The following is a 53,053-nucleotide window of genomic DNA, read 5'->3' on the forward strand; positions in this document are numbered from 1 at the left end:
GGTCCATCATTCCCACGCCTGCCTCGTTCGCGCTGACCGCATTCGCCTTGCCGTTGTCCGTCATGCCGCCGGTCATCACGCGGCCTCCTGCGGGGCAGCTTGCTTCAACCCGGGAAAGCCCAGCTTCTCGCGCTGCGCGAAGTACGCCTCGGCTACTCCCTGCGCGATGCGGCGCACGCGCAGGATGTAGCGCTGGCGCTCGGTGACGCTGATCGCGCGCCGCGCGTCCAGCAGGTTGAAGCTGTGGCTGGCCTTGCACACCTGGTCGTACGCCGGCAGCGGCAGCCCCAGCTCGATCAGCTTCAGCGCCTCGGCCTCGCACGCATCGAAACGGTGGAACAGCTCCGCCACGTCCGCATGCTCGAAGTTGTACGCCGACTGCTCCACCTCGTTCTGGTGGTACACGTCGCGGTAGGTCACCGGCGTGCCATCGGGGCCGTACGTCCACACGATGTCGAACACGTTGTCGACGTTCTGCAGGTACATGCACAGCCGCTCGAGGCCGTAGGTGATCTCGCCCAGAACCGGCTTGCACTCCAGGCCGCCGGCCTGCTGGAAGTAGGTGAACTGGGTCACCTCCATGCCGTTGAGCCACACCTCCCAGCCCAGGCCCCAGGCGCCCAGCGTGGGCGATTCCCAGTTGTCCTCCACCAGGCGCAGGTCGTGCACCAGCGGGTCCACGCCCAGCGCCTTGAGCGAGTCGAAGTACAGCTCGACGATGTTCAGGGGCGAGGGCTTCATCGCCACCTGGAACTGGTAATAGCGTTGCAGGCGGTTGGGGTTCTCGCCGTAGCGGCCGTCGGTGGGGCGGCGGCACGGCTGCACGTAGGCCGCGTTCCACGGCTCCGGGCCCAGCGCGCGCAGGAAGGTGGCCGGGTGGAAGGTGCCGGCGCCGACCTCCAGGTCGAGCGGCTGGATCAGCACGCAGCCCTGCCCGGCCCAGAAGGCGTTCAGGCGCTGGATGAGTTCCTGGAAGGTGGGTGCGGCCATGGTCTCGGAATGCACGCGACAAGGCCGGTTAGTATAGCGGCGAGGGCGACGCGGCCCGCGCATGGCGCTCCGGCCAGCACCGGGTCGCTAGTGGGCCGTAGTCGGGCGCATTTCCCGCCGCGTCGCCTCGATGCCGCACACTTTCCTGGTCGTAGCCTGCCGCCGTGTCCAAGTCCGTCCGCGCCCCGTTCCTGATCCTCGAAACCGGCCAGCCGGTGCCTTCGATGCGCCGCCACCGCGGCTTCCCGCACTGGATCCGCGTCGCAGCCGGACTGGCGGCCGACGACACGGTGGTGGTCAACGTGCAGGCCGGCGAAGCGCTACCCGGGCGCGAAGGCTTCGCCGGCACGCTGATCACCGGCTCCGGCGCGATGGTCACCGACCGCGCCGAGTGGAGCGAGCGCAGTGCCGACTGGCTGCGCGAGGCCGCCCACGCCGGCATGCCGCTGCTGGGCATCTGCTACGGCCACCAGTTGCTGGCCCACGCCCTGGGCGGCGAAGTGGCCGACCACCCGGCGGGGCGCGAGATGGGCACCATTGGCCTGGCGCTGCACGACAGCGCCGCGCACGACCCGTTGTTCGCCGGGCTGCCGGTCGCGTTCCCGGCGCAAGCCACCCACCTGCAGACCGTGCTGCGCCCGCCGGACGGCGCCACCGTACTGGCACGCTCCGAGCACGACGCCTGCCACGCCTTCCGCTGGGGCGAGCGGGCCTGGGGCCTGCAGTTCCATCCCGAGTTCAGCGCGACCCACATGCGCGGCTACGTGCAGGCGCGTCGCGACGCCCTGCTGCGCGAAGGCCGTTGCCCCAACACGGTGGCGCGCGAGGTCAGCGCCACCCCGCACGCGCGCCGGGTGCTGCGCCGCTTCGTCCGCCACGCCCGCACCCTGTCGGGGCACTGAAGCCTCGGGTAGCATGGCGGTTGTCGGCGCGCGGTCGCGCCTGTCCAGCTTCCCCGGGGAAACAGTTCCATGACGACACGTGCGATGGGTCCGATGACGGGCCTTGGGTGGCTCAAGCGCGGCATCAACCTTGGGCGCCACAATCCGAAAGCCATCTTTGGCGGTGCGGTGCTGGTGGCCATCGGCGCGCTGCTGCCCGGGTTGCTGCAACTGATGCTCCTGGGCATGGTGGGTGACAGCGCGACCGGGCAGCTGGTGGTGATGGGCGTGTCCACCGTGGCCTCGATCGTGCTGATGTCGTTGCTGGTCGGCGGCTACATCCGCGTGATCCATGCCACCGAACAGGGCCACCCCGCGGCGCCAACCGATGTACTCGGGCCGTTCCGTGCTGGCCAAGGGGGCGCACGACTGGTGCAGTTCGGCGTGCTGCTGGTGCTGGTGTACCTGGTGCTCGCCTCGGCGGTGATCCTGCTGGTCGGCAAGGGCTTCATCGAGTGGTACATGCAGGTGATGGCGCTGTCGCAGCGTGGCGGCGCGCCTGATCCCAACGCCATGCCCGCGTTGCCCGAAGGGTTTGGCTCGGTGATGGGCCTGGGCTTCCTGATGGCGATGTTCCTGGGGGGCGTGTACTCGATCGGTTTCGGCCAGGTGGCGCTCACCGGCCGCAGCCTGGGCGGCGCACTGAAGGATGGCCTGGCAGGCACGTTGAAGAACCTGCTGCCGCTGCTGCTGCTGGCGGTGCTGTCGATGCTGGCGCTGATCGCGGTGGCGCTGGTGATCGGGCTGGTAGTGACCCTGCTGGCGCTGCTCGGCAACCTCGTCCACCCCGCGCTGGGCATGCTGCTGGCGCTGCCGGTGTACCTGGCGCTGCTGCTGGGCATCTACGTGGTGATGTTCGGCGTGATGTACCAGATCTGGCGCGACGTGGCCGGCGACGTACCGCCGCCGGTGGCGCCGCCGGCCGTGGGCACTCACGTAGAGTTGTAAGCCGGCCACGCCGGCTCCCGCGGAACCGGCTATGATCGGCAGGTGACGTTGTTGCGGGCCGGGCCCGCCTCGTCACGATGCCCCGCACAAGGAGTGCGGGAAGGGCACACACCGCGATGGCGCCGCACGGCGCATCGCGGCGGACACAAGGAGGTGGAACGCCATGGATCTACTCGTATCGGGGCTGGCCGCGCTGGCCGCCGGCCCGCGCCAGCATGACCGCCTGCTGCGGCTGCACGCGCCGCTGGGCCCCGAAGTTCTGGTTGCCGAAACGCTGGATGGCGTGGAGTCCGTCGACGGCGGCGGCTTCCGCTTCGACCTGACCGCGCTGTCCATCGACGCGCACCTGTGCCTGGACGACCTGCTGGGCCAGCCGGTACTGCTGCAGTGGCAGACCGATGGCGATCCGGCGGCGATGGACTTGGGTGCCGGCCCGCTGCGACCGCTGCACGGCCACGTCACCCGCGTCGAACGCGTGGGCAGCAACGGCGGCCTGGCCCGCTATGCACTGCGCATCGAGCCATGGCTGGCATTCCTGCGCCAGCGCGTGGACAGCTTCGTGTTCCAGGACATGACGGTGGTGGAGATCGTCGAGTCGGTGTTCGCCGACTACGTCGATGGCGTCGCCGGTCCCGGCGGCGGGGGGCACTGGCCCCGGCGTGGCGCTGGGCGCTGAACGACGCAGCCGTGTACCGCAAGCGCAGCCTGACCACCCAGTACGGGGAGAGCGACCTCGCCTTCGTCGAGCGACTGTTGGCGGAGGAGGGCATCGCCTACTGGTTCGAGCATGAGGGCGCCGCGTCAGCGATCGCGGGCGGGAGCGGCAGTGGTGCGCATGGCGACGCCACGCTGGGCACGCACACCCTGGTGCTGGGCGACCACCCCGAAGCCTTCGGCGAACTGGGCGCGGTGCGCCACCACCGCAGCGACGCCACCGAGCGCCACGACGGCGTGCACAACTGGTCGATCGCGCGTCGCTGGCGACCGGTGCAGATACGCCGGGGCAGTTGGGACTACAAGGCCCTGGCAGTACGCGCCACCGAAGCCGGTGGCGGTGTTGGCGGCATGACCGTGGTCGACGATGACACCGCTGGACCGTACGCCTGGTCCGATCGCGAGACCGGCCACCGCTACGCCCGACAGCAGGCCGAAGCCCTGCAGGTCGGCGCGCAGACCGGGCAGGGCGCGGGCACGTGGCGGCACTTGCGCGCCGGTGCGCGGTTCCAACTGGTCGATGCGGGTTGGGGCGGATGGCTGGGCAGCGGTACCGGGCACGGCGATGGCGCGCGCGCCGGCACGCGCGGCGGCACGACCGGCGATGGCGCGTATACCTGCCTGCGCGTGCACCACTGTGCCCGTAACAACCTTGGTGCGGAGATCTTTGCCGCCGTGGGGCGCGCGCTTGGTCCGATTGCGATGCAGGCGCCGGCGTTGCCGGAGGCATGGGCCGACGATGTCCAACGGGGTGGCGACTTCAGTTCCTCCCGCGCGTTCGCCGGCCGACTCGGCGACTGCGGCGCGAACGCGGCAAACGCCCTCCGGGGCAGCATCCCCTCTGTCGATGCTGCGCTGTCTGCGGACGCAAGCACCGCCGTGGCGACGTTTGCGGGGCGGGTGCGCGATGCCGTTGGGCTTGGCGATGTCCTTGGTGCTGATGAGCCCGGCGCGTACTTCTACCAGAACGCTTTCGAGGCGATCCCCGCTGCGTTGCCATACCGGGCCATCACCGTGGACGGCCACGGCGTCCGCCGCCACCCGCGCCCCACCGCGCATGGCACCCAGACCGCCATCGTGGTCAGCGACGGCGCCCCGCAGCTGACCGACCGCGACCACCGCATCAAGGTGCAGTTCCCGTGGCAGCGCGGCGGCAACGCCGGCAATCGCCTGTCGCATCCTTCGAGCGACGACAACGCCCCCGCCATCGGCGCCGCCTGGACCTGGGTCCGCGTGGCCGGACCGTGGGCGGGCGACAACTGGGGCAGCGTGTTCGTGCCGCGCCAGGGCCAGGAGGTGCTGGTGGCGTTCCTCGAAGGCGATATCGACCGCCCGGTGGTGATCGGCGCGGTCTACAACGGCCAGGGCCAGGCGGACGCCGCGCACAACCGGATCGGTGCGAGCGCCGCCGGTGCGACCGGCAATGCACCGGCATGGTTCGACGGCAACGAACACCTGGCGGTGTTCACCGGCATCAAGAGCCAGCAGCTGGCCGAAAGCCAGGGCGGTGGCGGCGGCTACCAGCAGCTGCGGCTGGACGACACGCCGGGTCAGGGGCGGGTGCAGGCGGAGACGACGCAGTACGCCAGCGGGTTGACGCTGGGCCACCTCAAGGCCGGCACCGACAACGTGCGCGGCGCCGAGCGCGGTTTTGGCGTCGAACTGACGACACAGGCCAGTGGCGCGCTGCGCGCGGGTGCCGGCCTGCTGCTGAGCACCGAACGCGGCCGGCAGCAGTTGAGCGCCGATGGCGCCCTGCAACAGCTGCGGCAGGGCGAGCAGTTGCTGCAAGGGCTGCAGGACGCCGCCAAGGCGCAACACGCGACGCTGCCGGGCGAGGGTGCCGCGCTGCCGGCGCAACAGGCGCTCAGGACGTTGCAGGAAAGCCTGCAGGCCGTGCAGCGCGGCAGCGCGCCCGGCGACGGCATCGGTGGCGGCGAGGGCGAGGCGCCGGGCTGGTCCGCACCGGCAATCGTGGCCAGCAGCCCGGACGGTATCGTCAGCGTGACCCCGGCGGACCAGGTGTGGGCGGCCGGCCAGCAGGCCACGCTGAGCGCGGAACAGGACCTGCAGTGGCTGACCCAGGGCGAGGCCGTGCTGGCCACGGCCGGAGGCATTGTGCTGTATGCCCATGGCAACCCCGCGCCGGCCGGCAAGCCGAACCAGGAGCGCGGCATCGCGCTGCACGCGGCGCAGGGCGCGGTGAGCGTGCGGGCGCACAAGCACCTGGCGCGGGTGGCAGCGCTGACCCAGGTGACGATCGCGAGCACGCAGGCGGACGTGAGCGTCGCGGCGGGCACGCACGTGCTGGCGACCGCCGCCGGCGCCTACCTCCGGTTGAAGGGCGCCGATATCGAACTGGGCGCGCCGGGGAAGATTGAATTCAAAGCGACCCGGAAAAATCTGACAGGCCCCCGAAGTGCGTCGCCGGATTTGCCCGAGCTGCCGAAGACGAGCGGTGACTTCGCCCAGAGTTTTGCCCTGTTCTCGCTGGAAGGCGTGGCCCCGGAGGGCGCCAAGGCCATCCTGTTCGATCCGGACCAGCGCGGCGGGGCATGGGAAGGCCAGGCGGACGCGAGCGGTGTGACGACCTTGGACGTGAAGAAGGCAGGACGCAATGGAGCGAGATGAAATTCCCATGGCAACCCGAATGGTGGTGCCGGTTGTTGCGATGTTTCTGGGATTTTCGGCCTGCACCAAAGCCAAGGACGACATGCCGGTCGTTGTTGCTCAACCCTTGCCAGTTTCCAGGCTGGATGCACGAAGTGCTGGCGAGGCGCCGGAGCGCTCCATCCAATTTCGGGACGCTATTGGATGGCATGTCCTGGCGCTATCGAAATCCAAAGTCCACAAGCCTTTTGATGAATTCCAGGATGAGGACGTGATCAGGTTGTCCGCAACGCTCTATCGGCGCGATCCCGATAACGGGAGGCTGGGCAAGGTTTGGGAAATCCGGGATTCTGTTTCATGTGTCGGACTCGATATCGCGGCTGATTTTTTTCATCAGGCCACGTCTGTCACCGACCTGGACGGCAATGGTCGTGTGGAAGTCACTGTCGCCTACCGGATGTTCTGTGGCGGCGGGGTGGATCCAAAGGAAGTGAAGGTGATAATGCGGGAAGGCGGGCGCAAATATGCCTTGCGAGGCGAGTCCCGAATCGAGGTGAAGGGGCAGGCCCCGTACGGCGGGCAGCGTGAGAAGTCCCGGTTGCCTTCGTCGACGCCAAAGGTATTCGTCGATCACCTGGAGAAGACGTGGCGTGCTGTTTACATCGAACGTCCCTTGACCCGCTGGGACGGTTGTTTTCCCGGTTGGGACGCATGATCGGCTTTGCGATCCTGACGGGTGCCGCAGGTAGGGGATAATGCCCGCCTCGCCGCTACATCCCGCTCCGATGTCCCTGCCCCCGTTCCCCGACTACCCCTTCCATCCCTGCCGCTTCGAGGTCCGCCCCGGCATCGCCCTGAGCTACCTCGACGAGGGCCCGCGCGATGGCGAAGTCGTGGTCATGCTCCACGGCAACCCGTCGTGGAGTTTCTACTGGCGCCACCTGGTGCTGGGCCTGCGCGACCCCGTCGAGGGCCGAGGCTATCGCTGCATCGTGCCGGACCATGTCGGCATGGGCCTGTCGGACCGGCCCGACGATGCGGTCGATGCGATGCCGCGGTACGACTACACCCTGCAATCCCGCGTCGATGACCTGACCGCGCTGCTCGACCACCTTGGCATCACCGGCCCGGTGACACTGGCGGTGCACGACTGGGGTGGCATGGTCGGCTTCGGCTGGGCGCTGTCGCACATGCCGCAGGTCAAGCGGCTGGTGATCCTCAACACCGCGGCCTTCCCGTTGCCGGCGGCCAAGCCGATGCCGTGGCAGCTGTCGCTGGGCCGCGATCCGAAGGTCGGCGGTTTCCTGATCCGCGCCTTCAACCTGTTCGCCCGTGGCGCGGCGTGGTTGGGCACCGAGCGCCGCCTGCCGGCCGCCGTGCGCCGCGGTTACTCCACGCCCTACAACGGTTGGCGAAACGCGATCAGCACGCTGCGCTTCATGCAGGACATCCCGCTGCGCGAAGGCGATCGTGCCTGGCCGCTGCTCGAGGCCGTGGGCAGTGCCTTGCCGCAGTACGCAGATCGTCCGGCCTTCATCGGCTGGGGCCTGAAGGACTTCGTGTTCGACCGCCACTTCCTCGAAGGCTTCCGCCGCGCGCTTCCCGATGCCGAGGTACACGCGTTCGACGATGCCAACCATTACGTGCTGGAAGACAAGCACGAAGTGTTGGTGCCCGCGATCCGCGACTTCCTAGACCGGCATCCTCTGGATTGAGCTTCACCAGACGATCCCGCTCGTTCCAGTGAGCGGGGCCGTTTGCGCAGGCGTTTGCCGGCCGCGCCAGCTGCCGCGATCGTTACCAGCGGCGGCGGTCAGGCCGGCTGCCCGGGCAGTCTCGCCCGATCACGCCGCAATCGGCGGCGGCACCGCCGGTGGCGCGTTGCCACCATCGTTTGGGTTGTCGCTGCCGTCCGGGTTGCCGTCGCCGTCGTTGGCCGCCGCCTCGCGCCAGATCCAGTCCGCGGGGGTCAGTGCGGGCAGGCCGTGGGCCAGCCGGGCCTTGTCGCACTGCGGGCTGGGCGCGCCGAACTCATACGAGGCGGGCACGTCGCGGCACGGCTGCGGGCGCACCGGGTGGATGCTGCAGCGGCTGTAGCGGCCGATGTCGGCGTCCAGCGCCACGCAGCGCGGATGCTCCTGCGAGGTGCCGCGCATGACGCGTTCATGCTGGCGCAGCGGCTCGGTCAGCTCCGGTGGCACGACGCCGCCCAGCGTAGGGTCGGCTTCGGACCAGTGGAAGCTGATGCGGAAGTAGGCACAGCAGGCACCGCAGGTCAGGCAGGGATGGGGCATGGGCGTGGCGCGAGTGGGTGGGGTGCCCCGGGGCCTTGTGGCCCAGGGAGTCCGGCGCCGGGGACCGCCGACCCGTCCCGCTCCACGGGGAGCAGGCGGCTGAGGTCGCGTGTGATGGCCTCGGGTGGCGCGGTCCGAGGCAGGGAATGCCGCTGCCGGCGGTTGGCCAATTTTTCAGCATCCCCCAGGGCCGCGCAAGTGCGGTGCGACAGGCGACAATGAACGGATGAACGCCCCCTGCAACATCGCCGCCGCGTTGCCACGGCTGGCCGCCGAGCGTCCCGACCAGGTCGCCCTGCGCTGCCCCGGCACGCGCGGCCCCGACGGCCTGGCCCGCTATGACGTCGAGCTGACCTACGCCGCGCTGGACCGGCGCAGTGACGCCATTGCCGCCGGCCTCGCCCGCCACGGCATCACGCGCGGTACCCGCACGGTGGTGATGGTGCGACCCTCGCCCGAGTTCTTCCTGTTGATGTTCGCGCTGTTCAAGGCCGGGGCGGTGCCGGTGCTGGTCGACCCGGGCATCGACAAGCGCGCGCTGCGCCAGTGCCTGGACGAGGCCCAGCCGCAGGCGTTCATCGGCATCCCCCTGGCACACCTGGCACGGCGACTGCTGGGCTGGGCGAAGGCGGCGGCGGTGCTCATCACCACCGGCCGCCGGCCGTGGCTCGCCGACGTGACCTTGGCCGCAGTGGAGCAGGCCGGTGACGGCGCGGGCCCGCAGCTGGCCGACACCGCGCCCGACGACGTGGCCGCGATCCTGTTCACCAGCGGCTCCACCGGCGTGCCCAAGGGCGTGGTCTACCGCCACCGCCATTTCGTCGCACAGATCGAACTGCTCGGTCGCGCCTTCGGCCTGCAGGCCGGCGGAGTGGACCTGCCGACCTTTCCGCCGTTCGCGCTGTTCGACCCGGCGCTGGGGCTGACCTCGGTGATCCCGGACATGGACCCGACCCGCCCGGCGAACGCCGATCCGCGCCGCCTGCACGACGCCATCGCCCGCTTCGGCGTGGACCAGCTGTTCGGCTCGCCGGCACTGGTGGCAGTGCTGGCACGCCATGGCCAGCCGCTGCCGACGCTGCGCCGGGTGACCTCGGCCGGCGCGCCGGTACCGCCCGATACGGTGGCCGCGCTGCGCGCGCTGCTGCCCGCCGATGCGCAGTTCTGGACCCCCTATGGCGCCACCGAGTGCCTCCCGGTAGCGGTGGTGGAAGGCGGCGAGTTGCAGGCCACCCGGGCCGCCACGGAGGCGGGCGCCGGCACCTGCGTCGGCCGCCCGGTGCCGCCCAACGAGGTGCGCATCATCGCCATCACCGACGACGCCATCGCCGAGTGGGACCAGGCGCGCGTACTGGGCGTAGGTGAGGTGGGCGAGATCACGGTGGCGGGACCGACCACGACCGATACCTATTTCAATCGCGAGGCACAGACCCGGCAGGCCAAGATTCGTGAGCGGCTGATGGAGACCGCTGCATCGGGGGAGTCCGTAGCGCCTGTCGCCACCGGGTTCGCCGCCACAATCGCTTCGACGGAGGGCGAAGCTGAATCGCCGGGTGGAGCGCGCGAGCGCATCGTCCACCGCATGGGCGACGTGGGCTATTTCGACGCCGAAGGTCGCCTATGGTTCTGCGGGCGCAAATCGCATCGCGTGGAAACGCTCGATGGCCCGCTGTACACCGAGCAGGTCGAGCCGGCGTTCAACGTGCACCCGCAGGTGCGGCGCACGGCGCTGGTGGGGGTCGCAATGGGTAACACACGCCCCCGGTATCCCGTGCTCTGCGTCGAGCTGGCCGAAGGCATTCCCGTCCGCGAGTGGCCGCGCATCGAGCGCGAACTGCGCGACCTCGCCGCGCGCCATCCGCACACCGCACGCATCAGCCGTTTCCTGCGCCACAAGCGCTTCCCGGTGGACATCCGCCACAACGCCAAGATCGGCCGCGAGAAGCTCGCTGTCTGGGCCGCGCAGCAAGGAGTCAACGCATGAAGATCCTGGTGACTGGCGGCGGCGGTTTCCTCGGCCAGGCGCTGTGCCGCGGCCTGCGCGAGCGCGGGCATGAGGTAGTCAGTTTCAACCGCGGCCACTATCCCGCGCTCGAGGCCATCGGGGTGCAGCAGGTGCGCGGCGATCTGGCCCGGCGCGACGCGGTCGTCAACGCCGCGCAAGGCTGCGAGGCGATCTTCCACAACGCGGCCAAGGCCGGCGCGTGGGGCAGTTACCAGAGCTACCACGACGCCAACGTAGTCGGCACCGACAACATGCTCGCCGCCTGCCGCGAGCACCGCATCGCCAAACTCGTCTACACCTCCACGCCCAGCGTCACCCACCGCGCCACCCATCCGGTGGAGGGTGGCACCGCTGACACCGTGCCCTACGGCGAGCACTTGAAGGCGCCGTACGCGGCGACCAAGCTGATCGCCGAGAAGGCGGTGCTGGCCGCCAACGACGCCGCGCTGGCCACCGTGGCGCTGCGTCCGCGCCTGATCTGGGGCGTGGGCGACAACCAGTTGCTGCCGCGCCTGGTCGAACGCGCCAAGGCCGGCCGCCTGCGTTTCGTCGGCGACGGCCACAACCGCATCGACACCACCTACATCGACAACGCCGCGCAGGCGCACTTCGATGCCTTCGAACACCTCGCGCCGGGCAGTGCGTGCGCCGGGCGCGCCTACTTCATCAGCAACGGGGACCCTCGCACCATGCGCGAGACGCTCAACGGACTGCTGCGTGCCGCCGGAGCGCCCGAGGTCACCGGCACCGTGCCGTTCGGCCTGGCCTACGCGCTGGGCGTGGCGTGCGAAGGCCTCTGGCATGCGCTGCCGCTGCGCGGCGAGCCGCCGATGACCCGTTTCCTCGCCGAGCAGCTGGCCACCACCCACTGGTACGACATGGCACCCGCGCGCCGCGACTTCGGCTACGTGCCCCCGGTGTCGTTCGACGAGGGCCTGCGCCGGCTGGCCGCGGCGTGGCATGACGGCCAAGGCACGCCGGGCCGGTAGAATGCCCGCCATGACCGACCGCTCCTCGCCGCTGGATTCGCTCAAGCCGCTCGCCGGCCGTACCCTGGAGGTCGCGCTCAACCGCGCGCTGGCCCTGGACCCGGAGACCCGCGAGGGCCTGCGCGCGCTCGATGGCCGCAGCGTGGCCCTGCACGTCGCCGCGCCGCCGCTGGCGCTGCAGGTGCGGGTGAATGGCGATCGCCTCGACGTCGGCCCAGTGCTCGACCCCGCCACGCCCGACTTGTCGGTGCGCAGCACGCTCGGCGGTCTGCTCGCGCAGCTGCCGTTCCTGCGCAACGACAATGCACCGCCGGTGGGCAAGTTGCGCATCGAGGGCGATGCCGACCTCGCGCGCCGCCTGCAGCGCCTGGCCGCGCGTTTCGACCCCGACTGGCAGCAGCCGTTCACCCGCGTGTTCGGTGACATCCTCGGCGTGCAGATCGCCAATGCGATCGCCGGCGCGCTGCGCCACGCCAAGGATGCCGCTGGCGCGTTCGCCACCAACGCCGCCGAATTCGTCACCGAGGAATCGCGTGACGTGGTCCCGCGCGCGGAGCTCAACGCATTCCACGATGATGTCGACGCGCTGCGCGATGACGTCGAGCGCATCGCGGTGCGCGTGGGGCGCCTCGCCAACCGCGTTGCCGCGACCGCTCCGGCTGCCGTGGGCACAGCCGCGCCCGCACGCGGGGACGCGCCATGAAGTCGGCGTTGCGCGCCTGGCGCATCGGTCGGGTCCTGCTGCGCTACCGCCTCGACGCCCTGCTCGACGACACCCCGGTCGAGGGCTGGCTCAGGCTGGCGCGCCCGTTCGTGCCGCGCGCCTCGGCCGAAGTGGCCGCCATGTCGCGCGGTGCGCGCCTGCGCCTGGCGCTGCAGGAACTCGGCCCGATCTTCGTCAAGTTCGGGCAGATCCTGTCCACCCGCCGTGACCTGGTGCCGCCGGACGTGGCCGAGGAACTGGCGCTGCTGCAGGACCGCGTCGCACCGTTCGATGGCGACCACGCACAGCGCATCGTCGAAGCCGCGCTCGGCCGCCCGGTGGCCGAGGCATTCATCGACTTCGACACCACGCCGCTGGCCTCGGCATCGATCGCGCAGGTCCACGCCGCCACGCTGCCGGCCACCGCCGACAGCGCCGCGCGCGAAGTGGTGGTCAAGGTGCTGCGCCCGGGCATCGAGCAGGAGATCGCCAGCGACATCGCCCTGCTCGGCGCCATCGCCGGCATCGTCGAACGCACCCATCCCCGTGCCGACAAGATCCGCCCGCGGGAAATCGTTTCCGAGATCGAGAACACCCTCACCGCCGAGCTCGACCTGCAGCGTGAAGGCGGCAACGCCAGCGTGCTGCGCCGGTTCTGGCAGGGCAGCGACGACCTGTACGTGCCCGAAGTGATCTGGTCGCACAGCGCCGAGCGCGTGCTCACGCTCGAGCGTGTGTACGGCATTCCCTCCGACGACATCGCCGCGCTGGACGTCGCCGGCATCGACCGCCAAGCGCTGGCGGCCAAGGGCGTGCGCGTGTTCTACACCGAGGTGTTCCGCGACAACTTCTTCCACGCCGACGCGCACGCCGGCAACATCTGGGTCGACACCGACCCGGCGCGCAAGGCCAACCCGCGCTTCATCGCGCTGGACTTCGGCATCGTCGGCCAGCTCTCCAGCGAGGACCAGTACTACCTCGCCGAGAATTTCATGGCGATCTTCAACCGTGATTACCGCCGCATCGCCGAGCTGCACCTGCGCGCCGGCTGGATGCCCGGGCACGTCCGCATCGATGAGCTGGAAGCGGCGGTGCGCGGGGTATGCGAACCTTACTTCACCCGTCCGCTGAGCGAGATCTCGCTCGCCGAGGTGCTGCTCAAGCTGTTCCGCACCGCGCAGCGCTACGAGCTGACCCTGCAACCGCAGCTGATCCTGCTGCAGAAAACCCTGCTCAACATCGAAGGCGTGGGCCGCCTGCTGGACCCCAAGCTGGACATCTGGGCCGTGGCGCGACCGGTGCTGGAGAAGATCCTGCTCGAGCGCTACAGCCCGCAGCGCCTCGCCGGTGAGTTCCGCAAGCGCCTGCCCGAACTGGTGACCCAGGCCCCGGATATGCCGCGCCTGTTGCACGCCTGGCTGGACCAGCAGGTCACCGGCGGGCACCAGCTGTCGATGCGCTCGCACGACCTGGCCGAGCTCACCCGCACGGTCAAGGACGCGCAGCGGCGCACGGTGGCGGCGATCCTCGGCACCGGCCTGCTGATCGTGGCGGCGGTGCTATACGGGCTGGAGGCGGGCGGGCCGCGCGTGTGGTCGGTGCCGGCCTCGGCGTGGATCGCCGGGTTGGGCGGACTGTGGGCACTGCTGGCGGCATGGCCGCGGCGGCGTTGACCGCGTTGAGCGCGTTGGCGCGCGAGGGCTTCGTCAGGATTCCGCTGGTGGCCGCATGACCACGGACCTTGGCGTGGCGATGCCGATGGCAGAGCCCGACGCACTGCCGGTGTTGTACCGCGACGACAGTCTGGCCGTGGTCAACAAACCCGCCGGCCTGATGGTCCACGACAGCGCACTCGCCCGTGGCGAGACCGACTTCGCAGCCGACCGCCTGCGCGAGCAGTTCGACCGCCCGATCTTCCTCGTGCACCGGCTAGATCGCGCCACCAGTGGTGCACTGCTATTGGCCTTCGACCGCGACACTGCGTCGGCGCTGGGCCAGGTGATGATGTCGCGCGAGGTCGAGAAGGACTACTGGGCGGTGTGCCGTGGCTGGCCCGAACCGCAGTTCACCGTGGACCATCCGCTCGATGGCGGGCCGGGCAAGCCGCAAAAGAAACCCGCGGTGACCCGCTTCACCCGCTTGGCGACCGCCGAGATCCCGGTGCCCTCCCCGGGCTTCGAAACCTCGCGCTACGCGCTGCTGTGCGCGCAGCCGGAGACCGGACGGTTCCGCCAGATCCGCCGCCACCTCAAGCACGTCTCGCACCACCTGATTGGCGACACGAGCCACGGCGACGGCCGCCACAACCGCAGTTTCCGCATGCTTGGCATCCACCGCATGCTGTTGCACGCGCGTCGGCTTGCCTTCCTGCATCCGTCCAGCGGCGCGCGCGTGGTGGCGAACGCCCCGCTGGATGTGGAATTCAGCCGCGCCCTCGCGCTGTTCGAGGGTTTCGATCCGTAGCGTGGGGCGTGGTGTTCCTGTCGCTTGCCTGGGCGGCAACCCGCAGCGATCGCACTACAATGCGCAGGCAAGAGGACGTCACCCGATGCTGCGAGTAGGCCCCAACGTGGAGATCGCCGACGACGAGCTGGTCGAGCGATTCGTGCGCGCCGCCGGTCCCGGTGGCCAGAACGTCAACAAGGTGGCCACTGCGGTGGAACTGCGTTTCGACATCGCCGGTTCGCCGTCGCTGCCTGAGGCGGTACGCGCACGGCTGCTGGCCAAGCGCGACCGGCGCATGACCGGCGAAGGGGTGCTGGTGATAAACGCGCAGCGCTTCCGCACGCAGGAGCGCAACCGTGACGACGCGCGCGCGCGTCTGGTCGCCTTCGTCGAAGGCGGGCTGCACGCGCCCATTCCGCGCATCGCCACCCGGCCCACCCGGGCCTCCAAGGTGCGGCGGCTGGAGGCCAAGCGCGAACGCAGTACGATCAAGCAGGGGCGCACCCGGCGTGATTGGGACTAGTCGGCGTGCGGTCCCGTAGCCGCTACGCTGTCCCGACCCTGACGATGCCACAGGCACCGCATGCCCAACGACGCCGCTTCCCGCCCGATCGTGCTGCCGCTGCCTCCGCAGGTGCCGCGCGTGAGGCCTCATGCCTTCGTCCGCTGGCTGGGGCGCACGATCCTGCGCCTGGCGGGTTGGCGCATGGTGGGCGCGTTCCCTGACATCCCGCGTGCGGTGCTGATCGGCGCGCCGCATTCCAGCAACTGGGACGGTGTGCTGGGGCTGGCCGCCAAGATGGGCATGGGCCTGGACATCAGGATCCTGGGCAAGGCGTCGCTGTTCAAGGTGCCGGTGATGGGCGCGTTGCTGCACCGGCTGGGGGTGATTCCGGTGGACCGTAGCGCCGCGCATGGCGTGGTGGAGCAGGCGGCGGCGATGATCCGCAGCCGTCCGCAACTCTGGTATGGGCTGGCGCCGGAAGGCACGCGCAAGCCGGTCGAGCACTGGAAGCCCGGCTTCTGGCGCATCGCCAAGGCGGCCGGGGTGCCGGTGGTGCCGGCGTACTTCCACTACGGCCAACGGGTAATCGGCATCGGCCCGACATTCGAGCTGGGGGAGGACATGCAGGCCGATATCGCCCGCATCCGCGCGTGGTACCGCAGCGTCGCCAACGGCAAGTACCACGAGGCGTGAGCGAGGCTGCCCGCCGTCCAGCCCTGCGCCGCGATCTAGGGAGCGTTGACCGCGGACCCCGAGGCGGCACCACTGCTGCTCGCCGGGCCAAGGCGTTCGAGCAGTGTCCGGACCTCGGTGTGGCCCGGATTGGCCTCGATCACACGCTGCAACAGCGCGCGCGCCTCGTCGCCTCGACCCTGCCGGTGACGCACGTAGGCCAACCCTTCGGTGGCATCGAGATCACCTTGCCGAACCGCCAGCGTGCGGGTGAACCGGCGCTCTGCCTCGCCCAGGTCGTGTTGGGCGGATGACGTGTTGTGCCGGCGCAAGGCGACGAAGCCCAATCCAGTGGTGGCTCCCGCATGGTCTGGATCAACCACGAGAACCCGGGCGTAAGCCGCTGCCGCTGCCCCCAGGTCACCCAGCCGCATGTGGTTGGATCCTTCCAGCAGCAATGCATCCGCATCCTGGACCTCGATCCGGGCCAGCTCGCGCAGGCTGTCCTGGTGCCTTCCTTCGATGTGGGCGCGGTTTGCCTCGTCCAACGCCAGGCGGTCGGACGAGCGCTCGCGCTCGACCGAGCCGGCATAGCTCTCGCTCTTGGCGAATCCCGCCAGGTAGCGCTGGACGTTCTTGGCGCGGTGCAGGCCCAGATAGCAGTGGATATAGGCGGCGCCATCGGCGTTGAGCGCCGCCTCCGCGGCTGCGCGCGAGTTGGCCATGTAGTCCTTGCCGAAGGAGTGCCCGAGGATGCTGCCCATGGGGAAGTTCAACACTTTCATCCCGTGACGCGCGGCATGCCCGCGCTCCTGCGCCAGCAGCGCCCGTTCGTAAGGCTGGTCTGGATTGAGCAGGCTGACGATGGTGGTGACGCCCTTCTCCTTGAGAAACGCGAAGTCGGCTTCGACCGGGTATGGCCCGAAGATGATGCGCTCGGAGGTATCGGAGCGCGCGGCACGCCATGGCTGCACCCAGACGCTGGCCGGGTGCAATAACACCCAGGTTCCGAAGGCCCCGAGGAACAGACACGCGGCGAGGGCCAGATAGAGGAGTTTCGATCGGGTGGTTCGTGGCATGAAGGCCTCATTCCTGGAGGGCTGCGGTGGCAGGGCGCCGCTGCGGGACATCCAGCGGGGTATGGGGAGGTTGCTGCCCCGGGCGGACTGCGCGATATCCATTGGCGAGGCAAAAAGCAAGCGCGAGTTTTGCAAACTGTGACAAAAGCCGCAATACTATTGGATTGGGGGAAGTCTCCGAAGTTGCCCAGTGGTCCGGCGCCGATCGGCGCCGGCTGGGGGGTGTTGCCGGTAGGGGTTTTGACTGCAAATTCGTTGATGCGGCGCGCAAGGCGGGCCTGCACTTCAGGGGGCGACAGTGGATCTGGGTTTTCTGAGCGGGGCTGATTCAAAGCTCGTGTTCGCGTTTTGGCTTGGCGTCACGGTTCTGGTGATGACGCTGGTTACGCTGACGGTAATCCTCGTGATGCGGCAGATGGTCGCGCGCAAGGAGCGGGCACACCTGCGCGCCGCCCATCATTGGGGCCGCATCCTCGTGGATGTTGCCCACGGGGGCGAGGCCGGGCCATCCACCCTTCCGGCGCGTGACGTGTCGGGTTTCGTCGAGGCGTGGAATGGCATCCACGCCAACCTGGGCGGTGCCGAAAACCCTGCGTTGCAGGCCTTGGCAGGGTCGATCGGGCTGGAGAAGCGCTTGCACTCGCTGCTGCAGCGCGGTGGCTTCCATGAGCGGGTGGTCACGATCATCGCCTTGGGCTACCTGAGGAGCCGCGCGCATTTTGACCGGATCGCGCGCCTTCTGGACGATCGCAGCTCGATCGTGTCGCTCTGTGCGGCACGGGCGATCATGCAGATCGATCCCGGTCGCGCCGTTTCCTTGCTCGTGCCGCAGATCATGGCGCGTGGCGACTGGTCGCAGGGGGGCGTTGCCGACATCCTTCGTGAAGCAGGTGCGGGGCGCGTATCCCAAGAGCTTGGGACGGCCGCGCTGCAGGCCAACGCGGACGTGGCGCCGCGCATGGTTCGCTTTCTCGCCGGCGTCAGCCCGGAAGCGGCCGCGCCCGTGATCCGCCAGATCGTTGCCACGTCCAACGATGACCATCTTGTCTCGACCTGCCTGCAGGTATTGGCCGATCCCGCTGATCTCGACCTGGTGCGGCCCCTGCTCGATCACCCGCGTTGGCATGTGCGCATGCACGCTGCGACGGCTCTGGGCCGGCTGGGCGTGCCGGGTGATGAGCAGCGGCTGCTGCCCTTGCTTGCCGATGCGCAATGGTGGGTGCGTTACCGGGCCGCGCAGGCACTCGTAAAACTGCCATTCATGAAGGAGGCCGCCATGCACCGGTTCCGTGACACCCAGACCGATCGGTTCGCGTGCGACATCCTCGATCAGGTGATGGCGGAGCAGCGGATGGGGGTGGAGCGATGAACGGAGTGACGCTGCCTTCCGGACTGGTCTGGTTCCTAGAGGGAATGCAATGGGTATTCCTTCTGTACTTCATCGGCATCAACCTCGGGTACCTGTTGCTGAATTATGTGTCGGTCTTCGGCATCATCCGGCACATGCGCGAGCACGGCGCGCAGTACCTGCCCAAGAACTTCACGGCCTACCAGCCGCCGGTCAGCATCCTGGTGCCCGCGCACAACGAGGAACGCACCATCGTGTCCTCGGTGCGGTCGCTGCTTCGACTGAAGTACCCGGACTTCGAGATCGTCGTCGTCAATGACGGCTCCACCGACGGCACGCTCGACGCGCTCGTCCGGGCGTTCGCACTGGTCGAGTTCCCGGAGGCCTACCGCAAGCGGATCGAGACAGAGCCGGTCAATCGCATCTTTGCGTCCACCGATTTTCCGCGCGTGCGCCTGGTGGACAAGCAGCAGGGCGGCAAGGCCGATGCGCTCAATGCAGGTATCAACTGCGCCCGCTACCCTTTGTTCTGCGTGGTCGACGCCGACTGCATCCTGCAGCATGACAGCCTGTCACGCGTGGTGCAGCCGTTCCTGGAAGACGCAACCACGGTCGCGGCGGGCGGCGTGATCCGTATCGTCAATGGCTGTTCGGTCAAGGACGGCTTCCTGTCCGACGTGGCCCTGCCGCGCAAGGCCCTGCCGCAGTTCCAGTTGATCGAATACCTTCGCGCATTCCTGTTCGGGCGCCTGGGCTGGTCGCCGATCAACGCGCTGTTGATCATTTCCGGTGCGTTCGGCGTGTTCTACAAGGAGCGCGTGATCGCGGTGGGCGGTTACCACAAGGACACGGTGGGCGAGGACATGGAGCTGGTCGTGCGCCTGCACCACCAGCTGCGCAAGGAACGGCGGCATTACAACATCACGTTCGTGCCTGATCCCATTTGCTGGACGGAAGCGCCGGAGGATCTGCGATCCCTGCGCAACCAGCGCGTGCGCTGGCAGCAGGGCCTGATGGAAAGCCTCATCCCGAACTGGCGGATGATGTTCCAGCGCAACGGCGGCGCCGTTGGGCGACTGGCATTTCCCTTCATGCTGCTGTTCGAAGGCCTGGGTCCGGTGATCGAGGTCCTGGGCTACGTCTCGGTGCTGGTGCTGTGGCTGGTGGGTTTGCTGTCGCCCGAGGCCTTCCTGGTGTTCCTGTTCGCTTCCGTCGGCCTGGGCGTGCTGCTGTCGACCAACGCGCTATTGCTGGAGGAACTGTCGTTCCGCCTGTATCCGCGTCCGGCACAGCAGTTGAAGCTGTTCGCGGTCGCAATCATCGAGAACTTCGGCTACCGGCAACTGACGGCGTTCTGGCGCCTCATTGGACTGCTGCGCTGGGTCACGGGGCTGCGTGGCAAATCCCGCTGGGGCAAGGTTAAGCGCCACGCGACGTGGCAACACGACTCCGGCGAGGCGCCTCCGCCCGCCGGCCCACAGCACATCGACACACGCCCTGCTGGCTCAACCCGGGAACTGGAAACCACCCCATGACGGCATCCCCCATTGCCCTTGCACTGCTGCTGGCTGCGGCCGACCCGATCCTGCCGCCGCACGAAACGCCGGCGGCGACCACGGTCGCCGATTCCGGGGAAAGCCACGAGCAGCAGTTGCTTCGCGCGAGGGAGCTGGCCACCAATGGCCAGCGTGACGCGGCGCTTGCCCTTTATTCAACGATGCTTGAGCGCTCGCCTGGCAATACCGATGTGCTGCTCGCCCGTGGACGCACTTTGGCGTGGATGGGGCAGTGGCAGCAATCGGAGGCGGACCTGCAGGCGGTGGTGGATAGATCGCCGACGTATGCCGATGCGTGGTCAGCGCTGGGCGACATGTACCTATGGAGCGACCGCTCCACCCAGGCCGTGCAGGCCTATGGCCGCTGGCAGGCCTTGCAGCCGCAAGATCCTGACGCCCTCCTGGCGCGGGCCCGCGCCCATCGGTCGGCGGGTGAGCTCGATGCCGCGCGCGCCGACTTCGAGGCGGCCCGCGCATTGGGAGCGGACCAGGCCTTGGTCGACGCCGCGATTCGCGCCCTCGAACCACGTGCCTCCAGTCCCGATGCCGCTGCGGCGGACGGGTATCGGTGGGCCGCGCGCATCGGCGCGGCCAGGACAACGTTCCGTCCTGCGCGTGATGGCTGGACCGAGCAGTCAGCGTCGCTGCGTCGGTATTTCGAGCGCGGCTCGCTGGGCCTGGAATGGTTGGGCGCGCGACGGTTTGGTCAGCGCGACGCCGCTTGGGCGCTGGATGGCTACGTTGACCTCTGGACGCGGGCGTATGCCAACCTGCGTTACCAGCATGCGCCCACGCCGGACCTGTTTTCCGACCGGTCCTGGCGCGTGGAGCTGTACCAGGGCGTGGGACGTGGCTGGGAGTTGTCGGCCAGCTACGACCAGCTCGACTTTGGCGGATCACCCACGGAGTTGTATGGCCTGGGCGTGGGCCGCTACGTGGGCAACTTCTACCTGCGCGGCCGAGCGCTTTACGTGCCCGATGTGGATTCGCACAGCCTGAGCTTCAAGGGACTGCTTCGGTATTACTACGCCGGCAATGGCGACGAGTATGTGGAAGTGACAGGGGGCTCCGGACGCACGACAGAGTCACGTAGCGGCGCCGGGGGCGCGGTGCTGGACGACAGCAGTTCGTCGGCCAGCGTGGCGTTCGTCAAGTACCTGACGCCGCGACTTGGGTTCAAGGTGGGGGCGAACTACGCCGACAACGTGGACGGCTATTCCGAACGTGGCATCTCGGCATCGGTCTACACGCGCTGGTGAGCAGGCCGTTCCGATGAGCCACGGAGGAACTGCGCGTCCACGCGCGCAATGCATTCGCCAGGCCTTGGCCAGCTTTGCGTGGTTGCTGCCGGCGGTGTTGTTGGCGTTCATTGTGGCCCACGCGATCGAATTGGCCGCAGGCAGCCGGGCAGCGGAAGGAACTGGCGTCCTGTGGCTGCTCGGGTCGGCGCTGTGGTCGGATCTGTTGGTAACCGTCAAATGCGCGCCACTGCTGTTCGTGCTGTCGCTGCCGGTGCTGGTGCTGGGTCGGGGGGGCTGGCGGCTGGTGGGCGTTGGTCTGCCATGGTCGGTGCCGGTACTGGCGCAGGCCATGTTGGGCGAGTACTTCCTGACTACGCGCGTGCCGCTGGGCGCCGATCTGTTCGGTTACTCATGGGGCGAGTTGCGCACCACTGTGGTAGCCGGTGCGGAAATCGGCCCACGTGCGGTGGTCGCGCTGATTCTGCCTTTGGCCGCGCTGTGGTCTGGCTTGTTCTGGTTTGGTCGTCGGGTGCCCGCCACCCCGCGGGCGGTGCCAGGTGCCGCTCTCCTGGTGCTGGGCATTTTCGGTATCTGGACGCTGCCCTCGCGCGTTGATGCGCGCCATTTCCACAGTGAGGACAGTTACAACCTGAGCGCGAACAAGGCCGGGTTCCTGCTGGATGAGAGCCTGGCCTACCTGCGACGCCGCCATGCAGGTCCCGCCACGCCGCCCGCACCCGCGGTAACCGGGGGCCAGGAACGGCCCGGACTCGATCCGGATTTCCCGTTCCTGCATGGCGAACAGACACCGGACACGCTCGGGCCGCTGTTTGCCACGTCGCCCGCCGACCCGCCGCCGAACCTGGTCTTCATCGTGGTTGAAGGCCTGGGGCGGACCTTCTCCGGCCCGGGTGCCCGCCTGGGTAGCTTCACCCCTTTCCTTGACGAACTGGCCACGCGCAGCCTGTACTGGGAGAACTTTCTCGCCGTGCAGGGCCGCACCTTCGCGGCATTGCCGTCGATCTTTGGTTCGCTGCCGTTCGCCGAGCAGGGATTTGCTGCGCTGGAAGAGCGCATGCCCAGCCACGCGACGTTGCTGAGCGTGCTCAAGGACAATGGCTACGCGCTCGCGTTCTATGCCGGTTTCGATCCGGATTTCGACAACGAGCGACAATTCCTGCTGCGCCAAGGCGTCGATCGGATCGTAGGGCCCGACCAGTTCGGCGGCCGGTACCGCAAGGCGAACGACTGGGGGTTTGCCGATGGAGACCTGGTCGACCGCGTGCTCGAGGACGCCGCGGGTGCCGCGCCCGCGGTGACGGTGATCCAGACCATTACCCTGCACACGCCGTATACGTTCCCGGGGCAGGCCGGGTATGCCGAGCGGCTGGAGCGGCATCTGGATGTGCTGGGGGTCGTCGAGTCGCGGCGGGCGGCCTACCGCTCGCAGCGCGCCATCTACGAGTCGATCCTGTACACCGACGATGCGCTGCGACGCTATTTCGAACGCATGCGCGAGCGGCCGGAATTCGCCAACACCGTGTTCGTGGTCACCGGCGACCATCGTCTGCCCGAGATCCCGATGGACACGCGGATCGAGCGCTACCATGTGCCGCTGCTGGTGTATTCGCCGCGACTCAAGCAGCCGCGACACATCCGTTCGGTGTCCTCGCAGTTCGACATCGCCCCCTCGCTGCTGGCGTGGTTGGGCAGCCAGCACGGTATCCGCACGCCGACCCGGGTGGCTTGGCTGGGTAGTGGACTCGACGTCGAGGCCGGCTTCCGCAATGTGCACGCATTCCCGTTGAAGCAGACCAAGGGTAACCTGGTCGACTTCATTTCCGGCCATTACTTCGTCAACCAGGGCGCTTTGTACGCGTTGCGCGACGGCATGGAGATCGAGCCGGTGGACGATGCAGAAGCTTTGCAGCGAATCAATGTCGAGTTCGATCGCTTCCGCGCAGCCAATGACCAGCTCGCAAGAGGCTTCGCACTGGTGCCGGAGGATGCGCCGAGGACGCTGTCCGTCTTCCGGGAGCAGGATCGCGTGGCTCTCGCGCTGCCGCCGCCGGTGGGTTTGGCGGTGGAGCGCGTGGTAGTGCCGGAAGCGGCAAATGCCGATGCGCTGGAGGTAGAGGTGGTGTTTGCCAACGGCGCCGTCACGCCATCGCCCCCGTTTGTGCCGCTGCTGGTGCTGGCCGATGCCAGCGGCCGTGAGGTGAGTGAAACCTATGGCCCAGCGATGGTGCTGGCGGCGGGGGAGCGGGCGAGTGTTCGTGTGCCGCTCAAGTCGAGCGGCGTGGCTGCAGGCGCATACTCGCTGGCGGTCATCCCGTCGCATCCAGACACCGGCAAGCCGGTGGGCGCGGGGAAGTTCCGTGTTGCCCTGTCCCTGGAAAAGTGAGCGCACTGCCTGCGCGTCCTTGCCCGGATTCGCGGGCGGCGCCCGGGATGCCCTGGAGACCCGTCGATGAGAACGCTCTGGCTCTGCCTCCTGTTGTGTTGCCTTGTTTGGCCTGAGGCACGGGCCAAGGATTCACCGCGTGCGGTGTGGACGTGGGAAAAGCCCTCGTTCGCCATGCTGGAATCGCCACGGGTAGCGGAGGAGGCGTTGTCGTTCTTCCAGCGCAAGCGGGTCACGACGGTCTATCTGTACGCCGATTCGTTTGATGGGCGCAATCCGGTCCGGGATCGTCCCGAGCTGTATCGCGCTTTCATCCGGCGTGCCCACGCGCGTGGCATCCAGGTGTACGCGCTGCTCGGTTCCTGGTACCTGCATACCGAGCGCTATGTCCTGCCGCGACACCGTCGCGCAGCCCGCGCGATGCTGGCCGGGGTGCTGGAGTACAACGCCGGGGCCGCCCCGGACGAACGCTTTGATGGGGTCAACTACGACATCGAACCGCACCTGCTCGATGAGTGGAATGACGCCTCGCGCCATCGACTGCTGCTGGGATTCCTGGACATGACGGCGGACTTGATGGCCGATCGGCGCAAGTCCGGCCAGTCGCTGCCCATTGGCCCGGCGATGCCCTTCTGGTGGGATGGCATCACCCTCGAGTGGCGCGGGGCCCGCAAGACCGTGGCCGAGCACGTCATCGACGCCACCGATTACGTGGCGTTGATGGACTACCGCAACCGTGCCGAGGGCCGCGATTCCATCCTTTCGCACGCCCAGGACGAGATGGACTACGCTGACAAGGTGGGCAAGCAGGTCGTGATCGGGCTTGAGTTCAATCCCGGCGAACCGGCCAAGCTGAGTTTCCACGGCATGGATGAGGCGGCGTTCGAGCGTGAAGCGGCCAAGGTGGAAGGTGCATACGGTGATCGCCCGGCTTTTGGCGGCTTCGTGTTCCATCACTACCTGGGCTACCGGCGTTTCGTACGCGATCCGGCTCCGAACGATCCGATTGTGCCGCCCTCACGTTAACGTTCCGAGTGTCCGGTGGCGTAATGGCCGCCGCGCTCGAACAGCGCCGGCTGGATCAATTCGGTGAACGCCCGCGCCTGCGGCGACAGGTACTTGCCCTTGCGCACCACGACGCCATAGCTGCGCGAGGGGAAATAGCGCGCCAACGAGCGCGTCGCCAGTCGTTCATGGTCGGCCTCGGTCAGGCAGATCGCGGTGACGATGCTGATACCCAGGCCCATTGCCACGTACTGCTTGATCACTTCCCAGCCACCGACCTCCAGCGCCACCGTATACGGCACCCGGTTCTGGTGGAAGACCAGGTCCACCAGCCGATACGTGGTCAATCGCTGTGGCGGCAGGATCAGCCCATACGGCGACAGGTCGTGCAGGGTCAGGTCGCCCTTGTGCGCCAGCGGATGGTCGCGCGGGGTGATCAGCATCGGCTCGAAGCGGTATACCGGCGCGTAGCTGAGGTCACCGGGCACGTCGATCATCGAGCCCACCGCCAGATCCACCCCGTCCGAGCGCAGCAGATCCAGGCCTCCGGCGCCGGTGACGTTGTGCAGGGTCAGTCGCACCTCCGGGTGGGCGGCGCGGAACGCCTCCACAATCTTCGGCAGCAGGTAGAGGATGGTCGAAGTGCCGGCGGCCACGTTGAGCTCGCCGGCATCCAGGCCGCGCACCCGCTCGCGGAAACTCGCGTCCAACCCGTCCATGCCTTCGACCAGCGGCCGCGCCAGCTCATACAGCGCCTGGCCCTCGGCGGTCAGCGCCAGACGGCGCCCGCTGCGCTCCAGCAGCCGCGTGCCCATCTCGCGCTCCAGAGCCTGCAGCTGCAGGGTCACGGCCGGCTGGGTCAGGTACAGCGCGTCGGCCGCGCGCGACACCGAACCCAGTCGCGCGGTCTGGCAGAACGCCCGCAGCGGCTTCAGCCGGTCGCCCTTGTAGGCGAAACGCGGGGCCTTGGGTGGGCGTTCGGCCATTGGTTTCATCTGTCTATTAGTTTGTTTAATGATAAACATTGAAAAAACTTGATTGTCAAATACAAGACTGCAGCGCATGTTGGTTTTGCACCGCAACACGCATCACCACCGTGAGGAGAGATTCGGATGTCGGCAGTCTTGGCGGAAACGGTTCTGGCAGAACAACCCATGCCCCGGAACGGGGTGGTGTCGGTCACCGGCATCGAGGTGACCGCGACCCTTCCGGGGCAGGACACGTTGCTGACGCCGGTAGCCCTGGACTTCCTGGCCGGCCTGCACCGCCGTTTCGAGGCCACCCGCCAGGTTCGCCTGGCCGCTCGCCGCGAGCGCCAGGCCTTCTTCGACGCCGGCGGCCTGCCGGACTTCCGTGCCGACACCGTGGCCATCCGCAGCAGCGACTGGCGCGTGGCGCCGATCCCGGCCGCGCTGCAGGACCGTCGCGTGGAGATCACCGGCCCGGTCGACCCGAAGATGGTGATCAACGCGCTCAACTCCGGCGCCAACTGCTACATGGCTGATTTCGAGGACAGCACCGCGCCAACCTGGGCCAACCTCGTCGCCGGGCAGCAGGCCCTGCGCGCCGCCGTCGCCGGCACGCTGGAATACACCGCCCCGGGCACCGACGCCGCCCCCGGCAAGCACTACGCGCTCAAGCCCTTTGCGCAGCAGGCGGTGCTGCTGGTTCGCCCGCGCGGCTGGCACCTGGACGAGAAGCACGTGCGCATCGATGGCGCATCGATGTCCGGCAGCCTGTTCGACCTGGGCCTGTTCGCCTTCCATAACGCCAAGACGCTCGCCGCCAAGGACCGCGGCCCGTACTTCTACCTGCCCAAGCTGCAGTCGATGGAAGAGGCGGCGCTGTGGAACGATGTGCTCGACCACGTCGAGCGCGCCCTGGGCCTGACGGCCGGCCAGCTCAAGGTCACCGTGCTGATCGAGACCCTGCCGGCCGTGTTCGAGATGGACGAGATCCTGCACGCGCTGCGCGGCCGCATCGCGGGCCTCAACTGCGGGCGCTGGGACTACGTGTTCTCGTACATCAAGACCTTCCGTCGCCACCGCGACAAGGTGCTGCCTGAGCGCGGCCAGGTCACCATGATCCAGCCATTCCTGCGCGCCTACTCCGAGTTGCTGATCCAGACCTGCCACAAGCGTGGCGCGCACGCGATGGGCGGCATGGCCGCGCAGATCCCGATCAGCGGCACCGACGCGGCGAGCATCGAGGCCAACCAGGCCGCGCTGGCCAAGGTCCGCGCCGACAAGCTGCGCGAGGTCACCGCAGGCCACGACGGCACCTGGGTGGCGCACCCGGCGCTGATCCCGCTGGCACGCGATGTGTTCGACGAGCGCATGCCCACCCCGCACCAGCAACACGTCAAGCGCGAAGAGGTCATCGTCACCCGCGACGACCTCATCAAGCCGTCGTTGGGCACCATCACCCGCGCCGGCTTCGAGAACAACGTCGAGGTCTGCGTGCGCTACCTGGCCGCGTGGCTGGACGGCAGCGGCTGCGTGCCGATCCACTGGCTGATGGAGGATGCGGCCACCGCCGAGATCGCCCGCGCCCAGTTGTGGCAGTGGCTGCACCACGCCGATCCCCGCGCCGACGGATCGCACGGCCAGCCACTGTGCCTGGATGACGGCAGCGAAGTGGACTTCGCCCTGCTCGAACGCGCGCTGCTCAACCTGCCCGGCAAGCTCACCGACCGCCTGCAGATGCCCGGTGGCAGTCGCGTGGCCGAGGCCATCGGACTGCTCGACCGGCTCACCCACGCCGACACCCTGGAGGACTTCCTGACCCTCCCGGCCTACAGGCGACTGACCTGATCCCACCGGCGCGCGGCGCCAGCAGGTGCTGACCACGGTCAGCGCCAACGGCCCCGGCTTGTCTGCACGCAGGCATCCGCGATGCCGTCACCAAACCCACGCCGGATGGCCCGGCCTCCCGTTACGCGACAGCCCACGACACAACGCCCACCGGCCCTGCCATCCGCCAAACGAACCGCTAGACAGATTTCGCTTCACCCACCCAGGAAGACGCCATGTCTTTCCCGCCACGTCCCAAGCCAACCCCCTAGACCCGAGGAATGCCGCCATGACCACCAAGCTCCCCACCGCCGACCAGCTGCGCCACGACTGGGCCACCAACCCCCGCTGGGCCGGCATCACCCGCCCGTACTCGGCCGAGGACGTGGTGCGCCTGCGCGGCACCGTGCCGGTGGAGCACTCCATCGCCAAGCTTGGCGCGGAGAAGCTGTGGAAGTCGCTGCACACCGAGGACTTCATCAACGCCCTCGGCGCGCTGACCGGCAACCAGGCCATGCAGCAGGTCAAGGCCGGGCTCAAGGCGATCTACCTCTCCGGCTGGCAGGTCGCCGCCGATGCCAACATCGCCGGCGAGATGTACCCGGACCAGTCGCTGTACCCGGCCAACTCGGTGCCGCAGGTCGTGCGCCGCATCAACAACACCCTGCTGCGCGCCGACCAGATCCAGTGCGCCGAAGGCAGCGGCGACATCGACTTCCTGCAGCCGATCGTGGCCGATGCCGAGGCCGGTTTCGGCGGCGTGCTCAACGCCTTCGAGCTGATGAAGGGCATGATCGAGGCCGGCGCTTCCGGCGTGCACTTCGAGGACCAGTTGGCCAGCGTGAAGAAGTGCGGCCACATGGGCGGCAAGGTGCTGGTGCCGACGCGCGAGGCGGTCGAGAAGCTGGTCGCCGCCCGCCTGGCCGCCGACGTGATGGGCGTGCCGACCCTGATCGTCGCGCGTACCGACGCCGAGGCCGCCGACCTGCTGACCAGCGATGTCGACCCCAACGACGTGCCGTTCACCACCGGCGAACGCACCGTCGAAGGCTTCTACAAGACCCATAACGGCCTCGACCAGGCCATCAGCCGCGGCCTGGCGTACGCACCGTACGCCGACCTGGTGTGGTGCGAGACCGGCAAGCCCGACCTGGAGTTCGCGCGCAAGTTCGCCGAGGCGATCCACGCCAGGTTCCCGGGCAAGCTGCTGGCCTACAACTGCTCGCCGTCGTTCAACTGGAAGAAGAACCTCGACGACGCGACGATCGCGAAGTTCCAGAAGGAAATCGCGTCCTACGGTTACAAGTTCCAGTTCATCACCCTGGCCGGTTTCCACAGCCTGAACTACGGCATGTTCAACCTGGCGCACGGCTACGCGCGCCGCCAGATGAGCGCCTTCGTCGAGCTGCAGGAAGCCGAGTTCGCCGCCGCCGAGAAGGGCTTCACCGCGGTCAAGCACCAGCGCGAGGTCGGCACCGGCTACTTCGATGCGGTGACCCAGACCATCCAGGGTGGCCAGTCGTCGACCGTGGCGCTCAAGGGCTCGACCGAGGAGGAGCAGTTCCACGAGGCGCGCGCGGCGGCCTGAGGCCCAGCCCGCGACAGACGGCGTGGACACGGACGCCGGGCCACGCCGGGCCGGACATGACGCCGGCCCGTTGGCGTCGATGGGACTTTTGGCATTCGACAGGGATTGGTCGAGATGCGTATCGTCGACTTCCCGCTCCCGGTTTGGTTCAGTTGGCATGTCCAGGCATTCTTTCGTTGTTGCAATGATCATGGCGGTCATCTGTGCCGCCCCGGCCCTCGCCAAGGCAGATGAAGCAGCCAAGGTGCCTGTCGCTGCCACAGCGTCGACCACCGGCCCGGAACCCACGCAGCCGACCAGTCGAGCGCAGGCCGAAGACGACCAGGTGATTTGCAGGGCCGAGCGCTCCCTGGGAAGCAACCGCATTCAGCGGGTGTGCCGGTCGGCCGAGCAGGTCCGCCGCGAGCGCGAAGCGGCCCGCCAGGCGCTGGAGAAGCGCGGCGTGGGCGGCTGACCGCCGCCCCACGACTCCCGCCCGGTGGCCGGCAGCCTCCCCTGCATTGCCAGCGTGTACGGGCAGGCGTAGCCTCGGTTGCCTTGATCTGCGCAAGTGACTCACAGGAGGCGTGTCGTGACCAGATTGTCCATCGTGGTGATGTTGTCGGTTGTGCTGGCAGGCGGGCAGTTCGCGGCACCTGTCGCCGCACAGGAGTCGGGAGACAAGCTGGCGCACATCCTGGATCAGCAGCAGGCATTGAAGGCCAGCCTCGACGACGGAACGTCCGGATTGTCGCCGCGCCAAATCCGCCAGATCCGCAAGGAGCAAGGCGAGGTGTTCGCGATCGCGGGCAAGAACGCCCGCTTCGACCAGCTCAATGTCCAGGAGCAGATCCGCTTGGAGAACGCGCTGGAGCGGATCAACGCCCATTTCGTCGGCACCCGGGTGGCGCAGGAGAACCAGGACACCTGCTGGACCGAAGCCAAGACCGGCTCAAAGCTGAAGGTCACCCGCTGTGGTACGCAGGAAGAGCGCGACGAGACGCGTCGCGGCGCGCGCGCATGGCTGGAAAAGCCCAGGATCTGCGTTCCGCCCGGTTGCAGCTGAGTGCGCCCTATGCGGCGGGCACGCCGCGATCGCTTCGGCGATAACCAATCGCTTCGGTCAGGTGGGCGGTAACGATGCCCTCGCTGTCGCCGAGGTCAGCGATGGTGCGGGCCACCCGCAGCACCCGGTGCACGGAGCGGGCGCTGAGCCGGAGCCGGTCGGCGGCGGTGTCCAGCAGGCGCTGGTCATGGTCGGATAGGCTGCAGGTCTCCCGCATCTCAGCCGGGCCCAGCTGGGCGTTGGCCTTGCCGGCACGATCCAGTTGGCGCTGGCGCGCGCCGGCGACCCGGCCCGCCACGGCGGCACTGGACTCCGCGGGTGGGGCCGCCATCCGCAATTCCCCTGGCGACAGGCGCGACACTTCCACGTGCAGGTCGATGCGGTCCAGCAAGGGACCGGAAACACGGGCGCGGTAGCGGTCCACGGATTCCTCGCTGCAGCGGCATCGGCCGCTGGCGTCACCTGCCCAGCCGCAAGGACATGGGTTCATCGCCGCGACGAGCTGGAAGCGGGCCGGGAACTCGATGCTGCGCGCGGCCCGGGACACGGTCACGGTGCCGCTCTCCAGCGGCTCACGCAGCACTTCCAGCGCCGAACGGCTCCATTCCGGCAGCTCGTCCAGGAACAGCACGCCATTGTGGGCCAGTGACACCTCCCCGGGCCTGGGGAGGCTACCGCCGCCCACCAGCGCGACCGCGCTGGCGGAATGGTGCGGCGCCCGGAACGGCCGGATCCCCCACGCGCGTGCGGCGTCGTCGCCCGGCCCATGACCTCGACCGGCCGCGGACACGATGGCCGCGCTCTCCAGCGCCTCATCGTCGGTCTGCGGCGGCAACAGGCCGGGCAGGCGCGAGGCCAGCATGGATTTGCCGCACCCAGGGGGCCCCAGGAACAGCAGGTGGTGCGAACCCGCCGCGGCGATCTCCAGTGCCCGCCGCGCGTGGGCTTGCCCACGCACATCGGCAAGATCAGGTCCGCAGGCAGTGGCGGTGGCCGCATGGGCCTGGGCCCGGGGCAGGGACTTGTGGCCCTTCAGCGCGGCACAGACCTCCAGCAGCGTGCGCGCGGTGGTCACCCGTGCGCGCCCGGCCAACGCCGCCTCCGGACCGTTGGCGCCCGGCAGCACCAGCGAACGGCCGGCGGCGGTGGCGGCCAGCGTGGCGGGCAGCGCGCCATCCACCGCACGCAGTTCGCCGGTCAGCCCCAGTTCGCCCATGAACTCGGTGTCGGCCAGTGCCTGCTGCGGAATCTGTCCGCTCGCCGCCAGGATCCCCAGGGCAATGGGCAGGTCGAAGCGACCGCCGTCCTTGGGCAGGTCCGCCGGGGCCAGGTTGACGGTGATCCGCCGGGCGGGGAACTCCAGTTGCGAGGACTGCAGGGCCGCGCGCACCCGGTCCTTGGCCTCACGCACCGCCGCAGCAGGCAGTCCGACGATGGACATCGACGGCAGGCCGCCGCCCAGATGTACCTCCACCCTCACTTCGGGCGCACGCACGCCCGATCGCGCACGGCTGTGCACGATGGCCAGGTTCATGGGGCGGGCCTCAGTGGCGCGGCGCGCTGGCGTCGACGGCGACGCGGGCCTCGAGTTCCTCGACGGTGCGCTGCAGCGCTTCCAGCTTCTCGCGGGTGCGCAGCAGCACCGCGCGCTGCACTTCGAACTCCTCGCGTGTCACCAGGTCGAGCTTGGCCAATCCGGTCTGCAGGACGGCCTTGAAGTTCTGCTGCAGTTCCTCGCGCCCTTCGCGCAGGCCTGGCGGCACCAGGCTGCTGAGGCGGCGGGCAAGGTCGTCAATCTGGTTGAGGTCGATCATGGGGGGTCCTCCGACGGGGCTACCAGCGTGGCGCACCGGCCGGTCCGGCGCCGTCGGCGGAGCCCGCGGCGTGGTGTAGGAAAATTCCTACCCTCGGCTGGGACGGGAATTCTAACGGAACCCACGATGAGGGCGGCGTGGACGACCTTCGCGATATCCTGATGGTGGAGCGCCCACCCCGGGATCGCAGGGCAGGGCCCGAAGGAGAATCCGATGAAGATGGTCATGGCGGTGATCAAGCCGTTCAAGCTCGACGATGTGCGCGAGGCGCTGGCCGACGCCGGCGTGGCCGGGATCACCGCCACCGAGGTCAAGGGTTTCGGCCGCCAGAAGGGCCATACCGAGCTGTACCGTGGCGCCGAGTACGTGGTCGACTTCCTGCCCAAGATCAAGCTGGAAGTCGCCGTGACCGATGACCAGGTCGACGCCGTGGTCGAGGCGATCATGAAGGCCGCCGGCACCGGCAAGATCGGCGACGGCAAGATCTTCGTCTGGGACCTCAACCAGGTGGTGCGTATCCGCACGGGCGAACTGGACGGCGACGCGTTGTAATGCCCGAAGGTTGTGTGCGTCCGGGCACCACTCGGTAGCTTTCCAAGACCGTCTGCAAGCCAAGGAAATCGGCGGCCCGAGCGTTGCCTGATGACCGTTCTGCTCGCGTTTCGGCCGGGATGGGGATTGCAAACGGAAAGCCCTGCTCACGCGGGGCTTTCGAACACTGTGATTGGAACGGGCCCTTACTCCCCCAACGCCTCCGCCACGAACGGCGGCAGGCTCGCCGCACCCTTGTGGATGTCGGCGGTGTAGTACTTGGTCGCGAATGCCTTGGCACGCGCATCGGCCTCGCGGAACTCGAAGCCCTGGCCCTTGCGCGCCATCGTGCAGCTCCACCAGCCGGTCGGGTAGCACGGCTGCGGGAACGGCAGGGTCTGGAAGGTGCTGAAGCCGGCCTTGCCCATCTCGGCGCGCATGGCCTTGATCAGCTCCAGCAGCACCAGCGGCGACTCGCTCTGCTGCACCAGGATGCCGTCGTCCTTCAGCGCGCGGAAGCACGACTCGAAGAACGCCTTGTTGAACAGGCCTTCCGCCGGACCCACCGGGTCGGTCGAGTCGACAATGACGATGTCCAGCGAATCCGGCGCACAGTTCTTCATGTACGCGATGCCGTCATCGAACAGCAGCTCGGCGCGCGGGTCATCATTGCTGTCGCACAGCTCCGGGAAGTACTTCTCCGACATGCGCGTGACCTGCTCGTCGATGTCGCACTGCACCGCCTTCTCCACGCCCGGGTGCTTGAGCACCTCGCGCAGCGTGCCGCAGTCGCCGCCGCCGATGATCACCACGTGCTTCGGGCTGGCATGGGTGAACAGCGCCGGGTGCGACATCATCTCGTGGTAGAGGAAGTTGTCGCGGGTAGTCAGCATCATCGCGCCGTCGATGAGCATCAGGTTGCCCCAGTCGGTGCTCTCGAAGATCTCGATCTTCTGGAACGGCGACTGCACCTCGTCCAGCTTCCTGGTGATCCGGTAGCCGATGGCCGAGCCGGACGGCTCGAAGTTCTCGTAGTGCCAGGTGGTGTTGTCGGTCATGCCAGTCGGTCCTTGTGGGTGTGGGGCGGGCTGCGCGTGGCAGCTGGCGGCCGGGCCGGGTGGGGCGTCAAAGACGCCGGGGTCGCGCGGCGCCCTGCAGGCGGGCCGTGCGAGGCCGCGGATTGTAGCGGACCCCCGCCGTCGGCGTGATGAAGGTTCGGCAACGCCCGGAAGGCTGGGACAGTTGGCAGCGTGCCGCCAGTGGCCGCCCAGGGCACCGCTCAAGACAGCGGGCGTGGTGTTGCGCGCGTCATTCGTTCAAACCGCAATGGGTCGCACGACCATGGCCTCACATACCCCCCCGGCCGTCGGGGGGTAGAATGCGCCTCCCCACCCCCCCTTGGTGCCACGCCGATGTCCGACTGGTCGATTGATCAGGCCCGCCAGACCTATTCGATCCCGTACTGGAGCGAGGGCTTCTACGACGTGGACGCGGCTGGCCGGATCAGCGTGCGCCCACGCGGCGACGCCGGCCCCGCCGTGGCGCTGCCCGAGATCGTCGACCAGGCGCGCGCCAACGGCGCCAAGCTGCCGCTGCTGGTGCGCTTTCCGGACATCCTCGGTGCGCGCCTGCGCAAGCTGCAGGGCGCCTTCGCCGGGGCCATGGCCGAGTGGAACTATCCGGGTGGCTACACCGCCGTGTACCCGATCAAGGTCAACCAGCACCAGGGCGTGGCCGGCACGCTGGCGCAGGTTGGCGCCAACGGCGCCGACGCCCCGGCCAACACCGGCTTCGGCCTGGAAGCCGGCAGCAAACCCGAGCTGATGGCGGTGCTGGCGCTGAGCCAGCCCGGCGGGCTGATCGTCTGCAACGGCTACAAGGACCGCGAGTACATCCGCCTGGCACTGATCGGGCGCAAGCTCGGGCTCAACACCTGGATCGTGGTGGAAAAGCCCTCCGAACTGGCGCTGGTGCTGGAAGAGGCCAAGGCGCTGGGCGTGAAGCCGGGCCTGGGCGTGCGCATGCGCCTGGCCAGCCTCGGTGCCGGCAAGTGGCAGAACAGCGGCGGCGACAAGGCCAAGTTCGGCCTGAGCCCCCGCCAGGTGCTGGACCTGTGGAAGCAGCTGCGCGACGCCGGCATGGGCGACTGCCTGGGCCTGCTGCACTTCCACATGGGCAGCCAGATCTCCAACGTGCGCGACATCGCCAACGGCATGCGCGAGGCGGTGCGCTACTTCGTCGAGCTGTCGGTGCTGGGCGCCAGGGTCCAGTACATGGATGTCGGCGGCGGCCTGGGTGTGGACTACGAGGGGACGCGTTCGCGCAGCTACTGCTCGATCAACTACGGCGTGGCGCAATACGCGAGCACCATCGTGCAGCCGCTGGCCGAGGCCTGCGAGGAATACGGGCTGACCCCGCCGCGCGTGGTCACCGAGTGCGGCCGCGCGATGACCGCGCACCACGCGGTGCTGGTCGCCAACGTCTCCGAAGTGGAGCAGGCGCCCGAAGGCCGCGTGCCCGAAGCGCACGACGACGAGCCGGCGGTGATCCGCCACCTGCGCGAGATATATGAGGAGCTGGGCACGCGTCCGGCGGTGGAGCTGTTCCACGAAGCCGTGCACCACCATGGCGAGGGCCTGTCGCTGTACGCACTGGGCCAGATCGACCTCGTCCACCGCGCGCGCATCGACGACCTGTTCTATGCGATTGCCAACGGCGTGCGCGAGCGCCTGCAGCCGGGCGAGAAGAGCCACCAGGCGGTGCTCGACGAACTCAACCAGCGCCTGGTCGACAAGTATTTCGTCAACTTCAGCGTGTTCGAATCGATGCCCGACGTGTGGGCGATCCAGCAGGTATTCCCGATCGCGCCGATCGAGCGGCTGGACGAGGCGCCCACCCGCCGTGGCGTGATCGCCGACCTGACCTGCGACTCCGACGGCCGCATCGACACCTACGTGGAGAACGAGTCGCTCAACACCTCGATGCCGATCCACGCGCTGAAGCACGGCGAGAGCTACCGCCTTGGCTTCTTCATGGTCGGCGCCTACCAGGAAATCCTGGGCGACATCCACAACCTGTTTGGCGACACCGACGCAGTGGAAGTGCGCGTGGACGGCGATGCGGTGAAGCTGGTGCAGCAGCGCCGTGGCGACACCACCGACGTGATGCTCGATTACGTGGGTTACAAGCTCGACGACCTGCGCGCGGCGTACCGCGCCAAGGTCGCCGCCGCGCACTTGCCCGCGGACGAGGCCGAGCGCCTCAACGCTGCACTGGAAACCGGCCTGACCGGCTACACCTATCTTGATGACACGCCGCTGGCCTGAGCCGCAACGGGAAGAACACATGAAAGTTGGATTCATCGGCCTGGGCGCAATGGGCGCCCCGATGGCCCGCCACCTGCACGCCAAGGGCCTGCTGACCGCAGTCGGCAACCGCACCCAGTCCAAGGCCGACGACCTGGCCGCCGAGCTGGGCGTGCGCGCCGCACGCTCCACCGACAATTTCGCGGACTGCGACGTGGTCGCGTTGTGCGTGTCGCTGGACCACGACGTGCTCACCACCGTCGAGGGCCTGGCCAACGTGCTGCGCGCCGGCACCGTCGTCGTCGACCACTCCACCGTGTCGGTGGAGACCGCGCGCCGCGCCGCCGCCATGCTCGCCACGCACGACATCGCCTTCATCGACGCGCCGGTGTCCGGCGGCGTGGAAGGCGCCCGCAACGGCAAGCTGTCGGTGATGCTCGGTGCCGACGAAGCGGCGCTGGAGAAGGCCCGGCCGGTGATCGAAGCCTACGCCGCGCGCATCACCCACATGGGCGGCATCGGCGCGGGGCAGGCGACCAAGGCGATCAACCAGGTGCTGGTCGCCGGCATCAACGAGGCCGTGTGCGAAGGCCTCGCGCTGGGCGAGAAGCTGGGCCTGGATCCGGACAAGCTGCTGCCCACCCTGATGGCCGGTGCGGCCAACAGCTGGTTCCTGGAAAAGCGTGGCGCGACCATGATGCGCGGCGAGTTCACGCCGGGCTTCAAGTGCGTGCACATGCTCAAGGACCTGCGCATCGTGCAGGGCATTGCGGCCAACGCGGGCATCCGCACCACCGCCATCGACCAGGCCGCGGCGGACTACGCCGAGCTCGTGGAGCGCGGGCAGGGCGAGGCGGATACCTCGGCGTTGATCACGCTCAAGCGGGAAAAGCCGTCGCAGGATTGAGGGTGGTGTGGGCGGGTTCGGGATGGCGTGGCAACCCGCTCCAATCCACCCCCGTGGTGCTTATTCCACCTTGATCGCCATTGCGGTCAGGCCACCGGCCGACAGCTTGCGCTTGGCTTCGGCCAGCTCGCTGGCGGTGCCATACGGCCCCATGCGCACGCGATAGACGGTCTGGCCCTTGATCTGGGCCGCCTCCACCCGTGCCCCCAAGCCGAGCATCGCGATCTTCGCCTTCAGTTCTTCCGCCTGGCCCGACGCCTGGAACGCACCGGCCTGCAGCAGGTAGCGGGTATCGTCGCCGGTAGCGGTGGGTTTGGCCGTGCTCGCCCCCGGCGCGGCGTCGGTGCCGGCCGGATGGGGGGTCGCGGCGCGCGTCGGCGCGTCGCCGTCGCTGACCGGCTTGGGCAGCGGTTCCGTGCGCGTGGCGGTCGTGGCGCCTGGCGCAACGGTTGCCGTGCCCGTCACCACCGTCGTGGCCCCCGCGGTGCTTGCCGATGGCGCTGCCGCTGCTTCCTGCTGTCGCTGGCGCGCCTGGCGTTCGGCTTCGGCGCGCTCGGTGGCCGCGAGTTCGGCATCGGTCATCGGCACCTCCTTGCCCGGCAGCAGGGTGTAGAAGTCGTATTCGGGGTTCCGGGCCTGGCCATCCGCAGGCTCGGCCTCGGCATTGCCCGGCTTGGGCGTCGCGGGCGTCTCGTCGGCGGGCAACAACTCGTCGTTGTCCACCACCACCGGGGTTGGTTGCGCGTCCGGGTTGGCGTGCGGGCGCAGGAAAGCATCGCCTTCGCCCTTCAGTAGTTTCGGCGCCACCATCACCACGATGATCGTGAGCACCACGCCGAGCACCAGCCAGGCCCAACCGGGCAGGCCGCCGCTGTTGCCGCCGCTGCGCCGTGCCTGCGATTTACCGCGTCGTGCCGCCATTCACATCACCTCGGGGGCGTTGACGCCCAGCAAACCCAACCCATTGGCCAGCACCTGGCGGGTGGCCATCGCCAGCACCAGGCGCGCGTCGCGCACGTTGGCGTCGTCGACCAGGAACTGGTGATCGTTGTAATACGTCTGGAACGTCTGCGCGAGTTCCAGCAGGTAGGCGGCGATCTGGTGCGGCTCCAGGTCGCGGCCGGCCGTTGCGACCACGTCCGGGTAGCGCAACAGGGTCTGCACCAGTTCGTGCGCGGCGGCATCGTCCACGTCCAGCGGCTGCGCCAGGCCATTGGCCGCGTCGAACGCCAGTCCCTGCTCGCGCAGCTTGCGCTCCAGCCCGCACATGCGCGCGTGCGAGACCTGCACGTAGTACACCGGGTTGTCCAGCGACTGGCTGCGCGCCAGGTCGATGTCGAAGGTGAGTTGCGAGTCGGGCTTGCGCGCGATCAGGAACCAGCGCGTCGCATCGCGCCCGACCTCGTCGATCAGGTCGCGCAGGGTCAGGTAGCTGCCGGCGCGCTTGGACAGCTTCACTTCCTCGCCGCCGCGCATCACCGTGACCATCTGGTGCAGCACGTACTCCGGCCAGCCCTGCGGGATGCCGCAGTCCAGCGCCTGCAGGCCGGCACGCACGCGCGCCAGCGAACCGTGGTGGTCGGCGCCCAGCTCGGTGATCGCGCGCACGTAGCCGCGCTGCCACTTGCTAAGGTGGTAGGCCACGTCGGGCACGAAGTAGGTGTAGGTGCCGTCGGACTTGCGCATCACGCGGTCCTTGTCGTCACCGAAGTCGGTGCTGCGCAGCCACAGCGCGCCGCCTTCCTCGTAGGTGTGGCCGTGGGCGATCAGCTCGCGCACGGCCTCCTCGACCTTGCCGTCGGTGTACAGCGACGATTCGAGGAAGTACACGTCGAAGCCGACACCGTACGCGGCCAGGTCGGCGTTCTGCTCGCGGCGCAGGTAAGCCACGGCGAAGGCGCGGATGGCGTCGAGGTTGTCGGCATCCCTGGCGCCGGTGACCACGTGGCCCTCGACCTCCACGCTGTCGCCGCGCAGGTAGGCATTGGCTACGTCTACGATGTAGTCGCCGCGATAGCCATCCTCCGGCCAGCCAGCGTCATCGGGGCCGCGGCCTTGCGCGCGCGCCTGCACCGAGATGGCCAGGTTGTTGATCTGCGCGCCGGCATCGTTGTAGTAGAACTCGCGCTTCAGGTGCCAGCCGTTGGCGGCCAGCACGCGGCCGATGCAGTCACCGATCACCGCGGCGCGGCCGTGGCCCACGTGCAGCGGGCCGGTCGGGTTGGCCGACACGTACTCCACGCCCGCCACGCGGCCTTCGCCGCTGGTGTTGCGGCCGTAGGCCTCGCCCTGTGCCAGCACCTGGGCGATCTGCCGGCGCCACGCGCCTTCGGCCACGTGGAAGTTGATGAAGCCCGGCCCGGCGATCTCCACCCTGGCGATGTCGTCGCTGGCCGGCAGCGCGTCCAGCAGCGCCTGCGCCATCGCGCGCGGATTGGACTTGGCCGGCTTGGCCAGCAGCATCGCGGCGTTGGTGGAGAAGTCACCCTGCGCGCGCGACTTGGGGCGCTCGATCACGAAGTCGGGCGTGTCGAGGTCGGCCGGCAGGGTGCCGGCGGCGCGCAGCGCATCGATGGCCTGCGCCACCTGGTCGCGGAGGGTGGCTTTCACGGAGTATCCGGGGAGTTGCAGCGGGAACCGGGCATTTTAACCGGGTTTTGCTGACTCACACCCAGCCGCGCGCGGCCAGCGACACCGGCGGCCCATCGGCGATGACGAAGTGGTCGAGCAGGCGCAGGTCGACCAGCGCCAGCGCCTGCTTCAGCCGCGCGGTCACCGCCCGGTCCGCCGCCGACGGTTCGGGATTGCCGCTGGGGTGGTTGTGGCCCACGATCACCGCCGCCGCGTTCAGCGCCAATGCCCGTTGCACCACCACCCGCGGATGCACCTCGGCGCCGTCCAAGGTGCCCTGGAACAGCTCCTCGAATCCCAGCGCGCGATGGCGGGTGTCGAGGAACAAGACCGCAAACACCTCGTGCGGGCGACCGCGCAGGCGCTGGGCGAAGTAGCGGCCGGCCGCCTGCGGGTCGGTCATGGTTTCGCCGCGCTGCAGTTCGGCGCACAGATGGCGATGCCCCAGTTCCAGTGCTGCGGCCAGGGCGCAGGCCCGTGCGGGGCCCAGTCCGGGCAACTTGGCCAGCGCATTGGGCGAGCGTTCCAGCAATGGGCGCAGCGGACCGTGCGCCGCCAGCAGGTCGCGCGCGGTGGCCACCGCGTCCCGTCCGCGCAGGCCGGAGCCGAGGAAGATCGCCAGCAGCTCGGCGTCGGAGAGGGCGCCGGCGCCGCGCGCCAGCAGTTTTTCCCGCGGTCGTTCCGCCGCGGGCCAGTCTCGAATGTGCATGGCACCAGCATCCGGCGGCCGGCGCGGCCATGCCATCGGGGGACTGAGCGGCATCGGGTAAGCTAAACCCTGCTTATCGGTAGGAAATCGCCCCGTCCATGACCGACGAAACGCCCGCCCCGTCCGGGTCGCTGCATGGGCAGCGCGTGTTGCTGTGCGTCTGCGGCGGCATTGCCGCGTACAAGGCGGCCGAATTGGTGCGCCGCCTGCGCGACGCCGGAGCCGAGGTGCAGGTGGCGATGACCGAAAACGCGCAGCGCTTCGTCGGCGCCGCCACCTTCCAGGCGCTGTCCGGACGACCGGTGCGTACCTCGCTGTGGGATGAGGCCGCCGAGGCCGCCATGGGCCACATCGAACTGGCGCGCTGGGCCGACCGGATCGTGGTCGCCCCGGCCACCGCCAATACCCTGGCCAAGCTGGCGCACGGCTTCGCCGATGACCTGGTCAGCACCCTGTGCCTGGCCAGCGATGCCGCGCTGTTCGTCGCGCCGGCGATGAACCGGCTGATGTGGGCGCATCCGGCCACGCAAGCCAACATGGCCACGCTGCGGCAGCGCGGCGCGGGTGTGCTGGGTCCGGGCAGCGGCGGACAGGCGTGCGGCGAGACCGGCGAAGGCCGGCTGATGGAGCCTGTCGATATCGTCGCCGGCCTGGCCGCGACACCCCTGCGGGGACGCCCATGAGCGCGACCTCGCCGCTGGCCGGGAGGCGCATCGTGGTGAGCGCCGGGCCGACCTTCGAGGACATCGACCCGGTGCGCTTCATCGGCAACCGCAGCAGCGGCAAGATGGGCTTTGCCATCGCCGGGGCGGCGGCGCAACGCGGTGCCGAGGTGGTGCTGGTGGCCGGACCGGTCAGCCTGCCCACGCCGGCCGGCGTGGGCCGCATCAACGTTCGGTCGGCCGCGCAGATGCACGCCACGGTGCTGGGGGCGTTGCCGGCGGATGTGTACATCGGCGCCGCCGCCGTCGCCGACTACACCCCACGGCAGATGGCGGCTGGCAAGATCAAGAAGCAGCCCGGCCAGGACACCCTGGTGCTGGAGCTGGTGCGCACCGCCGACGTGCTGGCCGACGTCGCCGCGCACCCGCTGCGTCCGCGGCTGGTGGTCGGTTTTGCCGCCGAGACCCACGACGTGGCGCATTACGCGCGCGGCAAGCTGGTCAACAAGAAGGTCGACCTGATCGCGGCCAACCGGGTCGGCGTGGAGGGCAGCGGTTTCGAATCCGACGACAACGCACTGGTGGTATATGCCGCCGACGGCGAGACCGCGCTCGGCCCTGCGCCCAAGCCGCAGCTGGCGGACGAACTGCTCGACCTTGTCGCCGCACGGCTGGCAGAAGCCTGAGCCGCACGCCCGATGACCGCTTGCCCGCCCACGCCGCGCCGCCTGCTGGCCGGCGTGACCGACCCCGTACCCACCTCCAGGCCCCCTGACAGGACCGCATGCACCACACCCTCGAATTGAAGATCCTCGATGCGCGTTTCGGTTCCGAGTGGTCGCTGCCCGAGTACGCAACGCCGGCCAGTGCCGGCCTCGATCTGCGCGCCGCGCTGGATGCGCCGCTGACCCTGCAGCCGGGCGATACTGCGCTGGTCCCGTCAGGGTTGGCCATCCATGTCGGCGACCCGACGCTGTGCGCGGTGATCCTGCCGCGCTCCGGGCTGGGCCACAAACACGGCATCGTGCTCGGCAACGGCACGGGCCTGATCGACGCCGATTACCAGGGGCCGTTGATGATCAGCGTGTGGAATCGCGGACGCGAGGCTTTTACGATGCAACCGGGGGATCGCATCGCCCAGCTCGTCGTGCTGCCGATCGTGCGGGCGACGTTGCAGGTGGTCGAGGAATTTGAAACCAGCGCGCGTGGCGCGGGCGGCTTTGGCCACTCCGGCGTGCGCTGACAGGGGAAGCACATGGTGGACATCAAGATCGAACGCCCGCAGCTGTCGCTGGCGCAACTCAAGCCGGCGCTGCCAGCGGTGATCGTGGGCTCGTTGCTGTTCGCCGCATGGTTCGGCTGGAGCGGCTGGGAACAGTACCGCGACGGTGCGCGCCGGATCGCTGTCCAGCAGGCGCGGGACACGGCCGTGCAACAGGCGCAGTCCGCGATTGCCGCCGACACCACGCGTCTTGTCGAACAGGTGGGCAAGCCGGCCTTCCTGACCGCGCTGACCGCCGGCGACTTTGCCACCGCCAGCGCCGAGTTGGCCAAGGGTTGGCCAGAAGCCACCGGCGCCAGTGTCCAACCGATCGATCTTGACGCCGCGTACGCAGGGTTGGCCGGCGGCGGCAAGGTCGGCTATGGCCGTCTGGCCGCCCAGGAGTCGGCGCTGCTCGCCGACAAGCCGGTGGTCGCCATCGTGAAGGAAGGCGGTGGCAACCAGCTGGCGCTGGCCGCACCGGTGCCGCTGGGCGGCGTGGCCATCGGCGTGGCCAGTGTGCTGCTCCCGGCCAACCGTGTCGCCGGTGCGGTCGAACAGGCGGCCATCGACGAGGGAAGCTACCTGGCCCTGCGCCAGGGCGGGCACAGCGTGGTCGAACGCGGCGACGCGGAACTCAACACCGGCGCCGAAGCCATGGCGGCCAAGATCCCCGGCAGCGACCTGCGCGTGGCCGCCGCCGTGCCCGACGTGGCCGGGGGGCCCTTCGGCCTGGGTGCGATCGCGTGCCTGGGCGCGGCGGCGGGTTTCCTGCTGTTGGCGCTGGCGGCGTGGCGCGCGCCCACCCTCCGGCGGCGCAAGGGTGGGGACGAGGACGTGGAGCCCGAGGCGGAGCTGACGCTGGCCGACGTGGCCGTGCCGGCCCCCGCCGCTGCGTCGCCTGCGCCCACCGAGTCACGGCCCGCAACCGCGCCGGGCGGGCTGGTCGTGGACCCGGGCATTTTCCGCGCCTATGACATCCGCGGCGTGGTCGGCACCACCCTCGACGTCGGCGTGGCGACGCAGGTTGGCCAGGCCATCGGCACGGTGATGCACGAAAAGGGCCTGGTCGAGATCGTGGTCGGGCGTGATGGCCGCCTGTCCGGCCCCGACCTGGCGGGAGGCTTGATCGACGGCCTGCGCAAGGCGGGCTGCAACGTCATCGATATCGGCATGGCACCCACGCCATTGGTGTACTTCGGTGCCTACTTCCTGCGTGCGGGTTCGTGCGTGTCGGTCACGGGCAGCCATAACCCGCCGGATTACAACGGATTCAAGATCGTCATCGGCGGCGAGACGCTGGCAGGTGACACCATCACCGACCTCTACCAGCGCATTGTCGGCGAGCGCCTGCACATGGCGTCCACCCCCGGACAGCTGCAGCACCGCGAGATCAGCGAGGACTACGTCGAGCGCATCGCCGCCGACGTGCAGCTGGAACGGCCGTTGCGCGTGGTCGTGGATGCCGGCAACGGCGTGGCTGGCGATCTTGGCCCGCGCGTGCTGCGTGCCATCGGCGCGGAAGTTACGCCGTTGTATTGCGAGATCGACGGCACCTTCCCCAACCACCATCCCGATCCCAGCGAGCCGCATAACCTGGAGGACCTCATCGGCATCGTGCAACGGCTGGATGCGGACCTGGGCATCGCCTTCGACGGCGATGGCGACCGCCTGGGTGTTGTCACCCGCGATGGCGAGAACATCTTCCCCGACCGGCTGTTGATGCTGTTCGCCGCCGACGTGCTGGAGCGCAACCCCGGCGCGCAGATCATCTACGACGTGAAGTGCACGGGGCGCCTGCCCGGGCACATCCTGCGCCACGGTGGCAGCCCGCTGATGTGGAAGACCGGGCATTCGCTGATCAAGGCCAAGATGCGCGAGACCGAGGCCGAACTGGCCGGCGAGATGAGCGGGCACTTCTTCTTCAAGGAACGCTGGTACGGCTTCGACGACGGCATCTACGCGGCCGCGCGCCTGCTGGAGATACTGGCGGGCAAGCCGGGAACGCCTACCGCAACGCTGGCGGCGCTGCCCACCGGCATCGCCACACCCGAGATCAAGGTTGATGCGCCGGACGGAAACCCGCACGTCTTCGTCGAGCATTTCGTTGCCCAAGCCAGGTTCGAGGGGGCGCGATTGTCCACCATCGATGGGCTGCGCGTGGACTGGCCGGACGGTTGGGGCCTGGTGCGCGCGTCCAACACCACGCCAATCCTGGTGATGCGTTTCGACGCGGACAACGACGCGGCCATGGCGCGCATCAAGGCGAATTTCCGCGAGCAGCTGCTGGCGATCAAGCCGGATCTGGCGCTGCCGTTCTGAGGCGGCGGTGCCGCTGGCCGGCCTCAGGGAGCGCGCGCACGGGCGTCCCCGGTTGTCCGCGTGAGTCGAAGGGCGCTTTCCGGTCAACCGGGGCAGCGCCGCCCCGCAAAGTCGCGAGGCGTGGTGATCCGCCGTGACGAGCGTCGTCGGCGTTTCGTTCAGCCCTCGGCTGGCGGCGTGGCAGGCATCTTCAGTTCGCGGTAGCGCTTGAGCGCCCCGGCAAGTTCGGCATCCATGGTTGCCCGTTCCTCGCGCTGGCGCACCAGCATGGCCTGTTGTCGGACCAGTTGCTGGTGTTGGCTCTGGATCGACGCCGTCAGCGGTGCCGGCACGGGCTTGCCCGCCAGTTCCGCTTCGCCTGCGCGCCGCAGCAGGCTGACCAGGCTCTGGCGCAGCCCGGTGATCCCCAGCGACGACGCCTTCACGGTTTCGTCCAGCAAGGTGATGCGATGCTCGAAAGCGCGCATCAGTTCTTCCTCGGTGGTATACGACTCCACCATCGCCTGCTCGCGGCGGACGCGTTCTTCCTCGGCGACGGCCGACAGGCGATCAGCCTCGGCCTGTTGGCCGGCAGCGGCGCGCTCGGCTTCGGTCAACGCGCGGGCCACCTGGCCGGTTTTCAGGCCGCTCCTGGCGCTGATCTCGGTGCGCGCTGCATCGGCGGCGCTGGCCGGCAAGGCGTCGCCGCAGACCTTGCGGCCATTCTCGTTCCAGCAGTACAGCTTCTTGCCGCCGGCCTGCTGGGCCGCGGCCGGTGCAATGGACAGTGCCGCCAGCATTCCAGCGAGCAGCGCGATGTTCGTGGTGTTCATGTTGGCCCCCTGCCGCCATCACATTCCCGCCGCCGTCCACGGCAACCGGTTTCAATTACCCATCGCAAGAATCGCGCCAACTGTTGTGCTCCGCCCAGCCTGCGTCATGTGTCGCAGCCATAGGCCTCACGGTACGCCAGCAGGCGCTGCCGCTGCGTGGCCAGCGTCGCACTACCGCCGGTATAGGCCAGCAGGTCGCCGAGGGTCGCCACCGCCACCACCGGCAGGCCCTGTTCGATGGCGACGGTTTGTGCCGCGGAACGTCGGATCTGGTCCGCCGCCAGGGTCGCGCCGCCGGCCACCTCCTGGCGGTCCAGCGCGATGACGATGCCGGCCACCTGGCCGCCGGCCCCGGCGATGATGGCCAGCGCCTCGCGGATCGCGGTGCCTGCGGTGATCACGTCGTCCACGATCAGCACCCGGCGACCGGCCAGCGGCGCCCCGATCAGCGTGCCGCCCTCGCCGTGCGCCTTGGCTTCCTTGCGGTTGAAGGCCACCGGCAGGTCGCGGCCGCGACCCGCGTACTCGCACGCCAGCGCGGTGGCCAGCGGAATGCCCTTGTAGGCCGGCCCGAACAGCAGGTCGAATGCCACGCCGGCCGCGTCCACCGCATCGGCGTAGCAGCGGGCCAGTTCGGCCAGGGTCGCACCGGAATTGAACTGCCCGGCGTTGAAGAAGTACGGGCTGTGTCGGCCGGATTTCAGGGTGAACTCGCCAAACCGCAGCGCGTCGGCGCGCAGGGCCAGCTCGAGGAAACGGGTACGGTGATCGCTCATTCCCATAGTGTCGGGCGAAGCGGCGGTTTTCGCCACCCGGCGCTTCCGGTACCCTTCCCGCGTCGTCCATCCAGCAGGGTCGCGCACGTGCGGATCATCAGCTTCAATGCCAACGGCATCCGCTCGGCGGCCAGCAAGGGCTTCTTCGACTGGTTCCGCCAGCAGGACGCCGACGTGCTGTGCCTGCAGGAGACCAAGGCGCAGGAGTCGCAGCTGGGCGACCCGCAGTTCCGCCCCGATGGCCACCACTGCTTCTACAAGGACGCCAGCACCAAAAAGGGCTACAGCGGCGTGGCGATCTACGCGCGCCGCGAACCCGACGCGGTGATCACGTCGCTGGGTCGACCCTCGTTCGACGACGAGGGTCGCTACATCGAGGCACGCTTCGGCAACCTGAGCGTGGTCAGCTTCTACATCCCGTCCGGTTCATCGGGCGAGGAGCGCCAGGGGTTCAAGTTCGACGTCATGGACTGGCTCAAGCCGGTACTCGACGGCTGGCTGCGCAGTGGCCGCGAGTACGTGCTGTGCGGCGACTGGAACATCGTGCGCAGCCGGCTCGACATCAAGAACTGGACCGGCAACCAGAAGAACTCCGGCTGCCTGCCGCCCGAGCGCGATTGGCTCAACGGACTGTGCGCGGACGTGGCCGATGCCGCTGACCCGGCCAATGGCCGCGGCTGGGTCGATGCCTACCGCGCACTGCACCCCGGGGGCCAGGACTACACCTGGTGGAGCAACCGCGGCGCGGCGCGCGCCAACAACGTCGGCTGGCGCATCGACTACCAGCTGGTGACGCCGGGCCTGCGCGACAAACTGCGCGCCTGTTCGATCCTGCGCGAGCCGCGGTTCTCCGACCACGCGCCGTTTACGGTCGACTACGACCTCTGAGGAGCGGTGGCCGGTCCATGGCCACACAGGCCATGCCGGCGGTCAGGCCACGGCACGCACATCCGACTCGGCGATCGCGCTATCGACCAGCCCGCGCCGTGACATCCACGCAAACAGCGCGACGCCCGGCAATGCCACCAGGGTGGTCAGCAGGTAGAACTCCACGTAGCCCATCGTCTCGATCAGGCCACCGGCGGTGGTGCCGGTGACGATGCGCCCGACCACGGACGCCGCTGCCGACAACAGCGCGAACTGCGAAGCGGTGAAAGACAGGTTGCACAGCGCCGACAGGTAGGCCACCACCGCCACGCCGCCGATGCCGCTGGCCACGTTCTCGAAGCAGATGGTGAAGGCGAGCAATGCGTTGCTGTGTCCTGTCGCGGCCAGCCAGGCGAAGGACAGGTTGGACACCGCCATCAGCACCAGGCTGAGCAGTACCGCGCGCTTCATGCCCAGCCGCGAATACAGCATGCCACCCAGGAAGATGCCGATCAGGTAGGCAAAGAAACCGAAGCCCACGTCGTAGGTGGCAATCTCCTCGTTGCTGAAGCCCAGGTCATCGAGCAGCAACCGCAGCGTCAGGTTCGCCAGCGTGTCGCCGATCTTGTGCAGCATCACGAACAGCAACACCAGCCACGCCCCGCGTCGGGCGAAGAATTCGGTCAGCGGTCCGGTTACCGAGGCCAGCATCGCGGCCAGTCCGCGCTTGGCCATCGGTTCGCGATGGCGCGACGGCTCCCCCAGCCACAGCACCGCCACCACCGCCGGCACCACGAACGCCGCGCAAAGCACGTAGGCGGTGGTCCAGCCGGCGCGTGCGGAGACCAGCAGGGCCAGTGCCCCGGCGGTGACCGAGCCGATGCGCCAGCCGTACTGCGACATGCCCGAGCCCACGCCCAGTTGCCGCGGCTCCAGGATCTCGATGCGGTACGCGTCGATCACGATGTCGAACGTAGCGCCCGACACGCCCACCAGCACGGCGGCGATGGCCACCGTCTGCAATGACGTGTTCGGGTCGGCCACGCCCAGGAACACCACCGACGCGGCCACCATCGCCGCCGCCAGCAGCAGCCACGAACGGCGCTGGCCCAGGCGGTGCAGCAGTGGCAGGTGCACGCGGTCCACCGCGGGTGCCCACAGGAACTTCAGGTTGTACGCCAGGAACGCCAGCGAGAAGGCCGTGACGCTCTTCTTGCTGATGCCGTCCTGCGCCAGGCGCGTGGTCAGCGTCGCGCCGATCATCGCGTACGGAAAGCCGGAAGAGATGCCCAGCAGCAACGCCGCCAGCGGCGCACGCTCCAGGTAGGGACGAATCGCTTCCAACACGCCGGAGCGGGTGCGGGTGGGTTGGGCAGCGTCGGTCATCGGGTCTGGATCGGATGGAGAAGGGGCCACCATAGCGTGGGCCGCTGTCCCCGCGAAGCCCCTGTCGCATGCGTGACGGCGTCCCGTGCGAGCGGGATTCAATCCGGTTATGTTAGGCGCGAACCAGGACCGTCCCGATGAGCGAAACCCTGCAGATCCAACTCGATGCGGTGCTGCTCGAACGCATCCGGCGCGTTGCGCAGGCGCGTGGGTGGAGCGACGCCGTGGCCATCCGCCACCTGGTCGAACACGGGCTGTTCGCCGTTGAGCCGCGGGGCGAACCCAGCCTCAACGACGCTGACGCCGGCATCCTGCAGTCCGCCATCGCCGCACTGGAAGGCATCCCCGATGACCCCGGGTTTTCGCTGATCGGACGCGCCAGCGGCGATCAGGCCGGGTAGACCGTCCCCAGCACGCGCGGCCCACGCGCGCCGGTAACCGCCGGCAGGTTGCCGGGTGCGCCTGCCAGCGTCTGCCGCGCCAACCAGGCAAAGGCCATGGCCTCGACGTAATCCGGGTCCAGTCCGAACGCGGCGGTGGACACCATCTCCACGCCCGGCAGCAACTGCGCGATCCGCGCCATCAATGCACCATTGCGCACGCCGCCCCCGCAGGCCAGCACGCGCCGGGTGTCCGGCTGTTCACGTCGCAGCGCCTGGCTCACCGTCACGGCGGTCAGCTCCAGCAAGGTCGCCTGCACGTCCTCCGCGCCTTCGCCACCGCGCAGCCGCGCGTCCACCCAGTCCAGGTGGAACTGTTCGCGCCCGGTGCTCCTGGGCGGCGGCAGCGCGAACCACGGCTCGTCCAGCAACCGCTCCAGCAGCCCTGCGTCCACCGTGCCGCGTGCGGCCAGCTTCCCGTCGTGGTCGAAGGCCTGCGCAAAGTGCCGCTGGCACCACGCATCCATCAGCGCGTTCGCCGGGCCGGTGTCGAAGCCGCGCACGACGCCAGCCGCCGGCAGCAGGGTGAGGTTGCCGATGCCGCCCAGGTTGAGCGCGGCACGGTCTTCGCCGCCGTCGTGCAGCACGGCCGCGTGGAAGGCGGGGACCAACGGAGCACCCTGTCCGCCCGCCGCCACGTCGCGACGGCGGAAATCGGCCACGGTGGCAATCCCCGTGCGTTCGGCGATGACGTTGCCATCGCCCAGCTGCATCGTGAATGGATGCTGCCCGTCAAACGCCGCGCCTGCGGGACGGTGGCGCAGGGTCTGGCCATGCGAGCCGATCGCGGTGATGGCGTCCGCGTCCACGCCCACCTCGGCCAGCAACGCCAGGGCCGCCTCGGCGAAGGCCTCGCCCAGGCGCACGTCCAGCGTGCCCACCTCATCCAGCGAATCGACCCGTCCGCCTTGCCCGATGCCCACCAGGCGCTCGCGCAGGTCCGCGGCCCAGGCATAAGTGCGACCCGCCACCAGCGCGCCGTGCGGCATGCCGGCGGTCTCGTCGAAGTGCACCAGCGCCGCGTCGATCCCGTCGGCGCTGGTCCCGGACATCAACCCGATGAAAAAACGAGGGCCCGTGGCGTGGTCGCGCACGGGCCCGCGATGGACGGCCATGGAGCGGGTCAGGCCTTCGACTTGCCGGCCTTGCGCGGCGAGTCCTTGCTGGCCACCGCCTTGTCCGCCTTCAACGGCGCGGCTTCGGCGTAGATCACGTCCTCGACTTCCTGGATCCGGGCCAATGCATTGCGCGTGTAGCTGCGGAACGCGGTCAGCGCCGCCCCATTGAGCGGCTCCGGCGGCGGCATGGTCACCGACAGCGGGTTGCGGTGCACGCCATTGATCTGGAATTCGTAGTGCAGGTGCGGTCCGGTCGACAGCCCCGACGTGCCCACGTAGCCGATCACCGAGCCCTGCGCGATGCGCTGGCCCGCCTTGTACTTGCCAAAGCGCGACATGTGCGCGTACAGCGTCGTGTAGCCACGGCCATGGTCAAGCTGGACCACGCGCCCGTAGCCACCCTTCCAGCCGACGAACTTCACCCGCGCATCGCCCGCGGCCATGATCGGCGTACCGGTGCCGGCGGCGTAGTCCACGCCCTTGTGCTGGCGCACGCGCCCCAGCACCGGGTGCCGGCGCGAGCCATAGCCCGAAGTCAGGCGCGCATACGGGATGGGCATGCGGATGAAGCTCTTCTTCAGTGGCCGGCCCTCGGCCGTGAAGTACTCCGGCTTGCCGTTGCGCTCGAAGCGGAAGCCGCTGTGCAGCTTGCCGCCTGCGGTGAAGGTCGCCGCCAGGACCGGGCTGGTCGCGACCAGTTCGCCTTCGCGCCAGGTCTGTTCGACCACCACGCTGTAGCGGTCCTTGGCACCGACGTCCTCGTTGAAGTCGATGTCGTACTTGAAGATCTCGTCGGTCAGGGTGTTGATCGCCTTCGCGCTCAGGCCCTGCTTGCGCGCCGAACGGTACAGCGACTTGCCCACCTCGCCGCTGATCACCACGGTGCGGGTCTGGGACGGACGCTCGACCACCTTCTGTGTGACCGTGTCGCCGTTGATCGCCACTTCCACCCGGTGGGTGGCGTCGCGGTCGTAACGGAAACCGCGCAGCGAGCCATTGACCGGCAGGTCGAAGGCCAGTTCGGTGCCCGGCTTCAGGCGACGCAGGGTTTCCTTGGCGCCCTGCTGCCCAAGGATGGCGTGCATGGTCGCGGCGGGGACACCCAGCTCCTCGAACAGCTCACCCAGTGTCTGGCCGCGCTCCACGCGCACCACCTGCCAGCTGTCACCCTGCGTGCCACGCAGCCGGGCCAGCGGCAGCGGCGGCAATGCCAACGCCATCGAATGGCGCGCCGCATGCTGCGGGCGTTCCAGTGTCAGCGGCTTGTCCAGTCCCGGAATGATGGCCGCGACCAGCATGCCGATCGTCGCGAACAGGCTCGCATGCGCCCAATGCCGCCGCGACCAGCGGCCAGTAAAGCCGTCGCCCAGATGCCGGGCCAACACCGGACGATGCAAGGCAGCCTCGCGAAGGGCATTCAGGCGTTCGCGACGTTCCTTGCCGGCGGTGTGGTCGGTCATCAGTACTCCCCTACGCGCGGCAGGTGAAAAGCGCGTAACGCGCGTACCATAATCACGCTAGGACTGTGCGTCAAACCCTTGAGCCGGATGGGGTTTTTGCCGCGCACTCCATTTAACGTGCAATTAACTGTTACCTTTGACCGCCGTCGTATTCAGTTTCGGCGTCCGTTGCGAGACCCGCCCGTGCCTGCCCAAGTGTCCGTCCAAGAATCCCTCGACCTGATCGGCCGCGGTGCCGAGGAAATCCTCAAGCCAGACGAGCTGGAGACCCGGCTGAAACTCGGCCGCCCGCTGCGGGTCAAGGCGGGCTTCGATCCCACCGCGCCGGACCTCCACCTCGGTCACACGGTGCTGCTGAACAAGATGCGGCAGTTCCAGGATCTCGGCCACCAGGTCATCTTCCTGATTGGCGACTTCACCGGGATGATCGGCGACCCGACCGGCAAGAACGTCACCCGCAAGCCGCTGACCCGCGAGGACGTGCTGGCCAACGCCGAGACCTACGCCGAACAGGTGTTCAAGGTGCTCGACAAGGCGCGCACCGAGGTGCGCTTCAACTCCGAGTGGTTCGGTCAGATGTCCGCCGCCGACATGATCAAGCTCGCCGCCCAGCACACCGTGGCGCGCATGCTCGAGCGCGATGACTTCGCCAAGCGCTACGCCGCCCAGCAGTCCATCGCCGTGCACGAATTCCTGTATCCGCTGGTGCAGGGCTACGACTCGGTCGCGCTCCAGGCCGACGTCGAGCTCGGCGGAACCGACCAGAAGTTCAACCTGCTGATGGGCCGCGGCCTGCAGGCTCACTATGGCCAGTCGCCGCAGATCGTACTGACCATGCCGCTGCTCGAAGGGCTGGACGGCGTCAACAAGATGTCCAAGTCGCTGGGCAACTACATCGGCATCGACGAGCCGGCGATCGACATCGTCACCAAGACCATGAAGATCGACGACGTGCTGATGTGGCGCTGGATCGACCTGCTCAGCTTCGAGATCACCCTCGCCGAGGCCGCAAACCTCAAGCGCGAGATCGAGGCCGGCCAGCTCAACCCGCGCGACCTCAAACTGCGCCTGGCGCGTGAACTGGCCGCGCGCTTCCACGGCGCCGCCGCCGCCGAAACCGCCGTCGCCGGCTGGAACGCCGCCGTCCGTGGCGAGGGCGACACCGCCACGCTGCCGCTGACCGACGTCGCCGTGCCGGCCGAAGGCCTGCGCATCGCCGCGTTGCTGACCGCCGCCGGCCTGACCCCCAGCAACTCCGAGGCCAACCGCAAGCTCAAGGAGCGTGCGGTGCGCATCGATGGCGAGGTGATCGAGGACGCGCAGCGCCTGTTCATGCCCGGGTTCGAGGGCGTGTTGGCCGTCGGAAAGCGCACGTTTGCGCGTGTGAGGCTGGTTCAGGCCTAGCCGACCCCCGGGCGACAACCAAGGGGCTTTCAGCTCCGCAAGAGCAGGCAGTGGGCGCCACCTCCGGGTGGCGCTCGTGTGTTGCGCCCTGCCGCAAAAGTGGCCGTGGCACTGGCCCCGTGCGGCTGCGCCCGCCCTGGGGGCGGCCCGGGTCATGGTGTAACGCCACATTGGCACCGGGAGCAACTGCAGGCCATTGAGGGCGCGACAAACAAGTGGCCTGGCCAGTGGTTGCACGGGCGGGGCCGTCAGAACCGCTCCCGTAGCGGCACCGTCCGTTGGCGCATGGAGGCCAATCAACGGCGCCTGGCGCCAACGCCCGAATACCTGCGTCAACCCCCTTCCCAATCGCGATGTGCATGTGCACAATGCGCGCCCCGCTGACGGTGTTTGGACGCAGCCGGCGGGGCGCGAAACAGGGCGGCACCGGAAGGTCTTGACGAATCCGGGCGCTGCTGTAGGATGCGCGGCCCGGTTGGCGGAAACGCCTTCGGGGCGGCAGGAAAACGACGCAGCGTGTGGTTGACGAAGCGTTCGGACTTGCTAGAATGTTTGACCCACCCGGCGGAAACGCGGCGGTGGGGCGGCAGGAAAAAGATTCGGTTGGCGGTGTTGACGGAATCCAAAACTGCTGTATAGTGTGCGGCTCCCTCGGGCACTTCGGTGGCGACGGGAAAGGACGAAGCGCTGAGGCTGAAGTCCACGATCTTTGAAAGTATGCGCAGGTGACTTGTGCGGGCGTCTGACCGGTGGATGGTTGTCCATCAGCAGACG

At 68.7% G+C, this 53,053-nt stretch carries 45 protein-coding genes and 1 pseudogene; 31 read left to right on the top strand and 15 right to left on the bottom strand.

Translation table 11 applies throughout. The features are described from left to right. Positions 1 to 75: 75 nt before the first annotated feature. Positions 76 to 990: a glycine--tRNA ligase subunit alpha gene (glyQ, locus tag IP93_RS03800; protein WP_144812169.1), complete on the bottom strand. Its 915-nt coding sequence runs from the start codon at positions 988 to 990 to the stop codon at positions 76 to 78. 164 nt (positions 991 to 1,154) lie between these two features. On the opposite strand from glyQ, the gene IP93_RS03805 reads away from it, so the two are divergent. From IP93_RS03805 to IP93_RS03825, 6 genes are all read left to right on the top strand, one after another. Beyond that, positions 1,155 to 1,892: a glutamine amidotransferase gene (locus IP93_RS03805; protein ID WP_144812171.1), complete on the top strand. Its 738-nt coding sequence runs from the start codon at positions 1,155 to 1,157 to the stop codon at positions 1,890 to 1,892. A gap of 93 nt (positions 1,893 to 1,985) precedes the next feature. Next, complete coding sequence (locus IP93_RS03810) at positions 1,986 to 2,879, top strand: hypothetical protein (protein WP_144812174.1); 894 nt, start codon at positions 1,986 to 1,988, stop codon at positions 2,877 to 2,879. A gap of 163 nt (positions 2,880 to 3,042) precedes the next feature. Further along, positions 3,043 to 3,555: a contractile injection system protein, VgrG/Pvc8 family gene (locus IP93_RS15975; RefSeq protein WP_277874011.1), complete on the top strand. Its 513-nt coding sequence runs from the start codon at positions 3,043 to 3,045 to the stop codon at positions 3,553 to 3,555. Between the two features lie 11 nt (positions 3,556 to 3,566). Further along, complete coding sequence (locus tag IP93_RS15980; RefSeq protein WP_277874012.1) at positions 3,567 to 6,224, top strand: type VI secretion system Vgr family protein; 2,658 nt, start codon at positions 3,567 to 3,569, stop codon at positions 6,222 to 6,224. 7 nt (positions 6,225 to 6,231) lie between these two features. Next, entirely contained in the window at positions 6,232 to 6,918 is a 687-nt protein-coding gene (locus tag IP93_RS03820; protein ID WP_144812176.1) for a M949_RS01915 family surface polysaccharide biosynthesis protein, read from the top strand. Positions 6,919 to 6,988: 70 nt separating this feature from the next. Further along, positions 6,989 to 7,918: an alpha/beta fold hydrolase gene (locus IP93_RS03825; protein WP_144812179.1), complete on the top strand. Its 930-nt coding sequence runs from the start codon at positions 6,989 to 6,991 to the stop codon at positions 7,916 to 7,918. Positions 7,919 to 8,047: 129 nt separating this feature from the next. On the opposite strand, the gene IP93_RS03830 is transcribed toward IP93_RS03825, so the two are convergent. Next, positions 8,048 to 8,497: a YkgJ family cysteine cluster protein gene (locus IP93_RS03830; RefSeq protein WP_144812180.1), complete on the bottom strand. Its 450-nt coding sequence runs from the start codon at positions 8,495 to 8,497 to the stop codon at positions 8,048 to 8,050. A 226-nt stretch (positions 8,498 to 8,723) separates the two neighbouring features. On the opposite strand from IP93_RS03830, the gene IP93_RS03835 reads away from it, so the two are divergent. The 7 genes from IP93_RS03835 to IP93_RS03865 all read left to right on the top strand — a co-directional run bounded on the left by IP93_RS03835 (position 8,724) and on the right by IP93_RS03865 (position 15,837). After that, entirely contained in the window at positions 8,724 to 10,481 is a 1,758-nt protein-coding gene (locus tag IP93_RS03835) for a fatty acid CoA ligase family protein (protein WP_144812183.1), read from the top strand. After that, complete coding sequence (oleD, locus tag IP93_RS03840; RefSeq protein ID WP_144812186.1) at positions 10,478 to 11,491, top strand: 2-alkyl-3-oxoalkanoate reductase; 1,014 nt, start codon at positions 10,478 to 10,480, stop codon at positions 11,489 to 11,491. The genes IP93_RS03835 and oleD overlap by 4 nt, the downstream gene beginning before the upstream one ends. A 10-nt stretch (positions 11,492 to 11,501) precedes the next feature. Further along, positions 11,502 to 12,194, top strand: coding sequence for a ubiquinone biosynthesis accessory factor UbiJ (locus tag IP93_RS03845; RefSeq protein ID WP_144812189.1), 693 nt, complete (start codon positions 11,502 to 11,504; stop codon positions 12,192 to 12,194). After that, positions 12,191 to 13,867, top strand: coding sequence for a ubiquinone biosynthesis regulatory protein kinase UbiB (ubiB, locus tag IP93_RS03850; protein ID WP_144812192.1), 1,677 nt, complete (start codon positions 12,191 to 12,193; stop codon positions 13,865 to 13,867). The genes IP93_RS03845 and ubiB overlap by 4 nt, the downstream gene beginning before the upstream one ends. Before the next feature lie 55 nt (positions 13,868 to 13,922). Next, on the top strand, positions 13,923 to 14,657 hold the full coding sequence (locus IP93_RS03855; protein ID WP_425480019.1) for a pseudouridine synthase: 735 nt from the start codon (positions 13,923 to 13,925) through the stop codon (positions 14,655 to 14,657). 85 nt (positions 14,658 to 14,742) lie between these two features. Then, the gene (arfB, locus tag IP93_RS03860) at positions 14,743 to 15,162 is read left to right on the top strand and encodes an alternative ribosome rescue aminoacyl-tRNA hydrolase ArfB (RefSeq protein ID WP_144812195.1); all 420 of its coding nucleotides are present in this window, start codon (positions 14,743 to 14,745) and stop codon (positions 15,160 to 15,162) included. 60 nt (positions 15,163 to 15,222) lie between these two features. Beyond that, positions 15,223 to 15,837 (top strand): lysophospholipid acyltransferase family protein, encoded by a 615-nt coding sequence (locus IP93_RS03865; RefSeq protein WP_144812198.1) that lies wholly within the window; start codon positions 15,223 to 15,225, stop codon positions 15,835 to 15,837. A gap of 35 nt (positions 15,838 to 15,872) precedes the next feature. Here IP93_RS03865 and IP93_RS03870 read toward each other — a convergent pair whose 3' ends face one another. Further along, positions 15,873 to 16,895, bottom strand: a complete 1,023-nt coding sequence (locus IP93_RS03870) for a tetratricopeptide repeat protein (RefSeq protein WP_158636265.1) — start codon at positions 16,893 to 16,895, stop codon at positions 15,873 to 15,875. A gap of 298 nt (positions 16,896 to 17,193) precedes the next feature. Between IP93_RS03870 and IP93_RS03875 the strand changes: the two genes are divergently transcribed. The 5 genes from IP93_RS03875 to IP93_RS03895 all read left to right on the top strand — a co-directional run bounded on the left by IP93_RS03875 (position 17,194) and on the right by IP93_RS03895 (position 24,470). Then, the gene (locus IP93_RS03875; RefSeq protein WP_144812202.1) at positions 17,194 to 18,264 is read left to right on the top strand and encodes a HEAT repeat domain-containing protein; all 1,071 of its coding nucleotides are present in this window, start codon (positions 17,194 to 17,196) and stop codon (positions 18,262 to 18,264) included. Between the two features lie 5 nt (positions 18,265 to 18,269). Continuing rightward, on the top strand, positions 18,270 to 19,778 hold the full coding sequence (locus tag IP93_RS03880; RefSeq protein WP_242006725.1) for a glycosyltransferase family 2 protein: 1,509 nt from the start codon (positions 18,270 to 18,272) through the stop codon (positions 19,776 to 19,778). Further along, positions 19,775 to 21,058 (top strand): YaiO family outer membrane beta-barrel protein, encoded by a 1,284-nt coding sequence (locus IP93_RS03885; RefSeq protein ID WP_144812207.1) that lies wholly within the window; start codon positions 19,775 to 19,777, stop codon positions 21,056 to 21,058. Before IP93_RS03880 ends, IP93_RS03885 begins: the two co-directional genes overlap by 4 nt. A 13-nt stretch (positions 21,059 to 21,071) precedes the next feature. Next, entirely contained in the window at positions 21,072 to 23,444 is a 2,373-nt protein-coding gene (locus tag IP93_RS03890; RefSeq protein WP_158636266.1) for an LTA synthase family protein, read from the top strand. 174 nt (positions 23,445 to 23,618) lie between these two features. Then, positions 23,619 to 24,470: a hypothetical protein gene (locus IP93_RS03895; protein ID WP_199747078.1), complete on the top strand. Its 852-nt coding sequence runs from the start codon at positions 23,619 to 23,621 to the stop codon at positions 24,468 to 24,470. Here IP93_RS03895 and IP93_RS03900 read toward each other — a convergent pair. Next, the gene (locus IP93_RS03900; RefSeq protein WP_144812215.1) at positions 24,467 to 25,435 is read right to left on the bottom strand and encodes a LysR family transcriptional regulator; all 969 of its coding nucleotides are present in this window, start codon (positions 25,433 to 25,435) and stop codon (positions 24,467 to 24,469) included. The two genes, IP93_RS03895 and IP93_RS03900, sit on opposite strands and share 4 nt — an antisense overlap. Before the next feature lie 168 nt (positions 25,436 to 25,603). On the opposite strand from IP93_RS03900, the gene aceB reads away from it, so the two are divergent. The 4 genes from aceB (at position 25,604) to IP93_RS03920 (ending at position 29,874) form a co-directional block, all read left to right on the top strand. Then, on the top strand, positions 25,604 to 27,262 hold the full coding sequence (aceB, locus tag IP93_RS03905) for a malate synthase A (RefSeq protein ID WP_242006726.1): 1,659 nt from the start codon (positions 25,604 to 25,606) through the stop codon (positions 27,260 to 27,262). A gap of 268 nt (positions 27,263 to 27,530) precedes the next feature. Next, positions 27,531 to 28,829 (top strand): isocitrate lyase, encoded by a 1,299-nt coding sequence (gene aceA, locus IP93_RS03910; protein WP_144812220.1) that lies wholly within the window; start codon positions 27,531 to 27,533, stop codon positions 28,827 to 28,829. Positions 28,830 to 29,013: 184 nt separating this feature from the next. Then, on the top strand, positions 29,014 to 29,283 hold the full coding sequence (locus tag IP93_RS03915; protein WP_158636267.1) for a hypothetical protein: 270 nt from the start codon (positions 29,014 to 29,016) through the stop codon (positions 29,281 to 29,283). A gap of 126 nt (positions 29,284 to 29,409) precedes the next feature. After that, complete coding sequence (locus IP93_RS03920) at positions 29,410 to 29,874, top strand: hypothetical protein (protein ID WP_144812225.1); 465 nt, start codon at positions 29,410 to 29,412, stop codon at positions 29,872 to 29,874. Positions 29,875 to 29,881: 7 nt separating this feature from the next. Here IP93_RS03920 and IP93_RS03925 read toward each other — a convergent pair whose 3' ends face one another. Continuing rightward, positions 29,882 to 31,408, bottom strand: coding sequence for a YifB family Mg chelatase-like AAA ATPase (locus IP93_RS03925; protein ID WP_144812228.1), 1,527 nt, complete (start codon positions 31,406 to 31,408; stop codon positions 29,882 to 29,884). Positions 31,409 to 31,418: 10 nt separating this feature from the next. Continuing rightward, on the bottom strand, positions 31,419 to 31,688 hold the full coding sequence (ubiK, locus tag IP93_RS03930; protein WP_144812230.1) for a ubiquinone biosynthesis accessory factor UbiK: 270 nt from the start codon (positions 31,686 to 31,688) through the stop codon (positions 31,419 to 31,421). A 213-nt stretch (positions 31,689 to 31,901) separates the two neighbouring features. Between ubiK and IP93_RS03935 the strand changes: the two genes are divergently transcribed. Next, positions 31,902 to 32,240, top strand: a complete 339-nt coding sequence (locus tag IP93_RS03935; protein ID WP_144812233.1) for a P-II family nitrogen regulator — start codon at positions 31,902 to 31,904, stop codon at positions 32,238 to 32,240. A 185-nt stretch (positions 32,241 to 32,425) separates the two neighbouring features. Here IP93_RS03935 and speE read toward each other — a convergent pair whose 3' ends face one another. Beyond that, a complete protein-coding gene (gene speE, locus IP93_RS03940) occupies positions 32,426 to 33,277 on the bottom strand; it encodes a polyamine aminopropyltransferase (protein ID WP_144812236.1) in 852 nt (283 codons plus the stop codon). A 354-nt stretch (positions 33,278 to 33,631) separates the two neighbouring features. Between speE and speA the strand changes: the two genes are divergently transcribed. Both speA and IP93_RS03950 read left to right on the top strand, forming a co-directional pair. After that, entirely contained in the window at positions 33,632 to 35,545 is a 1,914-nt protein-coding gene (gene speA / locus IP93_RS03945) for an arginine decarboxylase (protein ID WP_144812238.1), read from the top strand. Next, positions 35,526 to 36,431 (top strand): NAD(P)-dependent oxidoreductase, encoded by a 906-nt coding sequence (locus IP93_RS03950; RefSeq protein ID WP_338419402.1) that lies wholly within the window; start codon positions 35,526 to 35,528, stop codon positions 36,429 to 36,431. Before speA ends, IP93_RS03950 begins: the two co-directional genes overlap by 20 nt. A gap of 60 nt (positions 36,432 to 36,491) precedes the next feature. On the opposite strand, the gene IP93_RS03955 is transcribed toward IP93_RS03950, so the two are convergent. From IP93_RS03955 to radC, 3 genes are read right to left on the bottom strand one after another with little or no spacing between them, the layout of a single operon-like run. Further along, a complete protein-coding gene (locus IP93_RS03955; protein WP_144812244.1) occupies positions 36,492 to 37,352 on the bottom strand; it encodes an SPOR domain-containing protein in 861 nt (286 codons plus the stop codon). Beyond that, complete coding sequence (gene argS / locus IP93_RS03960) at positions 37,353 to 39,041, bottom strand: arginine--tRNA ligase (RefSeq protein ID WP_144812247.1); 1,689 nt, start codon at positions 39,039 to 39,041, stop codon at positions 37,353 to 37,355. It lies immediately after the preceding gene. Between the two features lie 55 nt (positions 39,042 to 39,096). Further along, positions 39,097 to 39,771, bottom strand: coding sequence for a RadC family protein (gene radC / locus IP93_RS03965; protein WP_144812249.1), 675 nt, complete (start codon positions 39,769 to 39,771; stop codon positions 39,097 to 39,099). A gap of 98 nt (positions 39,772 to 39,869) precedes the next feature. Between radC and coaBC the strand changes: the two are divergent. The 3 genes and pseudogenes from coaBC to IP93_RS03980 all read left to right on the top strand — a co-directional run bounded on the left by coaBC (position 39,870) and on the right by IP93_RS03980 (position 44,016). Continuing rightward, positions 39,870 to 41,119 (top strand): annotated as a pseudogene (gene coaBC / locus IP93_RS03970) (bifunctional phosphopantothenoylcysteine decarboxylase/phosphopantothenate--cysteine ligase CoaBC). 98 nt (positions 41,120 to 41,217) lie between these two features. Continuing rightward, on the top strand, positions 41,218 to 41,676 hold the full coding sequence (dut, locus tag IP93_RS03975; protein WP_144812252.1) for a dUTP diphosphatase: 459 nt from the start codon (positions 41,218 to 41,220) through the stop codon (positions 41,674 to 41,676). Positions 41,677 to 41,688: 12 nt separating this feature from the next. Continuing rightward, a complete protein-coding gene (locus IP93_RS03980) occupies positions 41,689 to 44,016 on the top strand; it encodes a phosphomannomutase/phosphoglucomutase (protein WP_144812255.1) in 2,328 nt (775 codons plus the stop codon). 158 nt (positions 44,017 to 44,174) lie between these two features. Here IP93_RS03980 and IP93_RS03985 read toward each other — a convergent pair whose 3' ends face one another. Then, the gene (locus IP93_RS03985) at positions 44,175 to 44,828 is read right to left on the bottom strand and encodes a hypothetical protein (RefSeq protein WP_144812257.1); all 654 of its coding nucleotides are present in this window, start codon (positions 44,826 to 44,828) and stop codon (positions 44,175 to 44,177) included. Between the two features lie 104 nt (positions 44,829 to 44,932). After that, positions 44,933 to 45,604: an orotate phosphoribosyltransferase gene (pyrE, locus tag IP93_RS03990; protein WP_144812260.1), complete on the bottom strand. Its 672-nt coding sequence runs from the start codon at positions 45,602 to 45,604 to the stop codon at positions 44,933 to 44,935. Positions 45,605 to 45,691: 87 nt separating this feature from the next. Here pyrE and IP93_RS03995 point away from each other — a divergent pair, with 87 nt between their 5' ends. Beyond that, complete coding sequence (locus IP93_RS03995; protein ID WP_144812263.1) at positions 45,692 to 46,492, top strand: exodeoxyribonuclease III; 801 nt, start codon at positions 45,692 to 45,694, stop codon at positions 46,490 to 46,492. A 42-nt stretch (positions 46,493 to 46,534) separates the two neighbouring features. Here IP93_RS03995 and IP93_RS04000 read toward each other — a convergent pair whose 3' ends face one another. Continuing rightward, positions 46,535 to 47,857: an AmpG family muropeptide MFS transporter gene (locus IP93_RS04000; RefSeq protein ID WP_144812265.1), complete on the bottom strand. Its 1,323-nt coding sequence runs from the start codon at positions 47,855 to 47,857 to the stop codon at positions 46,535 to 46,537. 137 nt (positions 47,858 to 47,994) lie between these two features. Here IP93_RS04000 and IP93_RS04005 point away from each other — a divergent pair, with 137 nt between their 5' ends. Next, complete coding sequence (locus IP93_RS04005; RefSeq protein ID WP_144812268.1) at positions 47,995 to 48,258, top strand: hypothetical protein; 264 nt, start codon at positions 47,995 to 47,997, stop codon at positions 48,256 to 48,258. On the opposite strand, the gene IP93_RS04010 is transcribed toward IP93_RS04005, so the two are convergent. After that, positions 48,246 to 49,349 (bottom strand): anhydro-N-acetylmuramic acid kinase, encoded by a 1,104-nt coding sequence (locus tag IP93_RS04010; RefSeq protein WP_144812271.1) that lies wholly within the window; start codon positions 49,347 to 49,349, stop codon positions 48,246 to 48,248. The two genes, IP93_RS04005 and IP93_RS04010, sit on opposite strands and share 13 nt — an antisense overlap. 71 nt (positions 49,350 to 49,420) lie before the next feature. Further along, on the bottom strand, positions 49,421 to 50,875 hold the full coding sequence (locus IP93_RS04015) for a M23 family metallopeptidase (RefSeq protein WP_144812273.1): 1,455 nt from the start codon (positions 50,873 to 50,875) through the stop codon (positions 49,421 to 49,423). Positions 50,876 to 51,070: 195 nt separating this feature from the next. Here IP93_RS04015 and tyrS point away from each other — a divergent pair, with 195 nt between their 5' ends. Further along, positions 51,071 to 52,279: a tyrosine--tRNA ligase gene (gene tyrS, locus IP93_RS04020; protein ID WP_242006727.1), complete on the top strand. Its 1,209-nt coding sequence runs from the start codon at positions 51,071 to 51,073 to the stop codon at positions 52,277 to 52,279. Positions 52,280 to 53,053 lie beyond the last annotated feature (774 nt).

The organism is Aerolutibacter ruishenii (assembly GCF_007830115.1).
GTDB lineage: Bacteria > Pseudomonadota > Gammaproteobacteria > Xanthomonadales > Xanthomonadaceae > Aerolutibacter > Aerolutibacter ruishenii.

Bases quoted from the DNA above. Each gene is read 5' to 3' on its own strand.
- dut (WP_144812252.1), top strand. From the start codon at position 41,218: ATGCACCACACCCTCGAATTGAAGATCCTCGATGCGCGTTTCGGTTCC.
- IP93_RS03885 (WP_144812207.1), top strand. From the start codon at position 19,775: ATGACGGCATCCCCCATTGCCCTTGCACTGCTGCTGGCTGCGGCCGAC.
- IP93_RS04005 (WP_144812268.1), top strand. From the start codon at position 47,995: ATGAGCGAAACCCTGCAGATCCAACTCGATGCGGTGCTGCTCGAACGC.
- pyrE (WP_144812260.1), bottom strand. From the start codon at position 45,604: ATGAGCGATCACCGTACCCGTTTCCTCGAGCTGGCCCTGCGCGCCGAC.
- IP93_RS03870 (WP_158636265.1), bottom strand. From the start codon at position 16,895: ATGCCACGAACCACCCGATCGAAACTCCTCTATCTGGCCCTCGCCGCG.
- aceB (WP_242006726.1), top strand. From the start codon at position 25,604: ATGCCCCGGAACGGGGTGGTGTCGGTCACCGGCATCGAGGTGACCGCG.
- radC (WP_144812249.1), bottom strand. From the start codon at position 39,771: ATGCACATTCGAGACTGGCCCGCGGCGGAACGACCGCGGGAAAAACTG.
- IP93_RS15975 (WP_277874011.1), top strand. From the start codon at position 3,043: ATGGATCTACTCGTATCGGGGCTGGCCGCGCTGGCCGCCGGCCCGCGC.
- ubiB (WP_144812192.1), top strand. From the start codon at position 12,191: ATGAAGTCGGCGTTGCGCGCCTGGCGCATCGGTCGGGTCCTGCTGCGC.
- arfB (WP_144812195.1), top strand. From the start codon at position 14,743: ATGCTGCGAGTAGGCCCCAACGTGGAGATCGCCGACGACGAGCTGGTC.
- IP93_RS03825 (WP_144812179.1), top strand. From the start codon at position 6,989: ATGTCCCTGCCCCCGTTCCCCGACTACCCCTTCCATCCCTGCCGCTTC.
- IP93_RS04010 (WP_144812271.1), bottom strand. From the start codon at position 49,349: ATGTCCGGGACCAGCGCCGACGGGATCGACGCGGCGCTGGTGCACTTC.
- speE (WP_144812236.1), bottom strand. From the start codon at position 33,277: ATGACCGACAACACCACCTGGCACTACGAGAACTTCGAGCCGTCCGGC.
- IP93_RS03865 (WP_144812198.1), top strand. From the start codon at position 15,223: ATGCCCAACGACGCCGCTTCCCGCCCGATCGTGCTGCCGCTGCCTCCG.
- IP93_RS04000 (WP_144812265.1), bottom strand. From the start codon at position 47,857: ATGACCGACGCTGCCCAACCCACCCGCACCCGCTCCGGCGTGTTGGAA.
- IP93_RS03845 (WP_144812189.1), top strand. From the start codon at position 11,502: ATGACCGACCGCTCCTCGCCGCTGGATTCGCTCAAGCCGCTCGCCGGC.
- IP93_RS03915 (WP_158636267.1), top strand. From the start codon at position 29,014: ATGATCATGGCGGTCATCTGTGCCGCCCCGGCCCTCGCCAAGGCAGAT.
- IP93_RS04015 (WP_144812273.1), bottom strand. From the start codon at position 50,875: ATGACCGACCACACCGCCGGCAAGGAACGTCGCGAACGCCTGAATGCC.
- IP93_RS03835 (WP_144812183.1), top strand. From the start codon at position 8,724: ATGAACGCCCCCTGCAACATCGCCGCCGCGTTGCCACGGCTGGCCGCC.
- glyQ (WP_144812169.1), bottom strand. From the start codon at position 990: ATGGCCGCACCCACCTTCCAGGAACTCATCCAGCGCCTGAACGCCTTC.
- IP93_RS03955 (WP_144812244.1), bottom strand. From the start codon at position 37,352: ATGGCGGCACGACGCGGTAAATCGCAGGCACGGCGCAGCGGCGGCAAC.
- IP93_RS03810 (WP_144812174.1), top strand. From the start codon at position 1,986: ATGACGGGCCTTGGGTGGCTCAAGCGCGGCATCAACCTTGGGCGCCAC.
- IP93_RS03925 (WP_144812228.1), bottom strand. From the start codon at position 31,408: ATGAACCTGGCCATCGTGCACAGCCGTGCGCGATCGGGCGTGCGTGCG.
- IP93_RS03950 (WP_338419402.1), top strand. From the start codon at position 35,526: ATGACACGCCGCTGGCCTGAGCCGCAACGGGAAGAACACATGAAAGTT.
- IP93_RS03980 (WP_144812255.1), top strand. From the start codon at position 41,689: ATGGTGGACATCAAGATCGAACGCCCGCAGCTGTCGCTGGCGCAACTC.
- IP93_RS03820 (WP_144812176.1), top strand. From the start codon at position 6,232: ATGGCAACCCGAATGGTGGTGCCGGTTGTTGCGATGTTTCTGGGATTT.
- IP93_RS03895 (WP_199747078.1), top strand. From the start codon at position 23,619: ATGCTGGAATCGCCACGGGTAGCGGAGGAGGCGTTGTCGTTCTTCCAG.
- IP93_RS03985 (WP_144812257.1), bottom strand. From the start codon at position 44,828: ATGAACACCACGAACATCGCGCTGCTCGCTGGAATGCTGGCGGCACTG.
- oleD (WP_144812186.1), top strand. From the start codon at position 10,478: ATGAAGATCCTGGTGACTGGCGGCGGCGGTTTCCTCGGCCAGGCGCTG.
- IP93_RS03900 (WP_144812215.1), bottom strand. From the start codon at position 25,435: ATGGCCGAACGCCCACCCAAGGCCCCGCGTTTCGCCTACAAGGGCGAC.
- speA (WP_144812238.1), top strand. From the start codon at position 33,632: ATGTCCGACTGGTCGATTGATCAGGCCCGCCAGACCTATTCGATCCCG.
- aceA (WP_144812220.1), top strand. From the start codon at position 27,531: ATGACCACCAAGCTCCCCACCGCCGACCAGCTGCGCCACGACTGGGCC.
- IP93_RS03890 (WP_158636266.1), top strand. From the start codon at position 21,072: ATGAGCCACGGAGGAACTGCGCGTCCACGCGCGCAATGCATTCGCCAG.
- IP93_RS03935 (WP_144812233.1), top strand. From the start codon at position 31,902: ATGAAGATGGTCATGGCGGTGATCAAGCCGTTCAAGCTCGACGATGTG.
- IP93_RS03830 (WP_144812180.1), bottom strand. From the start codon at position 8,497: ATGCCCCATCCCTGCCTGACCTGCGGTGCCTGCTGTGCCTACTTCCGC.
- ubiK (WP_144812230.1), bottom strand. From the start codon at position 31,688: ATGATCGACCTCAACCAGATTGACGACCTTGCCCGCCGCCTCAGCAGC.
- IP93_RS03855 (WP_425480019.1), top strand. From the start codon at position 13,923: ATGACCACGGACCTTGGCGTGGCGATGCCGATGGCAGAGCCCGACGCA.